Source organism: Streptomyces oceani (genome assembly GCF_001751245.1).
Lineage (GTDB): Bacteria > Actinomycetota > Actinomycetes > Streptomycetales > Streptomycetaceae > Streptomyces > Streptomyces oceani.
The window spans coordinates 57,672-115,342 of record NZ_LJGU01000152.1; the positions used below are offsets into that span (position 1 = coordinate 57,672).

The following is a 57,671-nucleotide window of genomic DNA, read 5'->3' on the forward strand; positions in this document are numbered from 1 at the left end:
AACCAGGAGCGGGTGCCGAAGGACTCGTCGCGCCAGTCGAAGGAGACCTCCCCGGACTGTGACCGGTGTGTCAGTCGGACCGTCTGCCGGTCGCGGCCCTCCTCAACCACCTCCGCACCGGTGATACCCAGATCCGCGACCCGGAGCAGTTCGTTGATCCGGTCAGCGCGGCTACCGGAGAGCTCCCTCCTGGTGAACGCCTCTCGCTGGGCACGCTCATCCTCCGGATTGATCAACCACAGGTTGCGCCGGAACCAGTGGAAGAGCGGGGAGAGTTGCGGATGGTTGTCGGTGCCCGCCATGGACAGCACCAGGGCGTTCGGCCGGGTGCGCCGCTCCAGCTGGGTGCGGTCCTTGACCCGGCCACCCGGCCAGTCGTACACCTTCGCCCGTGAGGCGTCCCGGTCCAGCCAGACCTGACGGTGACCCCGAGGGTAGCTGTGCAGCCATTCCGCTTCGACCCGCTCCTGACCGAGTTCGAAGCCGTACGTCCAGCGCACGCCTTCGAGTACCACATCCGTCTCGAAGAAACTCGTCTCCGCTACCGCCTTGGCGTCCAGGGTGAAGGGATTTCGGACGGTGCCCTCGGTGGACGCCCAGTGGGCGTAGGAGTTCAGTACCGCCGTACGCATGTCGGTCAGGGCGGTGAGCACGTTCGACTTGCCCGAGGCGTTGGCCCCGAAGATGCCCAGCAGCGGCAGAACGCCAGCCGACTGCCCGCCCGCGAGCGTCACGTACCGCGCCGCGTCGTGACCCGACGCATCGCTGAGCGAAACGAAGGAGAGTTCCTGCTCATCACGCAATGACCGCACGTTCGCTACGCGAAACCGGAGCAGCACACCATCCCCTCCTTCCTACGGAGAACAGACCCGCCGTCAGCACTCCACCACAGCATCTGCGCCGCTGGCGCCGTTTCCCACGAAGATACCGGTCAGCACCGACAGGGGGTCTCTTCGCCGCCACTCCGGCCTCTGCCCGTCCCGCGCTGCCCGTCAGAGGATCTCCAGTGGGCGCTTGCGCGCGGGCGGTGGGAAGGCGGCGTCCAGTGTGGACAGGTCCTCGGCCGTGAGCGTCAGCCGGAGCGCCGCGTGGTTCTCCTCCACGTGCGCGCGGGAGGACGCCTTCGGAATCGCGATGACGTCGTCCCGCCGCAGCACCCAGGCCAGCGCGACCTGGGCCGGGGTGGCGCCGTGCGCGTCGGCCACCGCGCGCACGGCCCGGTGCTCGAGCAATCGGCCCTGCTCCACGGGCGAGTACGCCATGACCGGGGCGCCCAACTCACGGCAGCGGGGCAGCAGATCGTACTCGGGGCCACGACGGGAGAGGTTGTAGAGCACCTGGTCGGTCTCCGGCCCGACGGCATCGCGGGAGCCGTGGGCGTGCGCCGAACCGCCGAGGTCATCGAGGTCATCGGTGTCGAGATTGCTGACGCCCCAAGCCCCGATGTCGCCCTGCCGCACCAGCGTCTCGAACGTCTCGACGGTCTCCGCCAGCGGCACTCCCCCGCGCCAGTGCAGCAGGTACAGGTCGATCCGGTCCGTACCGAGGCGACGCAGGCTCGCGTGACAGGCGTCGACGGTGCCGCGCCGGTCGGCGTTCGTCGGCAACACCTTGCTGACCAGGAACGCCTCGTCGCGGCGCCCGCGTACGGCCTCTCCGACCAGTTCCTCGGCCGCGCCGTTGCCGTACATCTCGGCGGTGTCGACGAGCGTCATGCCCAGGTCCAGCCCGGCGCGCAGAGCCGCCAACTCCGTCGAGCGGCGGGCGGGATCGTCGCCCATGTGCCAGGTGCCCTGGCCCAGCGCCGGGACGGGCGTGCCGGAGCGGAGCTTCACTGTGCGTGTCACGTGCCTGGGGTCCTTTCCTTCGCGGGTCCTGCCTCGCCCAACAACCGGTCATACCAGACGTCGCTCCTGACATTGAAGCGCTCTCGGCCGCGTGTCCGGGGTGCTTGTGGATAACTCCGGAAGCCGATTTCACCCGCCGTACAGTGATACGACCAGCGAATCGGAGGGGAATTTTCAATGACGGCGATTCAGGGGGGCTGGGGCGGCCCCGCCGCTGCGGTGGGGGCACCGGCGGCGGCGATGCGTCTGGAGTCCGTGACGAAGACGTACGGCAAGGGGGAGCAGGTCGTCACCGCACTGCGCGATGTCACGCTGCAGGTGCCGCGCGGCTCGTTCACGGCCGTGATGGGGCCCTCGGGCTCCGGGAAGAGCACCTTCCTGCACTGCGTCGCCGGGCTCGACCAGCCGACACAGGGGCGCGTGTTCCTGGGTGACACCCAGCTGACCGGCCTCAAGGAGGACGACCTCACGGCGATCCGCAGAAGCCGGATCGGTTATGTCTTCCAGGCGTACAACCTCATGTCCGCGCTCTCGGTCGAGCAGAACGTCACACTCGTCTCGCGACTTGCCGACCTGCCGGTGGACGAGGCGTGGCTGCACGAGGTGCTGACGCGGGTCGGGATGACCGAGTACACGCGGCGCAGACCCGCTCAGCTGTCCGGGGGACAACAGCAACGCGTCGCGATCGCGCGGGCGTTGGTGACCCGTCCGGACGCGCTGCTGGCCGACGAGCCGACCGGCGCCCTGGACACGCGCACGAGCCAGGAGGTACTCCGGCTGTTCCGGCACATCGTGGAACAGCTGGGGCAGACCGTACTGATGGTCACCCACGACCCGTTCGCCGCCTCCTTCGCCGACACGGTGCTCTTCCTCGCGGACGGGCGGGTCGCCGGCCAGCTGTACCGGCCGTCGCCCGAACAGATCGCTGAGCGTATGACGCACCTGGGCGATTGGTGAGGCGTTTCGTGTTCGACATCGCATGGAGCACGATCCGGAATCGCAAGGGCGGATTCGTCGCGGCGTTCATCGCCGTGCTGTGTGGTTCCGCCGTCATCACCGCCTGTGGCGTGCTGCTGATGTCCGGTCTGACCTCGGGTGTCGCACCCGAGCGATACGCGGGCGCCACCGTCATGGTCGGGGGACAACAGTACGAGGAGGTCACGGGAGACTTCGATCCCGCGCTGGCCGAGCGTGCCCGCGTGCCCGAGTCGGTGGCGCGGAAGGCCGCGGACGTCGAGGGTGTGCGGAAGGTCGTCCGGGACCACACGGTCGAGATGACCCTCCAGCGGGACGACCGCGGTTCGCCCGGCCAGACACTGGCGCTGGACCATCCGTTGCACGGCCACGGGTGGTCGTCGACGGAGCTGGGCCCGTTCGAGCTGAGCGAGGGCCGTAAGCCGGCCGGCGACCGCGAGACGACCCTGGACGTCGAGCTTGCCGACCAGGCCGGGCTGCGAGTCGGGGACACCGCGCACCTGTCGGTCGGCACGAGCGCCGGCGCTTACGAGGTCGTCGGTCTGGTCGAGCCGCCAGCGAGCGGGCTGGACCGGCAGTCCGCCGCGTTCTTCACCGACGGACGGGCCGCGCAGCTCGACCAGCACTCGAACGGGGACACGTTCACGGCGCTCGGCGTCCTCGGCGAGGAGGGCGTCGACGCGGAGGAGCTGGCCAGCCAGGTCCGGGACGGCATCGCTCCCTTCGGCGGTCTCGTCTACACCGGCGAGGACATGGGCAACCTGGAGTTCCTGGACATCGGCGGGTCCCGGACCTTCCTGGCGATGCTGTCCGGCTCGTTCGGTGGCACGGCGCTCGCCGTCGTCATCTTCGTGGTGGCCTCCACCCTCAGCCTGGTCATCCACCAGCGTCGCCGTGAGTTGGCCATGCTGCGTGCCATCGCGGCCACCCCGAGACAGGTGCAGAGGATGATCGGCAGCGAGGTGCTGCTGGTGTCGTCGGCCGGCGCGCTGCTGGGCACCCTGCCGGGCTTCCTGGTGGCGGGGCTCCTTCGGGACGCGTTCTCGCGAGTCGGAGTGCTTCCCGCGGACTTCCCGCTGTCGCTCAATCCGCTGCCGGCGGTCGTGTCCGTACTGCTGTCCGTGCTGGGTGCCGGACTCGCGGGGTACGTCTCGGCGTACCGAATAGCCAAGACCCGGCCGGTGGAGGCGCTGAGCGAGTCCGAGGTGGAGCCGTCGGAGATCGGGAGCGCGCGTAGGACCACGGGTGTGGTCCTGGTGCTGTTCGGCCTGGTGTCGGCGATCGGAATGCCGCTGGCGATTCCGGGCGAACTGGCGCTGGCCGGTGCGGCCTCGTCGCTGCTGACCCTGATGGTGGGCAGCGCCCTGCTCGGCCCGATACTCGTGGCCAGCGCGGCGCGGTTGATGACGCCGCTGCTGCGGCGCTCCCGGGTGAGCGGCTATCTGGCGGCCGCCAACAGCAGTGCTAACGCCCGCCGGTTGAGCAGCGCCGTCGTCCCCCTCGCGCTGGGCGCCGCGATGGCGCTGATGCAGCTGTCGATGCTGCACACGGTGCAGGACACGGCCAAGGAACAGGCCACCGAGGGAGTCGTCGCCGATCGGGTGCTCACGAGCGCGAGCACGGGATTGTCCACCGAGCTGACCGACGAGGTCAGAGCCTTCGACGGCGTAGGCACGGTCACCGCGGTAGTGCGCTCCCAGGTGATACTCACCTACGGTCAACTCGACGAGCGGATCTCGAAGCCGTCCAGCGCGCAGGGCCTGGACCCGAGGGGACTGGACCGTACGCTCGACCTGGACGTACGTGAGGGCACCCTCGACGATCTGCGGGGCGACACGGTGGCGCTCAGCTGGACGGCGGCCGAGACCGCGGGACTTGAGGTCGGGGACACGGCCGACCTCACCCTCGGGGACGGGAAGGAAGAGAAGCCCGAGGTCGTGGCGATCTACGGCAACGGGCTCGGTTTCGGTGACGTCACGCTGCCACACGGGGCGTTGGTGGGACACACCACCGACCGACAGAACGCCGCCCTACTCGTGAGCGCTGACCAGGACGCGGGGCCAGGGGTGGATTCCGCACTGGAGCGGTTGGCCGAGCGGACGCCCAATCTCACAGTGCAGGACGGGGAGGAGTTCAGCGCCACGCAAGAGAGCGAGTTCGCGCAACAGTCCTGGACGAACATCATCGCCAACGGTCTGCTGCTGCTCTACGTCCTCATCGCCGTGGTGAACACGCTGGTGATGGCGACGGCGGGGCGCAGTCGCGAGTTCGCGATGCTCCGCCTCATCGGGACCAGCACACGGCAGGCCCGGCAGATGATGCTCATGGAGACCTCCGTCGTGGTGCTGACCGCGCTCGCCGTGGGAGTGGCCATCGCCATCCCGCCGGCGGTGGGCAGCGCCCTGGCCCTCACCGGCCAGCCGCTGCCGTACGTCCAGCCGCTGGCTTGGGGCGGCGTGCTGCTGTTCGTGGCGTTGCTGGGCTGGCTGTCGATCAGCCTGCCCACCCGCTCGGCGCTGCGCGGACGTCCGATCGACAAGGTGTACGCGAGCGATTAGGGCCTGCCCGCGGTTGTGATCTTGCCGGAGTCCCGGTCCACAAGGCTGGGCTCCGGTATGACACGTTCCGTCCGGGCCTGGCCGCACGCCACAAGCTGCTCCTGTCGCCGCGCAGCGATCCGCGCCTGAGTCCTGAGCCGCCGCCGTGTCCCGCCCGCGGAGCCCCACGGACGCGGCCCGGCCAAGCACCAAGCACCAAGCTTGCCCGTCCCCGCCCCGTCCCGGAGGACCGGGGTGCCGTGATCAGGTGCTTCACGTCTCGCACAAACAGGAGGCGAGACTATTCGCCGTGTGGTTATGGTGGGTCCATGACTTTCCTCTTCTTCGTCTGAGTCCGGGCACGGCCGACGCAGCCGTTTCTGCCGCCCGTAGACCTTTCGTATGCCCAGGGAAAGTCCTATGCGCCAGCGCGCTCATGCCACCCTGTCCACCACCGTCCCGGCCGTGGCACAGCTGTCCGTCAAATCGGTCACCAAGTCGTACGGCACCCGGACCGTCCTCGACCAGATCTCCTTCACCGTCCGGCCGGGCGAGAAGGCCGCGGTCATCGGTGAGAACGGCTCCGGCAAGTCCACCTTGCTGCGACTGCTCGCCACGACCGAGGCACCGGACACCGGAGAGGTCACCGTCCGCTTCCCCGGCGGCGTCGGCCACCTCACCCAGACGCTCGATCTCGACGCGAACCGCACCGTGCAGGACGCCGTCGACCTCGCCCTGACCGAACTACGCGACATGGAGCGAAAACTCCGCGCGGCGGAGGAGTCCCTCGCCGACGCGTCGGCCGAGGCGCTCTCCTCGTACGGCGAACTGCTGATCGCGTACGAGGAACGCGGCGGATACGAGGCGGACGCCCGCGTGGACGCCGCCATGCACGGGCTCGGGCTGGCCCGGATCACCCGTGACCGCCTGCTCGGCTCCTTGTCCGGCGGCGAGCAGTCGCGCCTCGCGCTCGCCTGCGTCCTCGCCGCGGCCCCCGAACTGCTCCTCCTGGACGAACCGACGAACCACCTCGACGCGGCGGCCGTGCGCTGGCTGGAGGAACACCTGCGCGCTCACCGCGGCACCGTCGTCGCGGTCACCCACGACCGCGGTTTCCTGGAGCGCGTCGCCACCACGGTTCTCGAGGTCGACCGGGACGAGCGCACGGTGCGCCGGTACGGCGACGGCTGGGCCGGCTACCGCGCCGCCAAGGCCGCCGCCCGGCGCGGAGCGGAGCAGCGGTACGCCGACTGGGTTGAGGAGGTGGCCCGCACGGAGGAGCAACTGGAAGCCGCGGGCAGGCGGCTGGCCACCACAGGCCGTGATCCGAAGCAGGGCTTCGGCAAGCACCGCCGCTCCAGCGAGGCGAAGCTCGGCGGGCAGGTGCGCTCGCTGCGGGAGCGCCTGGCCCAGCTGCGGCGCGACCCGGTGGCGGAGCCGCCGGCGCCGCTCCGCTTCACCACGGCGCTGCCGTCGGTGATCGGCGGCCCGGCCGGGGGCCCACTCGCCGAGCTCGACAACGTACGGGTCGGGGAACGGCTGTGTCTGGACGGGCTCCTGGCGATCGAGCCCGGACAGCGTCTCCTTGTCACCGGCGAGAACGGCGCGGGCAAGACGACGCTGCTTCGTGTCCTGTCGGGCGACCTGCGACCGGACGCGGGCACGGCACGCCACCCCGGCCGGATCGGCTACCTCGCCCAGGAGCTGCCCGGGCGGACCACGCGGCTGCCGCTGCTCGCCGCGTTCGCCGCCGGGAGGCCGGGGCTGCCGGAGGAGTACGCCGAACAGCTCCTGTCCCTGGGCTTGTTCCGGGAACAGGACCTGCGGGTGCCGGTCGCCGCGCTGTCCGTGGGGCAGCAGCGGCGGCTGCAGATCGCGAACCTGGTTACCCGGCCCGCGGAGCTCCTCGTCCTCGACGAGCCGACCAACCACATCGCGCTCGACCTGGTCGAGGACCTTCAGGCGGCGCTCGCGGCGTACCAGGGGGCGGTGGTCGCGGTCTCGCACGATCGCGGCTTCCGTGCGCGCTTCGAGGCCGAGCGGTTGGAACTGCGCGCGGGCCGCAGGCGCTGACCCGGTCCGGCCCGCCCTCGGCCCCAACTCACTCCACAACCACGCCGAACATCCATCACCACAGCGGAACAAGGGACCCGTGACCACCTACCTGACACCACAACAGCGCGCCGACCGCACCTCTTCCGCCGTCGCGGCGGCCGTCGCGGCCGGGCGTGAGCTCGGCCTGACCGTCACCGAGCCCACGGTGCTCCACGACGTCTTCTCGGTCGTCGTCCACCTGGCCCCCTCGCCGATCGTGGCGCGGATTCCCGTCGTGCTGCCCCGCCCGGACGACTTGACCGCCCTCGCGGGCCGCCAGCAGGACGAGTTGGAGGTCACACGGTGGCTGGCCGACCAGGGAGTCCCCGTGATCGCGCCCAGCCCGCTCGTGCCACGCGAACCCGTGCGGCGCGAGGGGTTCTCGATGACCTTCTGGCCGTTCGTGGAGGAGGACCGGGACAAGGAACCCGACTACGTCGCGAACGCCGGGAGCGTGGCCCGTCTGCACGCGGCACTGCGCGGCTACCCGGGCCGACTGGAGTTCCTGTCCGCGGCCGACCCGCGGTTCATCGAGGACAGCCTCGCCCAACTCGACCAGCATCCCGAGCTGCTCGGAGCGGCCGATCTCGACCGTGCCCGCCGCGAATGGCGGTTCCTCGAACCCCTCGTACGTTCGCGCGGCGCCTTCGAGGCCCGGTTTCCCGGCGTCGACCTCCAGCCCATCCACGGCGACTCCCCGCCCGCGAACATCTTCCACTCTGTGGACGGCGACCTCTACTCCGACTTCGAACTGGTCACGCTGGGGCCCGTCGAATGGGACCTGGCCGCTCTCGGATCCGAGCACGAGGCCGCCTACGACCGCGGCGCACGGCGCCTCGGCACGAGGCCGCTCGACCAGGAGGTCCTCGCCTTCGTCAACGCCCTGGGGATGCTGCGGGTCGTCGCCACCCTCACCCTGGCCCCGCAGCTTCCCGAACTTGTGGAGTACCTCAGGCCGGCGGTCGACCACTGGCGGACGACGCCCCTCGCCGCCGGCATGAGTGACGCCCCATAACGCGACCCGCACCGGACGGGTGCGCCGTCAGGTGCCCGCGGCCCGGTCCCGTATGTCCTCGGCCGCCCGCCGCGCCCGCGCGCCCAGTTCGGGGAAGCGGGACTCGGGCACGCGTTCCTTCGGGCCCCAGACGCTGACGACGGCCACCGGTCGGTGCCAGACGTCGAGTACCGGCGCCGCGACCCCGTACAACTGCTCTTCCAACTCGCCGACGCTGACGCCGTATCCCCGTTCCCGGATGTCGGCGAGTTCGGCGTGCAGCGCGACCCTGTCGGTGCGGGTGGTTTCGGTGTACTCCGCGAGCGGGCCGGAGAGCATGGCCTCGACCTCCTCGCCCGGAAGCCAGGCGAGCAGCGCCTTGCCCGCCGAGCTGGCGTGGAGGGGGACCTGCCGGCCCAGCCAGCGTGCGGTGAGGACGACCGGTGGGGTCACCTCGTCCACGTAGGTCAGGCCGAGGCGCTGGGCGACGGCGAGGTTCGCGGTCTCGCCGGTGTCGTGGGACAGCCGTTCGAGTACGGGGCGGGCCCGGCGGATCAGCGGCTGGAGGCCCGAGGTGGCGGCCATGGTCGCGATCGCGGAGCCGATGGTGTAGCGGCTGACCAGCGGGTCACGGTCCACCATGCCGTGGTGCTCGAGGGTGGCGAGCAGTCGCCAGGCGGTGGCGCGGTTGAGGCCGCACTCCGCGGCGAGTTCGGTCACCGGCCGTCCCTTCGGCGCGCTCGCCGCGATGGCGTTGAGCAGGGCGATGGCCCGCTCCAGTGACTGCACCCGCCCGCCCGCCGGCTGTGCCTGGTCCCGCTCGCCGGGCGCGTGTGCCGCTGCCATCCGATCCTCCTGCCGCGTTACCGAGTGCTCCTCGCAGCGTAGTGCGCCGCTGGGACACTCCCCCGCTTGACGGCGCTGCCGGATATCCCTACGTTCATAATGTGAGCAAGCTCCGCACAATACGAGCATACCGGAACAGCAGTCGATCAGGCCAGCCAGGGACGGACGCGGGATGAGTGAGCAGAGGGAAGCGCCGGAAGAGCCGGAGGGCCCGGACCGCACCGGCCCCCCGCACGGGGTGGTCACCCCCTACGAAGGCACCGGGCATCGGGACTGGCAGGACGGCGCGGAGATTCCCACCCCGCTGCGACTGCACGCCACCCCCGTCAGTCCGCGGTGGGTGGACTACAACGGGCACATGAGCGAGTCGTGCTATCTGCTCGTGTTCGGCGACAACTCGGACGCCTTCTTCCGGTACCTCGGAATCGGCGAGGAGTACCGCGCGAGTTCCCGCTCCCTCTACACCGTCGAGTCGCACGTGCACAACAAGCGCGAGGTGGCCGAGGGCGAACCGCTCCAACTCAGCCTGCGGCTACTCGACTTCGACGCGAAGCGGGTCCACGTCCTGCACGAGATGCGGCATGGGGGGGACGACACGCTGCTCGCCACGGCCGAGCAGATGCTCGTGCACGTGGACGCCGCACGCGGGCGTTCCAGCCCGCTACCCGAGGAGCTGCGACGACGGCTCGGCGCGATCCACCGCGTCCACGCCACGGCCCCGGTCCCCGACGTGGTCGGCAGGCCGATGGGCATCCGACGTGACCGTGACGGTTGAGGGGAGCGGCACATGCATTTCCAGCTGACGGACGAACAACGACTGATGGTCGAGACCGTGCGGAAGTTCGTCACCACCGAACTCGACCCGTACGCCGATGAGGTGGAGCGGCAGGACGAGGTGCCACCGGAGCTCGCCGAACGCGTGCGGAGGAAGGCGCTCGACGTCGGCCTCTACGCCGCGAACATGCCCGCCGAGCTAGGCGGCGCCGGCCTCGACGCGGTGAGCATGACCCTCGTCGAGCGCGAACTGGGGCGTACGGGCTACGCGTTGCAGATGCTCGTCGCCCGGCCCAGCAACATCCTGGAGGCCTGCCAGGGCGAGCAGCGGGAGCGCTATCTGCTCCCCACCATCCGGGGCGAACGCCACGACTGCCTGGCCATGACGGAACCAGGCGCCGGCTCGGACATCCGGGGCATGAAGACCCGCGCCGAGCGGGTCGGCGACACGTACGTCCTGAACGGCACCAAGCACTTCATCAGTCACGCGGACGCCGCCGACTTCGCCGTCCTCTTCGCCGCCACCGGGACCGAGGAGACGTCCCGTGGCACCAAGAGCCTGATCACCGCCTTCCTCGTGGACCTCGACACCCCGGGCGTCGAGGTTCGGCGCGGCTCGGCCTGTGTCTCCCACCGCGGCTACCACCAGTGCGAGCTCTCCTTCACGGACGCCCGCGTCCCCGTCGGGCAGCGACTCGGCGAGGAGGGCAGGGGCTTCGAGCTGATGGGCGAATGGCTGGGCGCCAGCAGGCTCTCGGTCGCGGCCACCAGCGTCGGCCGAGCCCGCCGCGTACTGGAGATGACCACCCAGTGGGCCGCCGAGCGCGAGCAGTTCGGACAGTCCATCGGACGTTTCCAGGGCGTCGGCTTCCCCCTCGCCGACATGGCGACCGAGCTGGAGGCGGCCGAGCTGCTGACGCTGCGGGCCGCGTGGAAGCAGGACCAGGGCACCATGACCGACCAGGACGTGGCCATGGCCAAGCTCTACGCCACCGAGGCGCTGGCCCGGATCACCGACCGGGCCGTGCAGGTCTTCGGCGGCATGGGGCTCATGGAGGAACTGCCGATCGAGCGGTACTGGCGCGACGCTCGTGTCGAGCGCATCTGGGACGGCACCAGCGAGATCCAGCGCCACATCATCTCCCGCGCCATGCTGCGCCCGCTGGGTTCCTGATGGGCGGGGGCGACGAACCGCGGAGGCATGACGAGGACCCGCCGGCCGGTGAGAGCGGCGAGCGGACACCGCTTGCCGTACGACACCGGGAGCGGACACCGACCGTCGTACGACACCCGGACCGGATGCGGCGGCTGCTCGCCCCGCGCCATATCGCCGTGTTCGGCGGGGCGAGCGCGGCGGAGGCCGTACGGCAGTGCCGCGCCATCGGCTTCACCGGCGCGATATGGCCCGTACACCCGCGCCGGGAGACCATCGAGGGACTGCCCTGCCAGCGAAGCGTGGCCGCGTTGCCCGAGGCGCCCGACGCCGCGCTGCTCGCCCTGCCGAACGAGGCCACGGTGCCCGTGGTCGCCGAGTTGGCGGCGCACGGCGCCGGCGGTGCGGTGTGCTACGCCGCCGGCTTTGCCGAGGAGGGCGCCGAAGGCGCCCGGCTCCAAGGGCGGCTGCGCGACGCGGCGGACGGGATGCCGGTCATCGGCCCCAACTGCATCGGCGTGCTCAACTACCTGGACGGCAGCGCCCTGTGGGCCGACCAGCACGGCGGCACCAGGGTCCAGAGCGGCGTCGCCCTCATCACCCAGAGCGGCAACATCGCGCAGAACCTGACCATGCAGCGTCGCTCGGTGCCGCTGGCGTACGTCATCACGGCGGGCAACGGCGCGGTGACCGGCGTACCGGAGTTGATCGAGGGGGTGCTCGACGATCCCCGGGTGACGGCGATCGGGCTGCACCTGGAGGGCATCGACGACGTGCGCGGCTTCGCGCGGGCGGCGCTGACCGCGCTGAGCAGGGGCGTGCCGCTCGTGGCCGTCAAGACCGGCAGCTCCGAGCTGGGCGCCCGCGCCAATCTGAGCCACACCAGCTCGCTCGCCGGCTCCGACGTGCTGTGGGACGCGCTGTTCCGGCGACTCGGGATCGCTCGGGTGCACGAGACGGGGACTCTTCTGGAGACCCTCAAGTTCCTGCATGTGCACGGCTCTCTGGACGGGAAGCGGATCACCTCCGCGAGCTGCTCCGGCGGGGAGGCCGCGCTGATGGCCGACGTGGCGCAGCGGCACGGCGCCGAACTCCCCGAGCTGCCCGAGGGCGTGACCACGCGGCTGCGCACGGTCCTGGGCGAACGGGTGCACGTGACCAACCCGCTCGACTACCACACGTACATCTGGGGCGACGCCGAGGCACAGCGGGCCTGCTTCACCGCGCTGCTGGACTCGGGCTTCGACGTGAACCTGCTGCTGCTCGACCTTCCCCGTAATGACCGTTGCGCACCACAGCACTGGACGACCACATGGGAGGCGTACGCCGCCGCCGCCCGGGAGACCGGCGCACCGGCCTGCGTGGTCAGCTCGTTGCCCGAGGGGCTGCCGGAGGAGACCGGCAGCCGGCTCCTGGCCCAGGGTGTGGCGCCGATGCACGGCATGGCCGACTGCGTCCGCGCGGTGGCGGCGGCCCATACGATCGGCGTGGCTCGGCGGCGGCACCTGGACGAGCCCGTCCTGTCGCCGGACGGGCCGGCGACCGTACGGGTCGGGGCGCGCGTACGCTCCTCGCACCCGCACGGCTCGTACGAACAGCCGGAACAGCCCGAACAGCGCGGCCCGCTGGACGAGTTCGCGGCGAAGCAGGCGCTGGCCGGCCACGGCCTGCGTGTCCCACGGGGCGGCGTGACCCGGCAGGGGCCGGACCGTGCCCCGGACGAGGCCGCGCGGCTCGCCGCCGAACTGGGCTTCCCCGTGGTCGTCAAGGCGCTCTCGCACACGCTCGCGCACAAGACCGAGGCGGGTGGCGTACGGGTCGGACTGACCGACGAGGCCGCCGTACGGGACGCGGTCCGCGCCATGGCACCGCTTGCCGACCGCTTCCTGGTCGAGGAGCTGGTGCCGGGAGCGGTCGCCGAACTGATCGTCGGCGTGCACCGGGACCCGCAGTTCGGCCACGCCCTCACCATCGGCGCCGGGGGCGTGCTTGTCGAGGTCGTACGGGACACGGCGACGCTGCTGCTGCCGGCCCGCCGGTCCGAGATCGTGAGCGCGCTCGGATCGCTGCGGATCCGGCCCCTGCTGGAGGGGTTCCGGGGAGCGCCGCCGGGCGACACGGCGGCGGCCGTCGAAGCCGTGCGGGCCATCGCCCGGTACGCGCACCAGGATTCCGTGGCCGAGGTCGACGTGAACCCGCTGCTCGTACTGCCCGACGGTGAGGGGGCCGTGGCCGTGGACGCCCTGGTCCGGCGCGAGGCGTACGAACCAGGGACAGCACAGTGACCGGGATGACCGGGGTCAGAGACACGCACGACTGCGAGGGAGAGCACGCACCGATGGACACGCACACGGACCAGCCCGACCAGGAGCGGCACGCGCGGGAGGAACCGGTGCGGTTGGACGTACGCGACGGCGTACTCGTCATCACGCTCGACCGGCCGAAGGCGAACGCGATCGACGTGCCCACCAGCCGGAAGCTGTACGCGGCGTTCGACCGGCTGCGGCGGGACGACGCGCTGCGTGTCGCCGTGATCACCGCGGCGGGCCAGCGGTTCTTCTCGGCCGGCTGGGACCTCAAGGCGGCGGCGGCCGGCGGTGAGGGCATCGAAGCCGATCACGGACCCGGCGGATTCGCCGGCCTGACGGAACTCTTCGACCTGGACAAGCCGGTGATCGCGGCGGTGAACGGACTCGCTCTGGGCGGCGGCTTCGAACTCGCCCTGGCGGCTGACCTGATTGTCGCCGAGGAACACGCGGAGTTCGGACTGCCGGAGACCGGCATCGGCATGATCGCGGATTCGGGCGGCGTCCTCCGCCTCCCCAAACGGCTGCCCTCGGCCATCGCGAACGAACTCCTGCTCACCGGACGCCGGATGGCCGCCCCGGAGGCCGCCCGCTGGGGCCTCGTGAACGAGGTGACCGGTGGCCCCGGCACGGCGGTCGACGCCGCGGTCTCCCTCGGCGGACGCGTCGCGCGGGGCGCGCCACTCGCGATCGCCGCCGTCAAGGAAGTGCTCAGGGAGACCGAGACGCTCGACGTCCCCTCGGGTTACGGGCGGCTGCGCAGCGGTGAGTTGCCCTGCTACGGCACCATGCTCGCCTCGCGGGACGCGCGGGAGGGGCCGCGTGCCTTCGCCGAGAAGCGGCCCCCACGGTGGCAGGGCCGCTGAGGGCGGCACGGGTGTCGGCCGGGTGCCGCGAGTGGTACCCGACCGCCCGGCCCGCCCAGCCGGTCTACGACCCGCGGAGCTTCTCGTCCGCCGACGTGTGGTGCGGTACCTCCTCAGGCGCGTTCACGCCGAGCCGTCCAGCCTGGAAGTCCTCCATGGCCTGGATGATCTCGGGCTTGGTGTTCATCACGAACGGGCCGTAACGGGCGACCGGTTCGTGGAGGGGCGACCCGCCCAACAGCAGCACCTCAAAGCCACCCCGGCTGCCGTTGTAGTCCTGGTCCCGCGCGGCCTGCAGGGAGAGGGCCTCACCTGGACCGAGGACGGCCAGCTGCCCCTCGGCCAGCCGGCTCGTGCCGACGGTTCCCCGGCCGGCCAGGGCGTACACCAGGGCGTTGAAGCGTTCGGGCCAGGGAAGGGCGAGGCGGGCGCCGGGGGCGACGGTGGCGTGCACGTACGTGATCGGCGTCCGGGTCATCCCCGGGCCACGGTGGCCGTCGAGTTCACCGGCGATCAACCGGAGCAGGGCACCTCCGTCGTCGCTGGAGAGCAGCACGGTCTCGCCCGCCCGGATGTCCTGGTAGCGAGCGGGCGTCCACTTCAGCTCCTTCGGCAGGTTCACCCACAGCTGGACGCCGTGGAAGAGGCCACCGCGGGCGACGAAGTCCTGCGGCGGCAGCTCGGAGTGCAGCACGCCAGCGCCCGCGGTCATCCACTGGGTGGCGCCCTCGGTGATCAGGCCGCCGCCACCGGTGGAGTCCCGGTGCTCGAAGGCGCCGTCCATCATGTAGGTCACGGTCTCGAAGCCGCGGTGCGGATGCCACGGCGCGCCTTTCGCCTCTCCCGGGCCGTACTCGACAGCACCCAGGTGATCGAGCAACAGGAACGGGTCGGCGAGGGACAGGTCCGTTCCGGGGAACGGGCGGCGAACCTCGAATCCCTCGCCCTCCATCTGTCGGCGAGCGGTGACGCTGGTCGCCACCTGGCGCCATGCGGTCCCCCGCTCAGGGGGCCGGGTGACGCGTGGCAGTGTGAGGGTGTCGGCGGTCACGGCAGGCATGGACGATGCTCCCTTCACGGGGACCGGGGAGCCTCCCACGGTCCCGCCGTCAACAACTTACTTGAAACATAAAATATTTCGGGTGGGAACGTACCCGTTCCGGTGATCCCCCGTACACAGCGGGCGAAGCCCATGGCCCGGCTGGCGCCGCTACGACAGGCGGCCAACAATGGCAGTGCGGGAAGCCTGAGCGTGCGGCACGCTCCCCGCCCGGGGCCGCAGCGTCCCGACCGGGTGCCATGCCAGCCGGTCGCTCCCACGCCCGCCCTGCGAGGGCACCCCAAGACACCAACCAGCCCACGGTCGAACTCTCGAGCCACCTGGAGTTCCCATGCGTTTGCCCATCGAACTCAGGCACGTGGCACCGCGCCTGACCACGGGAGCCTTCATCCTCAACTCCGGCCTGTCGAAACGTGACCTCGACGAGGAGGCCGCCGCCCAAGTGCACGGCATGGCCAAAGGCACCTACCCGTTCCTCGACAAGCTGCCGCCGGCGACCTTCGCGCGCCTTCTCTCGTCAGGCGAGTTGGCCCTCGGTACCGCCCTCCTGCTCCCGGTCGTGCCGACGCTCGTCGCCGGGGCCGGTCTCACGGCGTTCTCCGCCGGGCTGCTGGGGATCTACCTGCGCACTCCGGGGATGCGCGAGGAGGGCAGCCTACGTCCCACCGCGCAGGGCACCGCCTTGGCGAAGGACGTCTGGATGTTCGGCATCGGGCTCGGGTTCGTCATCGACGAGGCCACTCGCCGGAGCTGACCACCCCGCCCGGCCGCTGGCCCGTACGACACCACTCCGCCGGCGACGGCAATCCCGAATGAGGGAGGACGCCATGGCCACCAGCCTCACCTCGGACAGACTGACGCTCCGAACCTGGACGCTGGACGACGTCGACGCGGCCGTCGCCGTCTACGGCCGTCCCGAGGTCGCCCGCTGGCTGAGTCCCGGCATGGACACCGTCGATGACGCCCAGGGGATGCGTCTCGTGCTGCAACAGTGGATCGCGGAGGACAGCCGTGCCATCCCGCCCACGGGACGGTGGGCGGTCGAACTGACCGGGGAGGGCCGCCTCCTCGGCGGTGTCCACCTGCTCTACCTTCCGCCACGCGGTGACGACCTGGAGATCGGCTGGCAGCTCGCGCCCGACGCGTGGGGCCACGGCTACGCCTCCGAAGCCGGCCACACCGCCGCCCACTGGGCACTCGGGCAACCCGGGATCGACGAGATCCTCGCCGTCGTACGCCCCACCAACACTCGCGCCGCGGCCACGGCCAAACGCATCGGCATGGAGTGGGTGGGGGAAACCGACAAGTACTACGGCCTGCACCTCGACGTCTACCGGCTGCGCGCGGGCGACCTCGACCGGCCGCTGGCCGCCCACACATACGGCGCCGACCTGCACCGGACGGGCAACGCGGCGTAGGCCGTGTCGCCTCACCACCGAGCGGCCACGTCCACGATGCGGCGCGCGGCGTCCACGGCCGCCTGGTGGTCCTGGGAGAAGTTCAGCCGGACCGCGGCGGGGAAGTCCCCGAACTCCGGGCCACGGGTGACGGTCACGGCCGCCTCCGTACGGAGTTGTCGCACGAACTCGTCGATCCGGCCCTTCGCGGCGGGCACCTCCAGGAACAGGTAGCTGCCACCCTCGGTGAGCCGCGTGCCGAGGTCGGCGCTGGCGCCGAACACCGCGTGCAGGTCGTCCCTGATCCGCGCGTGGTCGATGATCCGTTGATCCAGCCAGCCCTCGGCCTCGACGAACCAGGGCTCCAGGGCCGCCTGCATGTACCCGGCCGCCCGCAGCGAGACGATGCCCTGCAGCTGCTCCATACGATCGACGATCTCGGGCGGAGCGACCGCGACGCCGACCCGGCAGCCGGAGACGGACTCGGTCTTGGACGGGCCGACGAGGGTCAGGCAGCGCTCCCGTGCGTGCGCGCGCAGGTGCGTGAACGGCCTCTGGTCGAAGACCTGGCGCGAGTAGAGCTGGTCGACGACGACGAAGGCGTCGAACTCGGCGGCGAGCCGCGCGATCTCCTCGATGTCGTCGGCCGTGTACACCGCGCCCGTCGGGTTGTTCGGGTTGGAGAAGACAAGCAGCCGGGCCCCGGCCCGGAACACCGTACGGAGCCGGTCGAGGTCCAACCGCGCGGCTTCGTCGCCCCTCGTGCGGTACGCCAGGTCGACAGGCACCGGGGTGGCCTCGAGGTACTCCACGATCTTGCGGTTGGCGAAGTAGTCAGGGGCCACGACGGCCACCTCGTCGCCTCGTTCGACCAGCGCCGACAGGGCGAGGAACAACCCGCCCTGCGTTCCGGGCGTGACGATGACCTCGCTTCCGGGGTCGATCGGTGCGCCGGTGAAGGCACTGAGCCGTTGTCCGACGAGGTCCCGGATGAACGGATGACCCCGGTACGGCGAGTAGGCGTAGCGGCCACCGTCCCGCATCGCCGAGGTGACGGCGTCGACGACTTCGGGTGGCGGCGGGAACGCGCTGACGTCGCCGTGCGAGAAGTCCACGTGGCGCAGGCCCCGGGCGACCTGGCTCTGTTCCTGTCCAGGCGCGTGATCGGCGCCTATGCGCTGGAAACGGTACGGAGCGGGGCGAGGAGCCGCGGCCATGTCATTCATCCTCTCGAAGGCTGTCGCCTGGTGCGCGGGAGCGGAGGCTGGTCAAGCCGGGTGTGGTGGAACGCTCGCCTCGGCGCGACAAGTCTGCTGGCAATCGGCGATTAATGTCAACATTCGACATTGACGTCGATGGCATAATCTCACCATGCGCGCAGCAGCTCCGATCGGACCCGTGAACGCCCGTGGCATCGCCGCCGAAGCCGCCCACATGATCCGCGAAGCGATCATGGACGGAAGCTTTCGGCCGGGAGAGGAACTCAGGGAGGGGTCCCTGGCGGAGTCGCTGACCGTCAGCCGGGGGTCCGTACGGGAAGGGCTGTCGATCCTGGAGCGCGAGGGCATCATCCGCACCGGCTGGCACCGGCCCGCCACGGTGATCCCGGTGTCCCGCGACCACGCCAGGAACCTCTACCGGCTGCGTGCCGGTCTCGACCGGATCGCCGCCCAGGGCGCGGCGCATCACACGCGCGCGGACGGCTTCTCCCCCGCACTGGAGAGCCTGCGCTCCGCGGTGACGGACGGGGCGGCACGCAGCGAGGTGGTGCGCGCCGACCTCGAGTTCCACGACGCGGTGTACGAGGTGGCCGACAACGCACCCCTGACCAGCGCGTGGCAGGCCATCCGCTCCCAGATCCGCCTGTACCAGCTCGTGCGCAGCGCCGAGCCCGAGAGCGGGTACGACTCGTCGCTCGTCGCCGAACACTCGCGGTACGCCGAGATTCTGACCAGCGGCGATGTGGAAACCGCCGGTCGATACGCCGAGCAGCACGTGGAGTCCGCACTGGAAGGGCTGCTCGGCCGGTTGGGCGACTGACCCGAGCCATCCAGAAGCCGTAAGAACGATTTTCCGCCAATGTTGACATTCGACGTTGACGGGGTGAGGGTGGTGCTCATCGGCTCAGGCTCAGCCCCGTCCGCGACACCACTCATCGTGCGAACGCGCTTCACGGGTTCCTCGCCGGCGCCTCGCGCTTCCCGTCAGATCGCGTGGGCCGGCTCAGGGTGACGACGTCCAAAGGAGGACCATGTCGAGGCCCATCGATCTCACTGCTGACCTCGGCGAGGGGTACGGCGCGTGGACGATGACGGACGACGAGGCACTGACCCGTATCGTCACGTCGGCCAACGTCGCCTGCGGCTTCCACGCCGGGGACCCCTCGACGATCCGGGACACCGTCGCCCTCTGCGTGGAGCGCGGAGTCGCCGTGGGCGCGCAGCCGAGTTTCCCCGACCTGCGCGGGTTCGGCAGGCGTCCGATCGAACTCCCGCCCTCCGACCTCGAAGCCGACGTCCTCTACCAGCTCGGTGCCCTCGAGGCGTTCCTGCGGCCCCACGGCCACCGCCTGCACCACGTGCTCCCGCACGGCAGCCTGGGCAACATGACGGTGGTCCGGGAGGATTACGCCCGTGCCGTCGCCCGTGCGGTACGCGCCTTCGACCCGCGGCTCACCGTGGCCTACCAGGAAGGCTGGATGATCCGCGCGGCCGAGGAGGAGGGGCTGCCGGTCGCCCGCGTCGGTTTCCCCGACCGCGCCTACGACGACGACGGCACGCTCGTACGCCGGGCTCTCCCCGGCGCTCTCGTCGAGGACCCTGAAGAGGTCGCCGCGCGCGCCGTCCGGATGGCCGTCGACGGGACCATCACCACCATCTCGGGCGCGACGCTGCACCTGCCCTGCGACAGCATCCTCGTCCACGGGGACGGTCCGGACGCCGTGTCCTCGGCGTCCACCGTCCGCGGACGTCTCGAATCCGCCGGTGTGGAAGTCGCCGCGTGGTCCGGCCCCGTTCGCTAGACCGTCTCCTCTGCACCTTCCCAGAAGGGATCACCGCTCATGAGTGACACCGAGCATCATGTCGCGTCCGCTTCGGCGCCGTCGCCTCGGTCGAAGTTCGTCGGCCGGGTGATGCCACTCTTCGGCGCCATCGCCCTGATGGCGACCAGCGCCATCGGCCCGGGCTTCCTCACCCAGACGGCGACCTTCACGCAGCAGTTGGGCGCCGCCTTCTCCTTCGGCATCCTGATCTCGGTCCTGCTGGACCTCGCAATCCAGATGAACGTGTGGCGCGTGGTCGGCGTCTCCGGCCTGCACGCCCAGGAACTGGCGCAGCGGGTGCTTCCGGGGCTGGGCGTCGTCCTCAGCGTCATCGTGTTCATCTGCGGCTTCATCGCCAACATGGGCAACGTCGCGGGCGCCGGGCTGGGAATCAAGGTGCTGTTCGGGCTCGACCCGCGGTGGGGTGCGGTCATCACCACGGTGCTCGCGTTGGTCATCTTCGTGAACCGGTACTTCATCAAGCTCATGGACGCGACGACCATCCCGCTCGGTCTGGTCATGATCGGACTGACCCTGGTCGTCGCCGTCATCAGCTCCCCGCCGGTGGACCAGGCCGCGCTACAGACCGTCGTCCCGGAGGAGATCGACGTCCTGGCGATCACCACGATCGTCGGTGGCACCGTCGGCGGCTACATCACCTATGCCGGTGCGCACAAACTGCTGGCCAGCGGCATCACCGGGCCCGGCAGGGTCCGCGAGATCGCGCGCACCTCGGCGGTGGGTGTCGTGGCGACCGGTGTGATGCGCTGGTTGCTGTTCCTGGCGGTGCTGGGCGTCGTGGCGACCGGAACGGTCCTCGACGTCACCAAGAACCCGGCGGGTGACGCCTTCCAGGCGGCGGCCGGGGACGTCGGGTTCAAGATATTCGGTGTGGTGCTGTGGGCCGCGGCTATGTCCTCGGTGATCGGTGCGTCGTTCACCTCGGTCTCGTTCATCTCGACCTACTCGCGCCGCATCCGGGACCGGGAAGGGCTCGCGGTCGGAGCGTTCGTCGTGGCCTGCTGCACCGTCTTCCTGCTGGCCGGGCAGACCCCCGTCACCGTGCTCGTCTTCTCCGGAGGCTTCAACGGCCTGGTGCTGCCCCTCGGCTTCTCCGTGACCATGTGGATCGCCTGGCGTCGGAGGGACCTGCTGCAGGGCTACCGCTACCCCCGGTGGCTCATCGTGGTGGGCGTCGGCGGCCTGGCCCTCTCCTGGGTGCTCGCGGTGCTGGCTTTCGAGCCGGTATTCGGACTCCTGAAGTAGCAACACCTCCGCAGGTGAGGAAGGACGAATCTCGATGGACGGCGACACACGGCGCTCCCTCGACCCGGGAGAGGCGCGACAGCGGATCAGGGACGGGCACGCCGGGACCACGTCGGGTTGGTGCGACGGCTGGGCGCAGGCCAACCTGTTGGCCGTGCCCCGGGAGCAGGCGTTCGATCTCATGCTCTTCGCACAGCGCAACCCCAAGGCGTGTCCGCTGCTGGACGTGTTCGACCCGGGTGCCACGGGAAGCGGCCGGTTCCGGGGCGACATCACCACGGACGTGCCCGCGTACCGCGTGTACGAGCACGGGGAACTGGTCGCGGAGGAAACCGATGTCTCCGGCCGGTGGCGCGAGGACCTCGTCGCCTTCCTCTTCGGTTGCTCGTTCAGCTTCGAGCGGGCGCTGACGGAGGCCGGTATCGAGATGCGGCACACGGCAGCGGGGACGACCGTGCCGATGTACCGGACGTCACTCGCCTGCGAGTCCGCGGGCGCGTTCTCCTCATCGATGGTGGTCTCCATGCGGGGCGTTCCGCCCCACCGGGTCCCGGACACCGTGCGCGTCTGCGCGCGGTATCCGGCCGTGCACGGCGCTCCGGTGCACATCGGGGACCCGAGCGTCATCGGCATCACCGATCTGGAGACACCGGACTGGGGCGACACGCCGGCTCTCCGGGCCGGGGACGTGCCGGTCTTCTGGGCCTGTGGCGTGACACCGCAGGCTATGGTCATGGAGTCGCGTCCGGAGTTCGCCCTCGCCCACGCGCCGGGCCGGATGGCCATCACCGACATCCACGAGTCCGAACTGGTCACACCGTAGGTCGTGTGATTTGGATCTTCGTGGATCAGGGAGTGGGGCCTGGTGCTGGGGTCTCCCCAGGTCGGAGGCCAAGGGGAACGCGCGCAGCGGCGCCGCGTGTCGGGACGACCACGCGGCAGGTGTGCGTGGCAGGCAGGCCCCGCCAGAACGACCCCCGCAGAAATCCGAACGACACGGCCCAAGGAGGCGGCGTGCGAAACGGCGTTCAGATCACCTCCCAGGGGGACGCCGCCGTCCGGGTGCGGTTCACCGGAGGCGGCACGGAGGAGCGGTGGCAGGACGTACGGCGTCTGGTGTCCCGCCTGGAGGAGCTCCGGCTTCCGGCGATCAGCGGGGTGGCGGCCACGTACGACTCCGCGCTCGTCGAGTTCGACAGCCTGAGCGTCCGGCTGGAGGACCTCGAATCGCTGCTGCGGTACGCGCTGGCACGAGACACCCGAACGGCCGCGACCGCCGACCGCGAACCGCGACGGTTCCGTGTCCCGGTCCGCTACGGAGGAGAGCCGGGCCCCGATCTCGGCATGGTGGCGGACCACTTCGGGGAGACCGAGGAGGACCTGATCGCGCTGCACAGCGCGCGGTGGTACCTCGTCCGTTGTTTCGGCGCTCCGGCGGCGTCGCCGATGATGGACGGCCTGCGGGACGGCGTCTCCGTGCCGCGCCGCGGTGACCCCCGGGTGCGGGTGCCCGAGGGCTCGGTCGCGGTGGCGGGTGTCCAGTCGTTGATCTACTCGGTGCCCGCGCCCGCGGGGTGGCGGTTGATCGGACGCACTCCCGCCGTGCTGGTGTCCACCCGGCACGACGAGGTGTGCGCGTACCGCCCCGGCGACCTCCTGAGCTACTTCCCGATCGGCGACGGCGACTGGGCGTCGTACGAGGGGCTCACCATGGAGGACTTCCGTGTCTAGTACGTCCGGCACGGCCACCGTCGTTCAGGCGACCTTCGCGGCCCTTCAGGACGCGGGCCGCCCGGCCGGAGCGTCCTGGGGCATCGCCGCCAACGGCGCGCCCGACCAGTTCGCGTACCACTACGGCAACGCGCTCGTCGGGAACCCGACGAGCCTGCCGTCGCTGGAGACGACGATGACCGATCTCGTCGTCCGCTTCGACGTGGAGGTCGTCGTGGCGGTCACCGGCGCGCGCGCCGAGGTGACGATCGGCGGCCTTTCGGCGCGGATGAACCAGGCGCTCGTGGTGCCCGCCGGGTGGGAACTGACCGTACGGGACATCCGCGACGGCACCCGCGGTTACGTCAGCGTGTTCGGCGGATTCCACGGCGCGAACACCTTCCTGGGCAGCGTGTCCCCGGACCGGACCCTCGGTTTCGGCTTCGACCTCACCCCGGGGTCGACCCTGTCCTGCGGCGGCGACCGCCTCGACACGTCCGGCCGCCGGTACGCGTTCCCCGTGTTCGATCCGCCGCGCGGACCGCTGCTCGCCGAGGGGGAGTTGGGCGTACTGCCGGGGGAGAACCGCGACCTGTTCGAGGACCGGGCGAGCGAGTTGTTCGAGGACGACTACGTCATGACCGACAGGACCGACGCGGTGGGAGCGCGGCTGGAAGGACGTGTCCCCCGCCGCCTCGACAAGGGCGAGATCCTCTCCCGGGCGCTGCCGATCGGGGCGGTCGAGGTCGCCGGCGGCAAGGAACTGCTGGTACTCAACCGCGGCCGGGGGTTGTCGGCCGGATACCCCGTGGTCGGGGTCATCTGCACGGCGTCGATGAACGTGCTGTCCCAGGCCCGACCGGGCACGTCGGTACGGTTCGTACCGTTGACGATCGCCGACGCGCGTCGGCTGCGGCTGCGGGAGGCGGAGGTGATCGAGTCGGTGCGCGAGCGTATGACCACGATCATCGACTCGCTGCGCGTCACCCGGCCCGGCGGTCCCCGTGAGCGAGAGTGAGGTGAGGGGACGATGACACCATCCGAGTTGGCGGGACTTCCGGTTCCGGCCCCGCAAGGGCACTACCAGCCGGTGAGACGCTGCGGGGGGATCGTCGCGACCGCGGGGATGACCCCGCGCTCGCGGGGCGAGATGCGGTTTCCCGGCCTGGTCGGCGCCGAGGTCGTGCTGGACGACGCGCGCGAGGCGGCCCGGATCGCGGTACGCAACGCGTTGTTGGCGCTCACGCTGGAGGACGAGACGCTCGAGCGGGTGCGAATGCTCCGGATGACCGTGTACGTGGCGGCAGTCGCCGGCTTCCGCGACCACTCGCGTGTCGCCGACGCGGCGTCCGACGTGCTGGCCGGCGTACTCGCCGATCGCGGAGCGTGTGCCCGCTCGGCGATCGGAGTGGCCTCGTTGCCGGGCGGGGCGTGTGTCGAGATCGAGCTGACGGCGACGCTGGACTGAGACCGGGCGCGCCAGTCCCGCTCACGCGCCCTCGTCATCCCGAACTTCGGCGGACACGTCCGCGGAACCGCCGACGAAGGCCGAGACGACGAGAGCGACAGCACGCTCGTCGTCCTGGGCCAGTTGGCGCAGGACCCTCTCCCGCAGGGGAGTCTCCGACAACTCGACCAGCGCCTGGGCCAGTCGTATGCGGGTCGCGGAGTCCGCGGCGGACGCGACGAGTTCGTCGACCAGCGCGGTCGTGACCCGGTCCGCGCACCCGGGCTCGCCGGACAGGACCCCCAGGACCTCTGCCGCGTCGACGTCGTTGACTCCCTGGACCACCATGCCGACGAGTGTCGGTACGGCCGCGGTCACTCCGCGCCTGCCCAGCGCCAGAGCGGCGTGCCGGCGCACCGTCGTGTCCGGGTCGCCGAGCGCGTCGGCGAGCACCGCGGCCGCGCCCGGGACCTCGCACATCTCCGCGATGGCGAGCACCGCGCGCTGCCGGATGTCGGCGTCGTCCGAACGCGCGCCGGCGGCCAGCGTCGACATGCCGTCGCCGCCGGATCGAGCGAGCGCCCAGCGCAGGGCGCCGGCGACGTTGGGGTCGGTTTCCGCCAGGACCGCCCCGGCGAGCAGCTCGGCGGGAACCGACACACCCTCCGGCCGGGACAGCACGGCTTGTTGCCTACGCGCGGCGCTGTTCGAGTTGATCCCCTGCATGAGTTCGACGATGCGCAGGACGTCCTGCCAGCCGGTGGGCGCGGACGCGTCGATCGCGCGGAGCCGCTCAAGCAACTCCCGTTCCTGCGCCAGGCGGTCCTCGGCCCAACGGATCAGGTCGCCGACCAGGGCGGACGGCGTGAAGGCCGGGTCCTCCAGCGCGCGCCCGACCTGCTTGAGCGACAACCCGAGGGACCGCAGGCTCTCCACATGGAAGATCCTGCGGACGTCCCCGGCGGAGTACTCGCGGTAGCCGCCCACGGTACGACCGCTCGGTCGTACCAGCCCGAGGGTGTCGTAGTGCCGGAGCATCCGGGTACTCACCCCCGAGTAGCGGGCGACATCGCCGATCAGCAATCCGCGGTCTCCGTCGTCTCGGCAGACCCGGTCGGCTCCGGAGCCTCGGCGGTCCCCGCGGTCTCCGAGGTCTCGGTGGCCTCCGGCCGGTCCGCGGCGACGGCAGCGGCTCGTTCCGGGCCGAGTGCGAGGACTCGCTTGGCCTCGTCGATCGCCGCGTCGAAACCGGTCTCCGGATCCTGCCGGAGCAGCTCGGTCGCACGGGCATGCGTGGCCACCACCGGGTCGGGGTGTTCCGTGGCCCTCTCCAGGGCAGGAGTGATCAGGTCCCCGAGGTCGACCAGGGCGCGGCTGAGACTCAGCTGCATACCGCGGTCGCCGCGGCCGAGTTGCGGGACCAGTTCGTCGACCAGTTCCCTCCTCTCGTCCTCGGGCACGAGGACGACCGCGACACGCCAGGCGGTCCGCGCGACCTCGTCGTCGCCGTCCCGCAGCATGTCCCAGGTGATCCAGGCCCACGCGCTCTTGTCACCGATCTTGGAGAGCGTGTGCAGCGCCTGGCTACGGGCCTGGGCGCGTTCGGCGTCCAGTTCCGGACGGAGCCGGGGCAGGACGGTCTCCGAGGGGAGGCGGGTCAGTGCCCAGGACAGCATGTCTCGTACGAAGAAGTCCGGTTCGACCGCGCACCGCTCGACGAGCGCGTCCAGAAGGTCGGGGTCCGGGCTCGAGCCAACCGCCAGGGCCGCCTGAAGCCGAGCCGAGGAGTCCTCGGCACTCAGGGCGTTGGTCATCCGGGTGCGCTGCGCGGTTCCGTTGGTCGTGTTGATCGGGACCACCTCCTGCGCCAAGTCGAAACCTTAACACCGTGTCAAGGTCAAACCCGTGCCCGCCCCGTCGGGGCATACCTGGTCACGGGGGCGGCGGGCCGGCCGACGGCGGAGCCGGACCGCCTCGTACCCGTCAGGAAGTCCGTCGCGCGAGCACCCGGTAGGTGTTGGACAGACCGCGCTTGCCGCCGATCGGAGCGGAGACCCGGTCCGTCAGGTAGGCCAGTGCGAGCACCGGGACACTCGCGTTGAAAGTGATCTTGCGCAGCAGCGCGCGGGCACGCGAGGGCGGGGCCGGTCGCCACGCCAGGTCCTCCCCGCCGATCAGCGCGGCGTTGATGGCGAGGACCGCGGCACTGACGACGTCCTGCCCGTTGTGCGGTTCAGCCCGCTGCTCGGAGACGACGGTCAGCCCCAGATCACTCAACTCGGCGCGCAGGTTGGCGATCGGGATCATGTGGAGGTGCTGCGGCTGCAGCCAGGATATCCACCACTTCCCGAGAAGCCGGGCCCAGGCACAGTCCGGGTCGGGCAGTTCGATCGCCAGGTGCCCGCCCACGGGAAGCGCCGCCGCCGCGGCGGCCATCTCCGCCTTGGGGTCCACGGTGTGTTCCAGGTAGTGGTACATGCTGATCACGTCGTACCGACCGGTGAACTCGGGGGCGAGGTCGATGAAGTTGCCCTGGTACGCCTCCCGGACGCGCCCCTTCCGCTGGGCGATCACCACCCCGTCGGTCCGGTCGAGTCCGTCGAACTCGGTGTCCGGCAGCACCCTCTTCGCGTCGGCCAGGAAGTGCCCGTGCCCGGTGCCCACGTCGAGCCACTGCTTGGGCCGCTCCTCCGCCGCGACCATGTGGGTCCGGCCGTCGTGGCCGGAGCGCTTGGTCGCGAAGATCTTGTTCATGTTCTCTTCGCCGAGACCGTCATAGAAGTCCCGGTAGTAGAACTCGAGTCCGTCCTCGTTCAGCCGGGGGTTCTGGAAGACGTGCCCGCAGTCCTCACAGGATTCCAGGACGAAGACCCCCGGCTTGTGCTGCATCACGTCCGTGGTCCGCAGCAGGAGGTCGAGATGCTTGGAGTCGCACCACGGGCAGGATTCCCTGCGTTCCTCGAAGAACCGGTCGGTTCCGTCGGCGAGGTCTGACAGGTAGGCCGGTCTGCGTTCGGCGACCGCATCGCTTCTCGTGGTCATGTGCGCGATGCTAACCGTTCCTGGTGCGGCGCAGCCCGATCTCAACCGGATTCCTCCACGGCCCGAGGCGCCGGGAGCCGCTACCCAACCGCCAGGGACGAGCTCGTGACGCGCGGTGCTGAAGTCGTCGTAGTCACACGGTGGTTGCTCGTGACGGTGCCCTGGCTCGCGCGCCTACCGGGCAGCGGTCGCGGCCCGCCGGCCACCTCGGGCTCGTACCTCCGACCAACCGATGCCGTACGTCGACGCGTTCGCGGCTCCTCGCCAGCGCCACCCGCGCACCGAACGCCGGTTGGTTCGGGGTGCCGGTGCGACCGGCGGCTGGTACGGTGCGTCGACGGTGATCACGGGGCTGTCGTCCGGCAGGACCTCATACCCTGCCAAGCCGCGTTGACCAAGAGCGGCCCGTCATGCCGAACAGCACCGCGATATCACCGCCCGTCACCGGAGTTGTCCGCTTCCCGCGCCGGCCTTCCGATCTCGCTCCGGAAGTACGCGAGCGCGCGAACGACTGGTCGCAGTGTCCGCCCGGGGACGGGTCACTGGTTCGTCACATGGGGGAAAGCATGTCCGCAACGCTCGTTTCGAACGGCTGTCATCGTCCGCCCGAGCCCGTCGTGGCCGTCGTCGGCGCCAACGGCTTCCTCGGCGGCAGCCTGATGCGCGCCCTCTCCAGGGCCGGAGTCGAGGCACGCGGCTACACCAGCGCCGATCCGGCGGTGTGCGGCACCCGGCCCGACCCCGCGCTGTGCCGGGCGGACGTCATCTTCTACCTGGCGAGCCGGATCAGCCCGGCGATCGCCGAGCGGGAACCGGAACGGGCCACAGAGGAGATCACCGCCTTCCGGGCGTTCCTCGAGACGCTGCGGGAGAACCAGCGACGGCCGGTGGTGACGATCGCGGCCTCGGGTGGCACGGTGTATGACCCGGGATGTGAGCCGCCGTTCGACGAGCGGTCACCCGTGCGCCCGAGCAGCGTCTACGGCAGGGCCAAGCTCGACCAGGAGGACGCCCTGGCCCGCGCGTCCGGTTGGATCGCGCCCGTGGTGCTCCGGCTGTCCAACGTGTACGGCCCCGGGCAGCGCACCACCGCGGGCTACGGAGTCGTCGGGCACTGGATGAAGGCGCTGCTGGCGGGCGAGCGGCTCCGTATGCTCGGCCACGGCGGGTCAAGCAGGGACTACGTGCACGTCGACGACGTGGCGAACGCGATGTTCGGCGTGCTCGGCAGGGAGTCCGCGCTGCGTGCGGCGGACCGGCCGACCGTACTGAACATCGGCGCCGGCTTCCCGACCTCGCTGGACGACCTGCTCCAGCATCTGGAAGTCACCGTCGGGCGACCGATACCGGTGGAACGCGAGCCGGCACGCTCGTTCGACCGCAAAAGCGTGTGGCTGGACATCCGGCGCGCGGCGGACGTCCTCGGCTGGCGGCCGGAGGTCGGCATCGCCGAAGGACTCGCGGACACCTGGGCCTACCACCTGAGCCAGGAGTCCGGCCACGCGCCGGGATCAAACGGCCCGTAGTCGCCTCAGTCGGCGGAGGGGCGGCGCAGCACGGCGAGGATCACGCCGACCGCGGGGTCCTCCTCGATCAGCCAGTGCAGCCGCTTCTCGCCGGGGCCCGCCCGCAGGATCCTCTCGACCTCGGGTGGTACGTCGTTGTGCTTGGCGTGCTCGTACACCGCCCCGTAGAACCGGTGCGCGGTGTACTTGGTGTGCTGGCTGATGTCGGTGACCTCGGTGATCTCCAGGCCGGCCGCGGAGGCGTACGACGGGTAGTCGGCCGCCCGTACCAGCGGAGCCGTGTGCCATGACTCCATGACCCTGTCCAGCGCCGCCTTCTGCACCCTGTCGACCACCGCGCCCTGGAGTCGCTTCAGGAACGCGGGCTTGGCCTGGTCACCGGACTGCGGGGACCGCTCGACGAAGTCGGTGAGCGACACCGAACCGCCCGGTCGCAGCACCCGCGCGATCTCCTTGAGTACCTGTGCGCGGTCCGGCATGTGCACGATCGACTCGAGCGCGAGGACGTGGTCGAAGGAGTCGTCCTCGAAGGGCATCTCCAGCGCGTTCGCCCGCTGGAAACGCGCGCGGTCGGCGCATCCCTCGCGCTCGGCACGGGCGTTGGCCAGTTCGACGTCCCGCTCGCTGATCGAGATCCCGACGAGTTCGGCACCGGTCCTGGTCGCGAGCCGCACACCCGGCGTGCCGACACCGCACCCGACGTCGAGTACCCGGTCGCCTGGGCCCGCCTCCAGCTTGTCGATCAGGAGGTCCGACAGCCGTTCCGACGCCTGCTCGAAGGTGCTGTCGTCCTCGGGGCCGGTCCAGTAGCCGTAATGCATGCTACCGCCCTGGAATTGGGCGATCAGGTCATTGGCCGCGTCGTAGAACGCGCCGACCTCTTCGGGCTTGGGCAGCGCTGTGCCTGTGGTCATCCGGACTCCCCCTGCGGTCACCGTTTACGAGGGCGAACGCTACCAGCGGCCCTGTCCGTTGGACAGCGACCGACGGGCCCACCACCTTCCGGGACGGGGCGGGCGATCTCCCGTGATCTTCCGCCGCGCGCGGACATCACGCGTAGTCTGTGGCCCAGAAGTCTGGGAGGGCGCGCTTCTCACACCGCCGATGCGCCCGAGCCCGAAGCCGTCGAAGGTCCTTCCAGGCCGCGTAGTCATCACTCCGCCGAACCGACCCGAGGAAAGCCCTCTCATGCGTGTGCTTCTCACTGTCAATCCGGAAAAGAACATATTCATGTACCTCGTGCCGCTGGCGTGGTCGCTGCGCACGGCGGGACACGAGGTGCTCGTCGCCAGCCAACCGCGCTTCGCCGACACGATCACCCAGGCGGGGCTCACGGCCGTGCCCGTGGGGGGCGACTTCGACAAGTGGCAGTGGGGCCGCCAGGCCCCGGAGTTGCTCGAGTCGATCCGGCCCGGTCTCACCCCGCCGTGGGACGTCGCCGAGGACCCGGAGGGCACGACCTGGGAACACACGCTGCAGAGCCACAAGGCCGCGGTGGAGGGCGCGCACGAGGGTGAAGCGGCCGCGGTGATCGACGACCTGGTGGCGTTCGCCCACCACTGGAAGCCGGACCTGGTGGTGTGGGACTCCTTCAGCTACATCGGCCCGATCACGGCCAAGGCGTGCGGTGCGGCGCACGCTCGGGTGGTCTTCGGTGCCGACGTGTTCGGTACGACCCGCGACATCTACCAGCGGCTGAAGGCACAGCAGCCCGAGGCGGAGCGGGAGGACCCGCTGGCTGACTGGCTGGGCGGCCACGCGCGCAGGTTCGGCGCCGAGTTCAGCGAGGACATGACGACCGGTCACGTCACGATCGACCAGTTCCCGCCCAGCCTGCAGCTCGGCACCGATCGGGACGTGCTGCAGACGCAGTTCATCGGCTACGGCGGCCCGGCCGTCGTACCGGAGTGGCTGAAGAAGGCTCCGGAGCGCCCACGGGTCGGGATGACCCTGGGACTGACCGCGACCGAGGTCTTCAACGGATACAACATCCCGCTCTCCGAGATCTTCGACTCGGTGGCCGAGTTGGACGTCGAGCTGGTCGCGACCATCGCCCAGAGCCAGCAGGAGAAGCTGGGGAACGTCCCGGACAACGTCCGCCTCGTCCCGTACGTGCCGTGGCACGCCATCGCCCCCACCTGCAGCGCCGTCATCCACCACGCGGGCGCCGCGACCCTCGCCACCACCGCGCGTCACCCGGTGCCTCAGCTGTCCCTGCACTTCCACTTCGACCAGCCGATCCTGGCGCGCAAGCTGGCCGAGCAGGGCGCCGGCCTGGAGATCCACACCACCCAGGCCACCGGGCAGAACATCAGGGAGAGCGTGCACCGCCTGCTGACCGAACCCCGGTTCGTCCAGCAGGCGTCGGCCCTACGCGACGAGATTCTGGGCGCCCCCTCGCTCAACGAACTCGTGCCGCGGCTGGAGGAGGTCGCGGTCAAGTACCGCGCGGGCTGACTGCCGCCGGTGGTGTCGGGTCCGCGTTCCCGTACGGACCCGGCACCACCGTGTCGGGGCGATATCGCCTCTCGCCGGGGCTATCCCGCGCTGACGCGAACCGGCAAACCGCTGAGCGCCCGCAGCACCGTGCCCGGCTTCCAGCTCAGCTCCGACTCGTCGACGTCCAGCCGGATCTCGGGGAACCGCTCGAGCAGGCGACCGAACGCGATCTCGGCCTCCAACCGGGCCAGCGGGGCGCCGACGCAGTAGTGGATGCCGTGCCCGAACGCCAGGTGACCGCCGGTCTCCCGGGTGATGTCCAGCTCGTCACCGTCCGGGAACTGGGCCTCGTCCCGGTTGGCGGAGGCGATGGCGACCACCACCAGTTGGTTCTCCGGGATGACGACCCCGCCCAGCTCGACCGGTTCCGTGGTGAACCGCAGTGAGGCGGTGTTGACCGGGCCCTCGTACCGCAGGAACTCCTCGACGGCGCCCGGCAGGAGGGAGTGGTCGGCGCGCAGCGCGGCGAGTTGGTCCGGGTGGCGCAGCAGGGCGAGCATGCCGTTGCCGATGAGGTTGACCGTGGTCTCGTGGCCGGCGACCAGCAGCAGGAAGGCCATCGACACCAGTTCCTGGGCGCTGAGCTTGTCGTCCCCGTCGCTGGCGTGCACCAGGTCGGTGAGCAGGTCCTCGGAGGGGGTGTCGCGTTTGCTCGCGACCAGCTCGTCCAGGTAGCCCAGCAGGGCGGGCGTGGCTTCGGCCATCCGTTCGGCGTCGCCGGACAACTGCGCCGTGACCCAACCGTGGAACCGCTCCTGGTCGAGCGGCGGTACCCCGAGCAGCTCGCAGATCACCGAGATCGGCAGCGGCGCCGCGTACGCGCTCATCAGGTCCACCCGGCCCGCGCGCTCCATCTCGTCGAGCAGCTCCGCGGTGATCTCCTCGATCCGGGGACGGAGCCGCTCCACCGCCCGTGCGGTGAACACCTTGTTGACCAACTTGCGCAGGCGCGTGTGGACCGGCGGGTCGGAGTTGAGCATGTGTGCCGACAGCTCGGTGGCGAACATCAGCCGCGCCTCCTCGCTGTCGGTGTTCTGCTCGATCACCTTCTGCCCGACCTCGACGTTCTTCGACAGCTTGGCGCTGCTCAACGCGGGGCGGGCGTCCTCGTGACGGGTCACCATCCACACGCTGAGCCCGCCCGGCGCGGTCACCTTGCTGACCGGCGCCTCCGCCCGCATGGTGCTGTAACGCAGGTGCGGGTTCTGCTCGAACGCCACCTGCTCGTCCACGCTCGGCATCGGACTGGCCTCACTCATCCGTACAACTCCTCGATTCTCTGTGGACATCGGCACAACACGACGAGACCGCGGCCCCGGGCGTCACAGTGCCGTCATGAACGCCCGGAAATCGGTCATCGACTTCACGTCGTTGCCGAACCGGTTGACGGTGCTCACCTGGGAGGAGCCGTCTCCCCGTGCGGTGATGTACTTCACGAAAGTGGCAAGCGTGGCGCTGGGGCCGAGATCGGCGAACGTCGCGCCGCCCGCCGCGGTCATCTTCTCGACGGCACGGGAGAACTGCACCGGCTGTCGTACGGCCGCCCATACGCCGTCCACCGACAGCGCGTCGACCCGGTCCGCCGTGGCGGACGAGATGATCGGGATCTGCGGCGGGGCGAAGCTCAACACGTCCATGAGGCGCCGGGCCTGCTCCTCGACGGGGTCGATCAGTGCCGTGTGCACGCCGTAGTCGACGGGCAGCCGCTGCGAGAGGATCTGCTCCGCATCCAGTGCGCGCTCCAGTTCGTCGACGTCTGCGGAGCGCCCACTGACGACGAAGTTCCCGTCGAAATTGCGTGCCGTGACCCAACAGTCCGTGAACAGGGGCGCGTGCGTCCGCAGCAGGTCGGCGGAGCCGACGATCGCCAACATGCCGCAGCGCGGTGTCCGTTGCTCCAGCAGGCGCCCGAACTCCACCGCGAAGCAGACGCCGTCCTCCAGGGGGAGGGCCTCCGCCACCACTGCCGCGCTGATCTCCCCCAGGCTGTAGCCGAGGAGGAAGTCGGGCTGGTACCCGAGTTCCTGGACGACCCGGGTCAGGCTGTACTCCACGCACACCAACGCCGCGCTGGAGTCCGGCAGGGAGTCGAACGGGTCGCTCCTGTCCCGCCGGGGATCGAAGATCGTGTCCAGCAGCGACTTGCCGATGATCGGCGAGGCGATCTCGTCGCAGTGCTCCATCCACAGCCGATAACGCGGGTTCCGCTCGTACAGTTCGCGTGTCATGTGGAAGTACTGGGAGCCCTGTCCCGAGTACATGAAGACGAGGGGTTCGGTCATCGCCACTTCCCCAGACAGATCGCCGAGCTCAGGCCGCCGAAACCCATGCTGAGGCTGAGCGCGGTCTCGAACGGGAACGGCAGCGCCGCCTGCCGTACCCAGCGGAACGAGGGGTCCACCGGATCCACGAGATTGCGGGTGGGGTGTAGCCGCCGCTCCCGCATCTGCAGCAGCGTCGCGACCACCTCCACCGCGCCGGCCGCGCTCAGACCGTGCCCGGTGATCGACTTGGTGGCGTTGATCCGCGCGTCGCCCAGCCCGCTCTCGCGGAGGGCGCGGAGCTCGGTCTCGTCACCGATCAGCGAGCCGGTCCCGTGCGGGTTGACGTACTCGACATCGCCCGCCGGCAGGCCGGCCTCCGCCAACGCTCCCTCGATGACGCTGATCTCCCCCGCCAGGGAGGGATCCGGGTCCCGGTTGCCGTCCACCGCGGTGGCCAGACCGAGGACCCGGGCGTACGGCTCGGGGTGCCGCCGGGCGCCCTCCCGCTCCACGACCACGGCACCGCACGCCTCACCGAAGAGGAATCCGTCCCGCTGTCGGTCGAACGGCCGGCACGCCGCGCCCGGGTCGTCGGCGAACCGGTGCGAGCCCATGGCCCCCATGGCCGAGAACGCCTGACACTCCCAGTACGACAGGTCCATCAACGCCCCCAGGGCCACGCACACGTCGACCTGCCCCGACCGCACCGCCCACACGGCCTGCAGTACGGCGAGCAGACCACTGGCAGAGGCACCGCCCAGGGTGTGGGCGAAGCCGCGGATGGGGAACCGCTCGGTGCAGATCCCGCACAGATCGGTGTCCATGAAGGTCAGGCCGTACGTCGGGCGCAGGTACGCGGGCTGGTCGGCGTGCCGGGCATGGAGCCGTGTCAACTCCCGCTGCTGGACGTTGGAGCCGCCGACGACCAGGCCGATACGCGCAGGGTCGGCGTCGTCCAGGCCCGCCTCCCGCCACGCCTCGTCGAGCGTCAGCACGGCGGCGTGCGCCGACAACGACGCGGTCCGCAGCGTCCTTGCCCGGACTCCCTCGGGCACGGGCAGCTCCGAGAGTTCTGCCCCCAGGAACGGCGCCTCCGGGTCCGCTGTCGGAGCCGACCGGCCGGGCCGGCGCAGCGGAGCGAAGGCGTGCCGACCCTCGAAGAGCGCGGAGGCGAACTCCTTCTTGCCCTGGCCCACGGCGGCGGTGACACCGAGGCCGGTGATCACCGCGTCGTGCCGGTCAGGCAGTCGACTTGTCATGGATGAGCTTCGCCAGTTCCCCTATGTTGTTCGCACCGGCCAGCTCGGCCAGCGGAGTGCTCACCGACAACGCTTCCAGCGTCATCATGATGATGTCCGCCCGATCCATGGAGTTGGCGCCCAACTCCCGTAGTGAGTCGGTGGCCTCGAAGGTGTGGCCGTCGAGTTCCGGTACGACCTCGCGCGTGTGCTTGACGACCAGGTCGAACACTTCTTGATGGGACATTTCGTCAACTGCCTAGGTAGCGGGATTGGATGAGTTCTCGGACTTCGGGTTGGTGGAAGGTCTTCTCGTGCATCGCCACCTCGCGCTCGATGTAGGACGGGAGTTGAGTCCGCAAGTCCGACACGAGGTGGTCCTTCAGGGTGACGAGGGACACCCGTGGCTTCTCGGCGAGGTTCTCCGCCAGCTCCACCGCGTACGGCAGAACCTCCGCGCGCCGCAGGACGGGAAACGGGACCCCGCGCTCCTTCAGGTCACGCCCGTAGTAGGTCCTCGCGGACAGCAGCATCTCCTGCCCCAGGCTGGAGCCGAGCTTCCTGGGAAGGATCAGCGTGGCGCCCATCCCGGGGGTGAACCCGTACTGCATGAAGTTCGTCGTGTAGACGCTCTCCTGGCTGAGGACGACGAAGTCGGCGAACAGCCCCATGGCGAATCCGCCACCGATGCCGTGGCCCTGCATCGCGGAGACGACCGGGACGGGGCAGTCCAGGGCCAGCCCGTAGATGTTCGAGTCGGTGAAGCTGATCTTGCGGTCCTGGATCTGCAGCAGGCTCTCCTTGGTGCCGCCGCTGGCGAAGTAGTTCTCGTAGCCGGTGAGGACGACGGCCTTGCACTGCCCGTCGGCCCGTACCCGCTCGAACGCCTCGCTCAGACCGGTGATGAGCCGGCCGGAGAAGGTGTTCTTGTGTTCCCGGTCCTGCATGGTGATCTGGACCACGTGGGCCCCGAGCTTCGTGTAGCCCACCGGTTCGTCCGACACGCGCTACTCCTCCTCCCAGGGGAACTGCCCCGTCCGCACGTACCGCGAGATCTTGGCGAGGTTCTCCTGGTCGGAGAACACCTCCCGGTTCGCCTCGATCGCCTTCGCACGCGACGTGACGAGCGTGTCGTCCAGCGCGCCGAGGTACTTCTTGTAGCGCGCGATGCCGGTCTTCGGCAGGTAGCGCAGCCGCAGGAGATGCCGGCGGAGCAGATTGGCGCTGTTCTCCTCGCAGGCGTCCACCAGGTGCCAGTCCAACGCCTGCCGGGCGGTGACCGGTTGGGTCATCACGGTCAGGTAGTTGGCCTTCGCCACGCCCGTCTTCCGGATGAGGAAGGGCAGCACGCACGCGGGCATCAGTCCGAACAGCAGCTCCGACAGGCTGAAGACCGTCCTTTCCTCGCAGAGGACGACGTCGCACGCCGCCACGAAGCCCACTCCCCCGGCGTTGACCTTGCCCCGCACGTGCGCGACGGAGACGAACGAGCCCGTGGCTATCGACAGCCACAGGTCGTACAGCGCCTCGGCGTGCGACCGCTGGTGACCGTCGCTCTGCTCGGCGGAACTGATCTCCTGGAAGTCGGCACCGGTGCAGAAGACGTCGGGCAGGCCCTCGAGTACGAGCACCTTCGCGTGCTCCTCGCAGAACTCGACGACCCGCGCGCACTCCTCGACCAGCCGGCTGTTGATCCGGTTCTCGGCATCGGGCCGATGTATCCGGAGGAAGCAGATCTCCCTGTCGAACCGGACCTCGACGGTCTCGTACTCGACGCCCGTCACGAGATCCACTCGTACTCCCGGTGGAACTCGTCTATCCGCTTCAGGAACAGCAGCTCACGGCCGAGAGCGTCCCTGGCCTCGGGGACGGTGGAGCCGGCGAGTTCGACGTTGCGGGTGCCGAACCTGACGGTGTCGTTCTGCTTGAGCAACAGGTCGTACTGCGACATGTCCAGTTCGTACCGGTCGTCCAGTGAGGCCGCGATACCCATCCGGCTCAACCGCTCCTGGCTCTCGGGTCGTATGACGCCGCTGAAGAACTCCGAGCAGCATCCGGAACCGTAGGAGAAGCACCCGACGCGCTGGGCGCCGCCGGACAGATCCGCGTTGTCGACGGTGCCGGCCAGCGCCAACATCGTGGTCGCCCCCATGATGTTGCCGATCCGACGACAGTACGTCAGGCCCGGCTCCATCCGTCGCGCGAAGTCCTCCTCGATCGCCGCCGGGCGCGCCTTCGCCATCTTGCGCATCAGATTGCGGTGCGCGCCCTTGACCATGCCACCGAAGGGCGTGTGGAACGCGAGGTAGCCGAAAGTGTCAGCGAAGTCCACGTCGCCGACGCGCCGTTGGTACTCCAGGAAGGCGTTCTCGCAACAGTCGAGGTAGGACAGCAGGGACAACTCGGCGTTGCCCGCCTCGCTGTCGGGCAGCGGCCTGCACGTGTCCATGACCTCGTGACCGTAGTAGCCGCTGGCGCCGACGTCGATCTGGAAGATCCTCGGGTTGTCGCTGACGAGCATGGCGACCGCGCCCGCCCCACCGCTGGGCTCGGCGAAGGACCAGTCCTCGGACAACGCGTCGCCGCCCTCGGCCACCATGAACCGGGTCAGATCCGTCGCGATCACCAGCGCCTTCGCGCCCGGCGAGGTCTGCGACAGCACGAAGTTCGCCGCCGACTGCAAGGCGGCCACACCCGAATAGCACGCCACCTTGATCTCGAAGAGCCGGCAGTTGCGTCCCAGCCCGAGCAGGCTGTGGAAGTACGTGCTCATCGACTTGCCGAAGTCGAAGGCCGACTCCGTCGCGGTGATCACCATCTCGATACGGTCGCGCTCCTCCTCGCTGAGCGCGTCGATGATCGGCTTCGCGGCGTTGACCCCGAACGTCACCGGGTCCTCGTCCGGCAGCGCGACGGTCTTCTCCCGCATCCCGAGATTCTCGAACCGCGCGGTGTCGAGTCCCCGGTGGACCGCCAGCTTTCCGACGTCGACGAAGCTCGTACCTGCGAAGACGTTCATCGCCTCGATGCCTACGGGCGTCATGAGACTTCCCCCCTGAGTGTGCTGCCGGCGCGGCTGACGCCCGCGTTCCTCCTGATCCACCACACTAGTTGATCGCCTCGATCTCGGTGAGGTCGAAGTAGCCCCGGTAGCCGTCCATGTACACCGCCGCGCGATGGCCGAACAGCACCGTTGCCGGTGTGGCGGTCTCCAACCGTTCGTAGTCGCCGACCGTCGACCGGACACGGGTCCCGACCGGGTGGCGCTCGTTCCAGTGCCTTACCAGCTCCTCCGCGGAACGATGAGGCGACGTCACCTCGTCCTCCTGCGCCGGCGGTCGCGTGGACTCCCGACGGATCTTGTTGATCAGCTTGGTGAGGACGTTGCCGTGTCCCAGCTCCTCGAACTCCATCTCGCCGAGGTCCAGCAAATGGTGCACGCTGTCCGACCAACGCACCGCGCTGGTCAGCTGTTCCGCCAAGAGGTCCTTGATCCTGTCGTCCTCGTACGGACGGGCGGTCACGTTCGAGATGACCGGAGTCTTCTGCGCCGTCAGCTCCACGGTCTCCAGGAATCGTGCGAACTCCTGACGCGCCGGTTCCATGAAACGGGAGTGGAAGGCACCGCCGGCGTTCAGCGGCGCGAACAGGTGCGTACCGGACTGGAAGAGCGGCCGGGCCGCCTTGATGTCCTCGGGCGAACCGGAAATCACGATCTGTGACGCCGAGTTGTAGTTCGCCAGGTCGACCGACGTGAGGCCGTTGTCGTCCAGGATGGTCCGGATCTCCTTCTCGGACGCGTTGAGTACGGCCGCCATCGCGCCCTCCGACGCCTGGGCCATCAACTCACCGCGCTTGCGTACCAGTCGCAGCCCGGTCTCGAAGTCGAAGCACTCGGCCGCCAACAGAGCGTTGAACTCGCCGAGGCTGTGGCCAGCGAGGAAGTCCGGCGCCGGCTCCCCGTCCCGCAGCCTCTTGTAGTAGGACAGCGCGTTGACGACATACAGGGCGGGCTGGGTGAACTCGGTCTGGTTCAGCCTGCTGTCCGGGTCCTCGAGACACAGTTCCCGGACGGAGTAGCCCAGGATCGAGTCGGCCGCCCGGGTGAGTTCCTCGAACTCGTCGAACAGTGCACCACCCATGGTCTTCTTCTGGGACCCCTGGCCGGGGAAAACGTACGTCTTCACGACAAGCCCTCTCTCCTCTTGCCACCATCGTGGTGCGTGTGCCTGTTCACGGGTTCCGGATTGCGCCGCTTGGCGCGACGCCGTCCCACCCACTTCTTGCCGTTCGCGATCCGGTTCCGCTCCCGGTCGACGTTGTAGAACACCCTGCAGAACGCGCGTATGGCGGACAGCGAGGGCTCGTCGCTCAGCATCATGAAGTGGTTCGACGAGTCGACATCGGTCCGGTGGAACTGGGGGATCCGCCTCTCCCATTCGCTCCAGTAGTCGACGTGGTCCAGCGCTTCGCCGTCGTCCTGGGTCGACAGCACGGGCTCGAGGGCACCGTAGAAGAGGCCGCTGCTGTTCCGGAAGTAGAAGCAGTTCAGCGACTCGGGGTGGGGCAGCGGCAGCACCTCGTAGTCCAGCACCTGATACGCCTCGAGGACCCGTACGTGGTGCTCGATACGCGCACGCACGTCCGCCGCCGCCCCGACCAAGCCCCGCTGCCCGGCGAGGGCGAGCAGCTCGTCCAACAGTTCGTCGGGCTGACGGCTCAGGTCCACCTCGTAACCCGCGATGAACGGCGCGGGAGCGTCGTCGTCCGTGTCCCAGGACCTGGCCCCGGCCTGCAGCAGCGCGTTCACCTGCTGCAGGACCATGTCCTTGCGCGACATGGTCCTGGCGCTGACCTCCTCGCCGTACATCGCGTCCAGCATGGTGATCGTCTCCACGACACAGTCCCGCTCCTGCAACTGGCGCGCGACCTCGTACGACAACAGGCCGCCGAGCGAGTACCCGCCCAGGTCGTACGGGCCCTCCGGCTGCACGGTTCGAATGATGTCGGCGTAGTGGGCCGCCATCGCGCGGATGCCCGTCAACGGTTCGCTGTCGGTCATCCAGCCCCGGGCCTGAATGCCGTAGAAGGGCCGCTCCACGCTGTCGGCGAGGACACCGTACGCCTCGACACCGCCGAGTCCGCCGTGGAACCAGAAGACCGGCCGGCCCCGGGTGCTCCCGTTGAGCCGCACGACCTCCGGTATCCCTTCCGGTCCCGCGGGACCGGACCGGGCGGTGGCCTCGAAGCGGCGCACCAGGTCCCGTGTCGACCGGCACTCGGCCAACTCGGGCAGGCTCGCCTCGGGGGCGAACCCAGCCTGAATCCGCTGCAGGAGTTGGGTCGCCAGGATGGAGCTGAAGCCGAGGTCCTCCAGCGGCGCGTCAAGGCGCAGCTCCGCGGCGGGTAGGCCGAGCAGTTCGGCGACCACGCCCGCGATCCCCTCCGGTGCGGGGCGGGGTGCCGGCTCCGACTCGGCCACGAGGGGCGCGGGAGCCGAGACCTCGTCCGGCCGGCCCGGGTTGACCCAGTGCCGCTGCCGGTCGAAGGGGTAGGTGGGCAGCGCCGGTACCAGCCTGCCCGCCCCGCCCACGCTCCGCACCTGTTCCCAGGGCACCGTTCCCCCGCGCGCCCAGAACAGGGCGATGTCCTCCGGCCGGTCTTCGGCGAGGAGTTGCCGTAGGACCGCGTCACCGACGGAGCCGGTCAGCAGTGCCCCGACGTCCGCGCCGTCCCGCCCGGTGTCCCCGGTGAAGAGCGGGACCGGTGCCGTATTTGTCGCCTCGTCCGCCAGGTAGTGCTCCAGACCCGCGACGAGCTCCTTCATCTGCCCGGCGACCAGCGCCAACCGGTGCTCCATGGGCTCCCGTCCGCGCTGAAGCGTGTACGCGACATCGGCGAGGGACAGCTCGTCGTGCGCCCTCACGAACTCCAGCACCCGGCGGACGTGGACCCGCAGCCGATCCGCGGTGCGCGCGGACAGGACCACGACCTGCGGCGCCGGCCCCCTCTCCGTGGGCGTTCGACCGTCCCCCTCGGGGAGGTACTCCTCAACGACCAGGTGCGCGTTGGACCCGCCCGCCCCGAAGGCGCTGATCGTCGCGCGCCTCGGGTACCGCCGTTCCACGCCGTCGATCTCCACCACCGGCCGGTCCCAGCGCGTGGCCCGCTCCGGCAGATAGAACGCGGTCCCGTCAAGCTCCAGACCGGGGTTGAGCCTGCCGCGCCGCAGCGGCGGAGGGAGCTTCCCGTGCCGCATCTGCAGTGCGACCTTGCTGAGTTGGGCGACACCCGAGGCCGCTTCCAGGTTGCCGAGGGTGGACTTGACCGTTCCCAGCGCGCAGAAGCCCTCGTCCGACGTGTGCCGGCCGAAGACGTTCTTGAGCGCCGAGAACTCGATGGCGTCGCCCAAGGCCGAACCGTTGGCCGACGCCTCCACGTAGCTGACGGTGCGCGGGTGCACCCCGGCCTTGCGGAGGTTGTCCTCCACCAGCTCTTCCTGCTGCTCGACACCGGGCACCATGGGGCCGTTCGTACGGCCCTTGTGGTTCACCGAACTCGACCTGATCACCGCCAGGATCTCGTCCCCGTCGCTGACCGCGCGGGAGACGGGCTTGAGCAGGACGGCACCGACGCCCTCCGCGGGGACGAACCCGTCCCCGTCGAGGAACGCCCTGCTGTCCGGTCCGCTTCCCATCAGACCCGTCATCCGCAGCCCCAGGAACTTCTTGGGGTGGAGGGAGAGATTGACGCCGCCCACGATCATCAGTTCGGAGCCGCCCCGGCGCAGTTCCTCGCACGCCATCTGGATGGCCACCAGCGACGAGGAGCACGTGGTGTCGACGGCCATGCTCGGCCCCCGCAGGTCGAAGAAGTGCGAGGCCCGATTCGCGACAGCGCTGCCGGACACCACCGAGGTGATGGACTCGTGGGCGACGTCGGACGACAGCAGTTGGTACTGCTGATACATGGTGCCGACGTAGACCCCGACCCGACTGCCGTGTCTGCTCCGCAGCCTCTCCCGGGTGTAGCCGGAGCTCTCCAGCAGAGTCCAGACGCACTCGAGGAACAGGCGGGTCTGCGGATCCATGATCGCCGCCTCGCTCGGCGCGACACCGAACAGCAAGGCGTCGAAGTCGGCGACTCCGTCGAGGAAGCCGCCCCACCCTGGAAGTTCGCCCGGGTCGGTCGTGCCCCGCTCGTGCTCCCAGCGGTCCGCGGGCACCTCCGTGACGCAGTCGCGGGCGGTGACCAGGTTCTCCCACAACTCATCCAGGTCCGCGGCCCCCGGATAGCGACCCGACAGCCCGATGACCGCGATCGCCTCGTCCTCACCCGGCTCGGACGGTCGCGAGCGGGGTTCGGGGGCGGTGGACACCCGCGCCTGGGGTGGTGCGGCGACCGCCTCCTCAGGCTCAGCGTCGAGACCCAGGACCGACTCCAGTGTCTCCGCGTGCGCGTCGAGAAGGTACCGGCTGAGGTCGTGGACACACTGGTGCTCGAACAGCAGCGTCTTGGGCAGCGAGCCGAAGTCGACTTCCAGTCGGTTGGTGATGGTCAGCGCCAGCACCGAGTCGACGCCGTACCGATCGAAGGGCGTGGCCGGGTCCAGGCGGTGCGCCGGGACCTGGATCGCCTCCGAGACGATGGTCCGCAGGTAACCGACCACCTTGGCGTTCGGGACCCGGCCGGCGGTCACGGCGGCTGGTCGACCCACCGTCGGGACGGGTGTCCGCTCCGGTTCCGGCTCCTCGCCCAGCACCGTACTCCTGATCCGCGCGGCGTCGCCCGCGATGACCAGGACCTGGGGGTGGGCGGCGTCGAGGGCGGCGTACAGCGCCCGGACGCCCGTCGCGGTCGGCATGGGCCTCATGCCCAGCCGCTCCCGCATCACCGACTCGGTGCGCTCGTCGACGCGCATCCCGCCCTCGGCCCACAGCGGCCAGTCGACGGACACGCTGGCACCCGTACGCAGACCCCGCTCCACGAGGCCGCGCCGGTGGCGCGCGTACGCGTCCAGGAAGGCGTTGGCGGCGGCGTAGTCGGCCTGTCCGGTGTTGCCGAACACGCCGGCCACGGCGGAGAACACCACGAAGAAGTCCAGCGGCAGGTCCTTGCTGGCCTCGTCCAGGTTCACCACCCCCGCGACCTTCGGGGCCAGGACCTCGCGGCATTCCCGCTCCGTCTTGCGCCCGACGAAGTTGTCCCTGACGACGCCGGCGCTGTGGATGACACCGTGCAGACCGCCGTGCTCCCGGACGATCCCGTCGACCAGGATCCGCACCGCCGTGGCGTCCGCGACGTCGACACGGTGGTAGCGCACGTCCGCGCCCCCCGCGCGCCACCGCGCGAGCAGCCCTTCCTGCTCCGGGTTCAGCGGTGACCGGCCCGCCAGCACGAGGGTGACGCCCCCGGCCTCGGCGACCATGTCCGCCGCGACGAGCGCGCCGACACCGCCGAGCCCGCCCGTGACCAGGTAGACACCACCGTTCTTCCAGGGGACCCGCCGCTCCGGCGGCTCCTGGTGCTCGGCCCAGGTCAGCACCTCGGCTTCGGTGCCACGGAACCGGACACAGTCGCCGTGGACGCGCGAACCGCCCGTCGCCACCTGTGCGGCCAGACGGTCGGTGCCCTCGCCCGCGTCGACGAGCACGGCCTGCACCAGCAATCCGGGGTCCTCCGCCCGCGCGGACTTCAGCAGCCCGAGCAGGCCCTGCGCCAGTGCGGGCTCCCCGTCCTCCGGTACGACGAGCCGCATCAGCACGGGCTGCCGAGCCGAGCCGGGCAAGGCGCCCTGAACGTGGCCCAGCGCCTGTGCGGCGTACTCCGTGAACCGCTCCGCCGACCCGGTCTCGGCGGAGGTCAGGCGCAGCACCTCGACGGACGGGTGCCGGGCCTCCATCGCGTCGGCGAGCCCAGGCATGTCGCACAGCAGGACGACCTGGCGTGCGGGCTCTCCCTCCGCGGCGACCGGCTCCCTCCGCTCCCACGCGGGAAGGAAGGTCACACACGCCTCGTCGTCCTCGGTCTCCTCCGCCAGGACCCGGTAGGAGATGCCCTTCACCCGGGCGCGCACCGAGCCCCGCTCGTCGCAGAGGTCGATGTCGAGCTTGAAGACCGTGCTGTCCTTCACCGTGTCCGGGCTGTAGCGAATCCACGCCCACATCCGCTCCGTGCACGGACCGAGGACCTGCAACTCGTCCAGGGCGAACGGCAGCGACGGTTTCATCCCTGAGACGTCCAGCGCCGAGTCCGGTACGGACGCCGCCCCGATGCCCAGCGAACCCTGGAGCATCGAGTCGAGCAGGCTGGGGTGCAGCACGAACGCGTCAAGGGTGTCGCGTACCGAGTCCGGCTGTGACAGCCGTACCAGCAGCTCGTCCCGGCCGATGTGCAGGCACTCGACACCACGGTGCGCCGGGCCGTACTCGAAGCCGATGCGCTCGTACAGCGGGTACAGCCGCGCGGCGTCCAGCTCCGCCCGGCCGCACGCGGCCCTGATCCGCTCGACGTCGAGCACGGCCGGGGCGCCGGGTTTCCGGATCACCCGTCCCTGGCTGTGCACCACGGCGTCCGTGCCGGTGATCGCGAAGTCGATCTCGTCCCGGTCCCCGGGGGTGAGGGTCGTCGTGAGCGCCACCGACGGCCCGTCGGCCACCACCGGGCGCGCCCAGGCGACGTTGCGCAGGGTGATCCCCCACGCGTCCCGCTCCGGCTCGGCCAGTTCGGCGGCGGCCCTGGCCATCTCCAGACAGGCGACGCCGGGCAGGACCCGCTGCCCCTTCACCACGTGGTCGGTGAGGAAGTACTCGCGGCCGGTGAACGTGGACTCGTAGCGTTGCGAGCGAAGAGTCGAGACGTTGACGTGCAGCAGCGGATGCGGGGCCGACGTCACCGGTTCCCGCATCGCCGGGTGCGATACCGCGGGCACCCAGTAACGGTCGCGGGCGAACGGGTAGGTCGGCAGCGGCACGCGCCGGGGGCGCCGCCCGGCGAACAGCGCGGCGTGGTCCAGGTCGTACCCCCGCGCGTAGAGGTCCGCGACCGTCAGCAGCAGTTCCGTACGCGATTCGATGTCGGTGACCGAGAGCGAGCGGTGGATGCAGTCGTCGCCGTAACCCTTCAGCGAGTCCCGTGCCTGCTGGTCCTCCTCGGTGCGTTCGCCGACGTGCACACGCGGGCCCGTCCCGGTGGTCAGCCACTGCCGCAACGCGTGGACGAGCTCGTCCTGGTCACGTGCCACGCAGGCCAGACGGTACGCGAGGTGCTTACGTCCGAGCAGCAGGGTGAAGCTGACGTCGTCCAGGTCGAGCCCGGGACACGCCGCGCAATGCGTGGCCAGGCGCTCGGCCTGCTCGCGGAGTTGCTCCGCGGTGTCCGCGGACAGCGTGACGAGGTGGACCGGGTACGCGTCGTCCCGGAGGGCCTGGCGCGGCGCCTCCTCGATCACCATGTGCGCGTTGGTTCCGCTGACACCGAACGAACTGACGGCGGCACGGCGCTTCTCGCCGGCGGCAACCTCCCACGGGCGGTCCACCGTGTTGACGTAGAACGGGCTCCGGGCGAAGTCGATGTGGGAGTTCCCCGTCTCGAAGTTGATCGAGGGGGGGATGCGCCCGTGCCGCAGCGAGAGCAGGACCTTGATGACCCCGGCGACACCGGCCGCTGTGGTGGTGTGCCCGAGGTTGGACTTGATGGAGCCCAGCGCGCAGAACTCCCGCCGGTCCGTGTGGTGGCCGAAGGCCCGTTTCAGCGCGTGGTACTCGATGGGGTCCCCGAGCTTGGTGCCCGTGCCGTGGGCCTCGACCAGCTGGATGCCCTCGGGGTCGATCCCGAACGCGTCGTAGACGGAGGTCTCCAGGCGCTCCTGGGACTTGGCGCTGGGCGCCGTGAGGCCGTTGGAGGCGCCGTCCTGGTTGATCCCGGAACCGCTGACGACGCCGTGGACGTGGTCACCGTCCGCCTGCGCCTTCCTGAGCGGCTTGAGCACGACGACCCCGGCGCCCTCGCCCGGTACGAACCCGTCGGCGCGGTCGTCGAAGGTGTGGCAGCGGCCACTCGGGGAGAGCATCCCCGCCCGTCCCGCGAGCCGGTAGAACTCCGGCGTGCACTGGACGGAGACTCCACCCGCCAGCGCCATCTCGGTCTCGCCGCCCCACAACCCCTGGCAGGCGAGGTGGATGGCGACCAGTGAGCTGGAGCACGCGGTGTCCACCGCGACGGCCGGGCCCTGCAGGTCGAGGTGGTAGGAGATCCGCGCGGGCAGGGCCGAGAGCGCGTTACCCCACATGGCCGGGGCCGGGACCTCGTCACCGAAGAGCGCGGTGTATCCGCTGTCCTGGCAGCCGACGTACACCCCGCAGCGGTTCCCCCGGGTCGCGGACCCGGCGTAGCCGGCGTCCTCCAGCGCCTTCCACGCCTCCTCGAGGAACACGCGCTGCTGCGGGTCCATGTAGGTGGCCTCGACCCCGGAGAGGTTGAAGAAGCCCGGGTCGAACCGGTCGTGGTCGTCGATGAAGCTGCCGTGCCGGCACACCGGGGTGCCGGCGGGCGGGTCCGGCAGGTCCCAGCGGCTGACCTCCTCGACGAGGTCGTCTCCCCGCACGAGGTGTTCCCACAGCTTCTCCACGTCCGGCGAACCGCCGAACCTGCCGCTCATGCCGACGATCGCGATCGGCTCCCGCTCCCGGACCGCCGGCCGCTGAGCGGCCGTCGGTACGGCGGCGCCCGGAACCGCGGCGCCGGAAACCGTGCTGTCGCGGGCCGCGCGCGCCCCGGCTGGCCGCTCCTCGACCACCGCCGGCTCGGCGGTGTCGGTCACCGACTCGGCCGAGAGCGAGGCCGCCGCCCGCGCCTGGTGCTCGTCGAGCACGTGCTCGGTCAGTTGTCGGACCGAGGGATGGTCGAACAGTTCGGTCGTGGCCAGGTCGACGCCGAGCCGCTCGTTGATCTGATGGATCAGCCGGACGCCGATGATGGAGTCGACACCGTAGTCCATGAAGGCGTCGTCGGCGTCGATCCGCGCACGGTCGACCTTGAGGGCCTGGGCGAGCTGATCGAGGACGACGTCCCTGACGTGCTGCTCCAACGCGCCGTCGGACACCGAAGTACCCCGCTGGGGGCTCTCGCGCCGCGGCTCCGGTTCCGCCCCGGCGGCCCCCGGGCGTGTGTCGTCCCGCTGCGCGCCGGTTTCCCGCTCGACCTCCTGACGGATCAGGCCGTCGCTCCGCGCCGCCAGGATCTGGTACCCCAGGTCGTGCAGTCCCGCCGCCGGGAACGACACCGAGTCGAATCCCTCGTCCTCGAGCACCTCCGACCAGGACTCCGGGGACAGTCCCGGGCTGCCCGGGATACGCAACTCGGCGTCCTCGTACCGCCACCATCCGGGCAGCAGGCCGAACGTCAGGTGGGTGAACAGCGAGTACGCCGAGATCTCGTTGGCGAGCAGGACGCCGTTCTCCTTCAGCGCCGCCTTGGCGTTGCGCAGCGTCCCGCGAATGTTCCTGGTGGCGTGCAGGACGTTGGTGGCCAGCACGAGGTCGAAGCCGCCCAGCTCCATGCCCTGGGCGGCCAGCGGCTTCTCGACGTCGAACAGGCGGTAGTCCAGATACGGCTGGTCCGGTCCGTACTCCTCCTCGGCATGCAGGAGGAAGGACCGCGACAGGTCGGTGTAGCAGTAGGTCTCCACTTGGGACGCGAACGGCTCCAGCCGCTCGAAGACCTGTCGGCTGCCGCCGCCCGTGCCAGCTCCGATCTCCAGTATCCGGACACGGGCCCGCCGGTCCTCGTGCACCGTCTCGCGCACGACCGCGGCCACGGTGTCCGCCAGGGCGCCGTTGAAGACGTCGGTGACCGGGTTTCCCTGGTAGATCCCCTCGACCAGCTCCAGGGAGGAGTCGGGGAACAGGACATCGGTGGCGGGGAGGGCCCCGGTGAGGATGCGTGGCAGTGCCCTGAGCGTGGTGTCGAGGAGCCGTACCTGCGCGCGCAGGTCCGTGTCGCGAGCCCATCGCGCGCTCCGCTCCTCCCACTCCGCCCACAGGTCACGGGTGCTCTCCGCGGCCCCCGGACGGGGATCCGTCATGTCGCCGTGGAGGTGACCACGGATCAGGAGCTGTCGCACCGACTCGCCGGCCCAGCGGCGTAGTTCCGCACTGACGGGGAGTCCGGCGATCACCTCGTCGACCGCCGTGCCGCCGTTGTCCACGAACAGCCCGGCGTCGCGCAACTGGCTGAGTAGGAGCCTGCTGAGCAGTTCCTCGTCGAGGAGCGCGTCCGCCTCCCGGGCGCCGCCGGGGGCCGTCGTACGGGCCGCGATGTCCCGGCACAACCGGTCCAGTGGCACCGCAACGCCCGCCCGGGCCGTGGTGATCGTCTCCTGGTGGGTGATGCCCCACATCTACGCGTTACCCCCCTTGTCTTTGACCAAGCCGAGTTGGTCGAACGATCCGCCGAGCAGGACGTCGAGAGCGTTCATGCCGTCCGCGGGCGCGATCGAGCCCGCCCCCGCCCTGCTCATGCGCTCCTGGTGTTCGGGGGTGGCGACCACGCCGACACCGCCCCAGTAGCCCCAGTTGATGACCTTGACCGGCATCGACTCGGTCTCCGCGAGCCTGTGGGCGTAGGAGTCCTCGAACACCGAGCCCGCGACGTAGTTGCACTGCCCGGGCGCCTTCATGAACGAGTTCATCGAGGAGAAGAACAGCATGAAGTCCAGGGGTTCGTCGCCGAACACCTGCGCCATCCGCACGCTGACGTCGATCTTGGCCGTGACGGCCGCGCGGAAGCGTTCCTCGTCCATCCGCTCGACGCTCTGGTCCAGCAGGGCGATCGCGGAGTGGACCACACCGTGGACAGCCGCGTGGTGGTGCTTGATGTGCTCGTAGGCGCGCCGCAGCGACTCCCGATCGGTCGCGTCGGCTCGCACGTAGCTGGGCGCGGGCCCCAGCTTCGCCAGGCGCCGCAGCTTCTCACGGATCGAGGCATCCTCCTCCCGCCTGCCGATCCAGACGACGTGGGCTCCGTGCGCGCGGATCAGGTGTTCCGTCCACGCCTCTCCGATACCACCGGCACCACCGATCACGACGTACGTCCCTCCCCGGCGGTACACCGGCGGCCCGGAGGGTTCCTGGGACGCGCCGCGGAGCGGGACGAGGGTCTGCCGGTACCAGCGCTTCCGACGGCGCGCCCACAGGCTGCCGCGCTCGGCGGCGGGCAGTGCGGAGAGCTCCGCCAACGGCAGGTCATCCCCGTCCTCCAAGTCGGCCTGGACGACGTGCCAGTTCGGGTACTCCTTGGCCACGGACCCCATCAGGCCGTGCAGGCCGGAGTGCGTCGGGTCCACGTGGTCGCCCCGCCGCACCCGTTGACTGCGTTCCGTCAGGACGGTCACCCGGAGGGGACGCTTGCCGTAGCCCGCGCGCAGCAGCGCCTTGAGCGTGCGGAAGCAGGCGTAGAGACCGCCTTCCTGCGCCTCGACCAGCGCGTCGTCGACGGCCCCCGTGACCTCGGCCGGAGCGGCCCAGACGAGGTGGTCGATCGGCTCGTCCTGAGCCCGGAACCGTTCCGTGAGCGTCTCCACGGTGTCGACGGCCTCGACCGGGAACCGCTCAGCCGCGGGAAGACCGGGGTGGACGCGCTCCCACCGCCGGCGCCCGCAGATCACGACGGTCCGACCGTCCGGGAGGGCGGTGGTGGCCGCTTCGGGCCTGGGCACTGCGTCCCAGACGGGCTTCAACAGGACGTTCGTGCCCGAGGTCGGGTCCTCGGCTGCCGGCTGGGCCACCGGCGCCGCGCCGGACGCCTCGGCGGGCCGCGGGCCGAGCCAGTAACGCTCACGTGCGAAGGGGTACGCGGGCAGTGGTACGCGACGCGGTCCACCCCGCGGATGGAGCGAAGTCCAGTCGACCGGAACGCCCCGTACCCAGCGGTCCGCCACTTCCTCGCCCTCCGTGGGGGTCAGCACGCCTCCCGCGGGAAGGGCGCCTTCCATACCGGCAGCCCGACCGACAGCCTCATCGACGGACCTACCCACGGGCTTACCGACGGTGGACGTGTTCTCGCTCCGGCGCTTGGAGACCCGTCCGCTGAACAGGCCGACCGTCGGGCCGTGGTCGACATGCCGGGTCACCTTCTCCACGAGTTCCCCGCGCGTGGCGGCGACGAAGGCCAGCCGCCACGGCATCGGTTCACGCCCGGTCTGCAGTGAGTACGCCAGGCTCGGCAGGGGCACGGACGGGTGCGCTTCGACATGGTCCCGGAACCGCTCCGCGACGCTCCGCAGCTGTTCCTCGCTCTTCGCCGACAGCACGAAGACCGAGGTCTCCGTGGCCGCCGCCGGCTCGGCGTCCCCGTCAGGGTGCTCGTACTCCTCCAGCACCAGGTGGGCGTTCGTACCGCTGAAGCCGAAGGAACTCACGGCCGCGCGACGGGCCTCCCTGGGACCCACCTTCCAGGGCGCCAGCTCGGTGTTGACGTAGAACGGCGAGTTCGGGAAGTCGAAGTGCTCGTTGGGGTTGCTGAAGTTGAGCGTCGGCACCAACTGCTTGTTCCGCATGCAGAGCAGGGCCTTCTGGACGGAGGCCACGCCCGCGGCCGCCGAGGTGTGCCCCACGTTGCTCTTGACCGAACCGACGGCGCAGTAGCCGACCCTGTCGGTCTTCTCCTGGTACACCGAGGCCAGGGCCTCCAGTTCGATGGGGTCCCCGAGCTTGGTGCCCGTTCCGTGCATCTCGACGTAGCTGATGCCGCCGGGGTCGACGCCGTACCGCTCGTACACGTCGCGCGCGAGCTCCCGCTGGCTGGCGGCGTTCGGCGCGGTGATGCCGTTGGTCCGTCCGTCCTGGTTGACGCCGGAGCCCCGGATGACGCCGTGGATACGGTCCCCGTCCCGCTCGGCGTCCGCGAGCCGCTTGAGAACGAGCGCGCCCACTCCCTCGCCCGGCACGAACCCGTCGGCGGCGTTGTCGAAGGTCTTGCACCTGCCGTCCGGGGCCAACATCCCCGCGCCGCACATGCTGACGTACGACTCCGCGGTGAGGTAGAGGGTGACTCCCCCCACCAGGGCCGTGTCGATCTCACCGCCGCGCAGCGCCTGGGTCGCGAGATGGGTGCCGACGAGCGAGGACGAGCAGGCCGTGTCGAGGGCGATCGCCGGGCCCCTGAGGTTGAGGAAGTAGGCGATACGGGCGGCCGTGATGGCGTTGCTGTTGCTGGTGGCCGCGGTCGCGTCGCTGTCCTGCTCCCGCATGAGCGCGCTGTACTCGTTGCTCATGATCCCGAGATAGACGCCGCACTTCTGACCGCTGAGCGACTGGACGTCGTATCCCGCGTCCTCGAAGGCGTGGTAAGCCTCCTGCAGGAAGAGTCGCTGCTGTGGGTCCATCGCCTCGGCTTCCGCGGGTGGGATGCCGAAGAACAGCGGGTCGAAGACGTCGACGTCGTCGAGCAGCCCCATCCACTTGCAGTAGACCTTGCCGGGCTGGTTCGGTCGCGGGTCGTAGTACTCGGAGACGTCCCATCGGGACTTCGGGATCTCCCGGACGCAGTCGCGCCCGTTCGCCAGGTTGTCCCAGTACTCCTCGAGGTTGTCGGCGAGCGGGTACTTGCCCGCCATGCCGACGACGGCGATCGCCTCAGCCGGGGCGGCGGTCCGGGCCCGCACGGGTTCGGGCTCCGGCTCGCGTACGAGCGCCGGCTCGCGTACGGGCTCCGGCTCGCGTACGAGCGCCGGCTCGGGCGCGGGCGCGGCAGGGGCAGGGGCAGTCAGCGCCCCGGATTGCCCCGGAGCCTCCAGCTTCCCTACCTCGGCGACGACGCAGGCGGCGAGTTCCTGGACGGACGGGTGCTCGTAGAGCTTGGTGGCCTGCAGGGCGATGCCGTACCGCTTGTTGAGCACCTTGATCCACTCCACCCCGACGATCGAGTCCAGCCCGAAGTCAGTGAAGTTGCGGTCCAGGTCCAGCTCGTCCTCCGACAGGTAGAGCGCGTCGGCGAGGCTGCGCAGGAGTTCGGCCCGCACCTCCTCCTCGTCAGGGGCGGGCTCCCCCTCTTCGCCGACCGGGGACGGCACCGCGGCATCGTCATCCGGCGTGTTGTCGTCCACCGGCTGTTCGGTCCGGAGCTCAGGAGTCCGAGGGCCGGTGGGCAGCACGGTGCTGAGGTGGGCGGCCAACCCGTTGACGGTGGGGGTCTCGTAGAGCCTGGTCGCCGCCAGCTCCAGCCCGAACCGCTTGTTGACGGCCTTGATCCACTCCACCCCGACGATCGAGTCCAGCCCGAGGTCGGTGAAGTTCGCCTCTGGATCGACCTCTTCCTCGGCCAGGTACAGGGCCTGGGCAAGGAGCGTGGTCAGCTCCTCGACGAGGGTCTCCTCATCCGGTCGTACGGGAGCGTGTGCGGCGCTCCGGTCGGGCACGGCGTCCGTCGCGACGAGAGGTACGGACGGGACGGAACTCCGCGCGGGCGCAACCCGCGGCTCGACGACGCCGGGCGTCTCCACGGCGCCGCTGAGCGGCACGAGGCCGATACCCCGCGGTTTCGACGTCACGGCCGCACCGGCCGGCGTACCGGGGACCGGCTCGGCCGGCCTCTCCCGCGGCGTTTCCGCCACGTCCCCGGACGTGGTCCGCACCGCACGGGGCGACGGTGTGTCCGCCACACCGTCCGTACGGGTGCTCTCCGGAAGCCAGAACCGCTTGCGCGCGAAGGGATAGGTCGGCAGCGAGACCGGGCGCCGCGGCACCGCGTAGCAGCTGCGCCAGTCGACGCTCAGTCCGTTGACCCACAGCTCCAGGAGCTTGCCGAGCTTGCGCTTGCGGAGCCAGGCGTCGACGACACCGGTCAGGTCCTCGTCCTCGAACAGCGACGACACCGCGGACGTCGAGCGTTGGGCCCTGCCCCGGTACGAGCCCGGCAGCTCGCGGCCCTCGACATGGGCGCGCAGCCCGGCGAGGAACTCCGACGCGGACCCGGCGACGAAGGCCAGTCGTTCGTCCATGTCCTCACGCCCCGCCTGCAGGGTGAACGCGATATCGGGCAGGTCCGCGTCGCTGACCCGCTCTTCTTCCGCCCAGTCGAGCAGACGTTGGGCGTACTCCCGGAGTTGCTCGGCGGTCCGGGCGGACAGGACGACGACCGAGGCCAGTGGTTCCGCCTCCGGTCCGTGCGGTGTCGTCTCCGCTGGGACGTACTCCGACACGATGACGTGCGCGTTCGAGCCGCCCGCGCCGAATGACGAGATACCCGCCACGCGTGGATGCTCCCGTGCCGCGCCGTCGGCCGTGGTGATCGTCGGCCGCTTCCACTCGGCGGACTCGCGCTGCACCCGGAAGGGTGTGTCGGCGAAGTCGATGTGCGGGTTGGGCACCTCCGCGTGCAACGACGGTGCCAGCGTGCGGTGCTGGAGCTGCAGCAGGACCTTGGTCAGCGCGGAGATCCCCGCCGCGCTCTCGCAGTGCCCGATGTTGCTCTTCACCGAGCCGATGGCGCAGAACTGGCGGTCGTCGGTGTCCCGGGCGAACGCCTTGGTCAGGCCCGCGATCTCGATGGGGTCTCCCAGTTCGGTCCCGGTGCCGTGCGCCTCGACGTAGCTCACCGCGCGCGCGTCGACACCCGCCCTGTCCAGCGCCGACGCGATCGTGGCGGCCTGGGCGTTGGGATTCGGGACGGTGTAGCCGTTGGTCCTGCCCCCGTGGTTCACCGCGGTGGACTTGATGACGCCGTAGATCCGGTCATGGTCGGCGACTGCCCGGTCGAGCGGCTTGAGCAGTACGGCGCCCACTCCCTCGCCCGGTACGTAGCCGTCTCCGCCGCTGCCGAAGCTCTCGCACATCCCCCTGCTGGAGGCGAACCCGGTCTGCCCGAGCAGCAGGTACTTGGCGGGGTGCAGCGACAGGTTGACGCCGCCCGCGACCGCCACCTCGCAGTCGCCCAGCCGCAGACTCTGGCACGCCAGGTGTAGTGCCGTCAGCGACGACGAGCACATCGTCTTCAGCGTGACGCTCGGCCCGTGCCAGTCGCAGAAGTACGAGACGCGGTTGGCGATCGAGGCCGAGTTGCCCGGGATCACCTGACCGCGCTCCAACTCCCGCTCACCGGCCCCGTAGAGCTGGTACTCGTCGTACATCGCGCCGACGAACAGGCCGACGTTGCCGTCGACGCCGTTCGAGCGATACGCGCGCAGGTCCTGCCGCGTGTACCCGGCGTCCTGCAGCGTCTCGTAGACGCATTCCAGGAACAGCCGCTCCTGTGGGTCGATCACCTCCGCCTCTCGGGGCGAGATGCTGAAGAACTGGGGGTCGAACCGGTCGACGTCGCCGAGGAAACCGCCCCACTTGCAGTACGTCTTGCCCGGTGTCGAACCGTCCGCGTCGAAGTAGGCGTTGTGGTCCCAGCGGTCGCGGGGTACGGCGGTGACGCTGTCCCTGCCCTCGGACAGGTTGCGCCAGAACTCCCGCAGGGTGTCGGCCTCCGGGTAGCGCCCGCCCAGCCCGATGATCGCGATGTCTGCGCTCGGTGCCACGGCCTCCGGCGAGCCCGCCGCGGGTGGCGTGCTGACCGCCGGCGCCGTGGTGACAGCCGTGGTGACCGGAGTGGTGACCGCGCGCGGTTCGCGCTCGGGCACCCGGGTCTCGGGCTCGGTCACCGGGGCGGCCAACAGCTCCCGCAGCCGTGCCTCGTGAGCGCCGAGGAAGTACCTGGCCAGGGCCCTGATGTTCTGGTACTCGAAGAAGAGCGTCTTCGGCAACCGTCCGAAGACGTCCTCCAGCCTGGAGGTCATCGTCAGCGCCATCACCGAGTCGATGCCGTAGCGCTCCATCGGGAGGTCCGCGTCGACACGGTGCGACGGCACCTTCAGGACGGTCGCGAGCAGCGACGCGACGTACTCCACCGCCGCCGGTTCCAGTCCGTCGTCCTGCGGCGTCGGCGTGGTGGTGACCCCGCCCAAGGCACCCTCCGCGTGCTCTGTTGTGTCGGCCTGTCCGGCCTGTCCGGCGTAATCGACGCTCATCAGTCGTGTGTCCTCGCTCGGGTGCTGTGTCCTGAGAGCACTTCGGAAAGCCGTCACGTCCCCCGCCACGACCAGCAGTTGGTGGTGGCTCGCCCGAAGGCATCGCGCGAAGGCGTCGAGTCCCGCCTCCCGGCGCAGCGGGGTGATCCCGAAGCGCTCACGGAGCATCGCCTCGCTGGTGGCGTCCGGACGCATCCCGCCCTCGGCCCACAGCGACCAGTTGATCGACACCGTACGGCCGCGACGTTCGCCCAGGTCCACCAGGTGCTGCCGGTACTCGGCGAAGGCGTCCATGAACGCGTTCGCGGTCGCGTAGTCGGCTTGGCCGATGTTGCCGGTCACCGCGGCGCCCGAGGAGAACGTCACGAAGAAGTCGAGGTCCACGTCGCGGGTCGCCTCGTCCAGGTTGACCGTGCCACTCACCTTGGGCAGCAGGACCCGGGTGAACTCCGCACCGGACTTCCTGAGGATGAAGTTGTCCTCCCGCACCCCCGCGCTGTGGATGACGCCGTCGAGACGCCCCGCGTCCCGTACGGTGGCGGCGACCAGGGCCTCGACACCCGCCTGGTCGGTCACGTCGAGTGGCGCGTAGGACACCCGGGCCCCCGAGGCACGCAACTCCGTCACCACCTGACGCGACCGCTCCGTCTCCGGAGATCGACCGGTGAGCACGAGGGTGACATCGTCAACGTGTCCCGCGATCTCCTCGGCGAAGATGCGCCCGAGACCACCGAGGCCGCCGGTGATCAGGTAGACACCGCCGGTACGCCACGGGGACCGGGGCTCGGGCGCCGCGTGGTCCTCGTCCCACACGGTCACTTCCCGCTGTCCGCCCCGGTAGCGGACCAGCGCGTCCTCCGGGCGCATCCGTTCGTCCGCGAGCCGGGTCCGCAGGGTGGCCACGTCCTCGCGGTCGTCCACGACGACCGCCTGACCCGAGACCGCGGGATTCTCCTGGTGCGCCGTCCACCCCAACGCGACCAGACCGGACAGGACCGCCTCAGCCGGCCGGTCCGGCAGTACGACCTGCACGAGCGTCTCGACATGCGGCTCGTCGCGCAGGACCGCCTTCGTCCGCTCGAAGACCTGCAGCGCGTAGTCGGCGTACCGGCCGTCGGGAGTGGTCGCCCGCGAGGTGAGGGCCAGCACCTCACACGTACGGTCCGCGGCCACGGCGTCCGCGAGATCACCCGGCTCCACGCACACCAGGGCACGCTGCGGCCCACGGGTGCGCCGCGCGGGTTCCGGCAGTTCCTGCCGCTGCCAGCGCGGGAACAGCAGGATGCCGGTCTCGTCCGCCGCTCCGTCGGGGGCGGCCCGAACCGAGAAACCCCGCAGACGCACGCGGACCCGGCCCGTGTCGTCGCAGAGGTCGAGGTCCAGGCGGCGGACGGATCCGTCGGACGGCCCGTCCACACGGTCACGGACCCAGACCCACATGGTGGGCTCCAGGAGCCCGAGCACCTCGACGCGTTCCACGGCGAACGGCAACAGGGGACGCGAGGATCCCGCGTCCTTCCACAGCACTCCCAGGGTGGCCTGCAGCGCCGCGTCCGTCAGCCCCGGGTGCAGCGTGTGGCCTTCCCACGTCCCCCGCGCGGCGGCGGGCAGCGCGAGGCGTGCCAGTGCCTGACCGTCGCCGACGAGGACCCGCTCGACGCAGCGGAAGGAGTCGCCGTACTCGATGCCAGCGGCTTGGAACGCGGAGTAGACCCGCGCGGCGTCGAGTTCGCGGACGCGGCACTCCTCTCGGAGCCGGTCAAGGTCGACATGGTCCCCCGTGGTTTCCGCCAGCGGGACGACCGATCCCCCGCCGTGGACGACCGATGCCGCCACGTCGCCGTCGGTGTCCGGGACCGGCGCGGAGACCTCGAAGTGGGTCCGCGCGCCCTCCCGCCGCAGGGTGACGTGCAGGTCACGCGGATGGTCGGGCACCTCGAAGGGTCGGGACCAGACCACGTCGGTGAGCGCCAGCCCGGCGGAGTGCTCCGCCCCCGAGGCGTCGGCCACCGCCGCCAGCGCCAGCTCCAGGTACGCCGCGCCGGGCAGGACCCTCCGGCCCCCCACCCGGTGACCGTCCAGGACGTCCTCCTCACCGGTGAACGTCGAGGTGTAGCGCTGGGCGGCGAACCCGGACGTGTTGCGGTGCAGCAACGGGTGCAGCACCGCGGTCGGCACGCTCCTCGCGGGTGACTTCGGCTCGACCCAGTGCCGATCCCTGGCGAAGGGGTACGTCGGCAGCGGCAGGCGCAGGGGCTCGGGGCCGTCGTGTAGCGCGCGCCAGTCGACGGCCGCGCCGTCGACCCAGACCGCCGCGAGCCGCTGGAGATCCCTCTCCGTGGTCCACGCCGCCACCAGGGCTCGCTGCTCTTCGTCGTCCTCGTGGCGGGCCAACTGATCCTGCGTCACCCGCCCTCGTACGAGCGTGCCATCGCCCGTACGGTCCAGGTGCGCCCTGAGTCCGCGCACGACCGCCGGCAGCGAGTCCGCCACGAACGCCAGCCGCTCCTCCATCGCCGCACGGCCCACTTGGAGGGTGTGAGCCAGGCTCGCCAGGTCGGACGGGGGCTCGGCCTCGACGGACGCGAGCAGGTTCTCGGCCAGGCTGTCCAGTTGTTCCCCGGTCTTGGCGGACAGGACGATGACGACCGGCCCGGACCGGGCAGGTGCGCTCCTCGCCCGGCTGCGGTGCTCCTCCAGCACGACGTGCGCGTTGGTCCCGCTGAACCCGAAGGAGCTGACGGCCGCGCGCCGCGGCCGGTCACCGGACGGCGTC

Annotated in this window: 38 protein-coding genes (2 of these 38 cut by a window edge); 19 read left to right on the plus strand and 19 right to left on the minus strand. The window is 70.4% G+C overall.

The genetic code is table 11. The features are described from left to right. On the minus strand, nt 1-839 hold the 5' portion of the coding sequence (locus tag AN216_RS23920; RefSeq protein ID WP_070198790.1) for an AAA family ATPase. It extends 442 nt beyond the left edge of the window; only the first 839 of its 1,281 coding nucleotides appear in the window; it begins with the start codon at nt 837-839; its stop codon lies beyond the left edge, outside the window. A 153-nt stretch (nt 840-992) separates the two neighbouring features. Then, on the minus strand, nt 993-1,847 hold the full coding sequence (locus AN216_RS23925) for an aldo/keto reductase (protein WP_070198791.1): 855 nt from the start codon (nt 1,845-1,847) through the stop codon (nt 993-995). Between the two features lie 177 nt (nt 1,848-2,024). Between AN216_RS23925 and AN216_RS23930 the strand changes: the two genes are divergently transcribed. From AN216_RS23930 to AN216_RS23945, 4 genes are all read left to right on the plus strand, one after another. Then, a complete protein-coding gene (locus AN216_RS23930; RefSeq protein WP_212732746.1) occupies nt 2,025-2,804 on the plus strand; it encodes an ABC transporter ATP-binding protein in 780 nt (259 codons plus the stop codon). 8 nt (nt 2,805-2,812) lie between these two features. Beyond that, nucleotides 2,813-5,380 carry an ABC transporter permease gene (locus AN216_RS23935; RefSeq protein WP_139140985.1) on the plus strand — a complete coding sequence of 856 codons (2,568 nt, stop codon included), beginning with the start codon at nt 2,813-2,815 and terminating at the stop codon, nt 5,378-5,380. Between the two features lie 399 nt (nt 5,381-5,779). Further along, nucleotides 5,780-7,432 (plus strand): ribosomal protection-like ABC-F family protein, encoded by a 1,653-nt coding sequence (abc-f, locus tag AN216_RS23940; protein ID WP_070198793.1) that lies wholly within the window; start codon nt 5,780-5,782, stop codon nt 7,430-7,432. A 79-nt stretch (nt 7,433-7,511) separates the two neighbouring features. Further along, nucleotides 7,512-8,468 (plus strand): aminoglycoside phosphotransferase/kinase family protein, encoded by a 957-nt coding sequence (locus tag AN216_RS23945; RefSeq protein WP_070198794.1) that lies wholly within the window; start codon nt 7,512-7,514, stop codon nt 8,466-8,468. Nucleotides 8,469-8,495: 27 nt separating this feature from the next. Here AN216_RS23945 and AN216_RS23950 read toward each other — a convergent pair whose 3' ends face one another. Continuing rightward, nucleotides 8,496-9,293 carry an IclR family transcriptional regulator gene (locus AN216_RS23950; protein WP_070198795.1) on the minus strand — a complete coding sequence of 266 codons (798 nt, stop codon included), beginning with the start codon at nt 9,291-9,293 and terminating at the stop codon, nt 8,496-8,498. A gap of 172 nt (nt 9,294-9,465) precedes the next feature. Here AN216_RS23950 and AN216_RS23955 point away from each other — a divergent pair, with 172 nt between their 5' ends. From AN216_RS23955 to AN216_RS23970, 4 genes are read left to right on the plus strand one after another with little or no spacing between them, the layout of a single operon-like run. Next, a complete protein-coding gene (locus AN216_RS23955) occupies nt 9,466-10,068 on the plus strand; it encodes a thioesterase family protein (protein WP_079166933.1) in 603 nt (200 codons plus the stop codon). 12 nt (nt 10,069-10,080) lie between these two features. After that, nucleotides 10,081-11,241, plus strand: a complete 1,161-nt coding sequence (locus AN216_RS23960; protein ID WP_070198796.1) for an acyl-CoA dehydrogenase family protein — start codon at nt 10,081-10,083, stop codon at nt 11,239-11,241. Further along, nucleotides 11,241-13,505, plus strand: a complete 2,265-nt coding sequence (locus tag AN216_RS23965; RefSeq protein WP_244502632.1) for an acetate--CoA ligase family protein — start codon at nt 11,241-11,243, stop codon at nt 13,503-13,505. Before AN216_RS23960 ends, AN216_RS23965 begins: the two co-directional genes overlap by 1 nt. Nucleotides 13,506-13,510: 5 nt before the next feature. Then, entirely contained in the window at nt 13,511-14,392 is an 882-nt protein-coding gene (locus tag AN216_RS23970) for an enoyl-CoA hydratase-related protein (RefSeq protein WP_244502633.1), read from the plus strand. Between the two features lie 64 nt (nt 14,393-14,456). On the opposite strand, the gene AN216_RS23975 is transcribed toward AN216_RS23970, so the two are convergent. Then, entirely contained in the window at nt 14,457-15,452 is a 996-nt protein-coding gene (locus AN216_RS23975) for a pirin family protein (RefSeq protein WP_070198797.1), read from the minus strand. Nucleotides 15,453-15,783: 331 nt separating this feature from the next. Here AN216_RS23975 and AN216_RS23980 point away from each other — a divergent pair, with 331 nt between their 5' ends. Continuing rightward, the gene (locus tag AN216_RS23980; protein ID WP_070198798.1) at nt 15,784-16,206 is read left to right on the plus strand and encodes a hypothetical protein; all 423 of its coding nucleotides are present in this window, start codon (nt 15,784-15,786) and stop codon (nt 16,204-16,206) included. A gap of 73 nt (nt 16,207-16,279) precedes the next feature. Next, on the plus strand, nt 16,280-16,870 hold the full coding sequence (locus AN216_RS23985) for a GNAT family N-acetyltransferase (RefSeq protein WP_070198799.1): 591 nt from the start codon (nt 16,280-16,282) through the stop codon (nt 16,868-16,870). 11 nt (nt 16,871-16,881) lie between these two features. On the opposite strand, the gene AN216_RS23990 is transcribed toward AN216_RS23985, so the two are convergent. After that, nucleotides 16,882-18,066: a pyridoxal phosphate-dependent aminotransferase gene (locus AN216_RS23990; protein ID WP_070198800.1), complete on the minus strand. Its 1,185-nt coding sequence runs from the start codon at nt 18,064-18,066 to the stop codon at nt 16,882-16,884. Nucleotides 18,067-18,220: 154 nt separating this feature from the next. Between AN216_RS23990 and AN216_RS23995 the strand changes: the two genes are divergently transcribed. The 7 genes from AN216_RS23995 (at nt 18,221) to AN216_RS24025 (ending at nt 24,336) form a co-directional block, all read left to right on the plus strand. Then, nucleotides 18,221-18,889 (plus strand): GntR family transcriptional regulator, encoded by a 669-nt coding sequence (locus AN216_RS23995; protein WP_070198801.1) that lies wholly within the window; start codon nt 18,221-18,223, stop codon nt 18,887-18,889. Between the two features lie 211 nt (nt 18,890-19,100). Continuing rightward, a complete protein-coding gene (locus tag AN216_RS24000) occupies nt 19,101-19,871 on the plus strand; it encodes a LamB/YcsF family protein (protein WP_070198802.1) in 771 nt (256 codons plus the stop codon). Between the two features lie 39 nt (nt 19,872-19,910). Further along, on the plus strand, nt 19,911-21,158 hold the full coding sequence (locus AN216_RS24005; RefSeq protein WP_070198803.1) for an NRAMP family divalent metal transporter: 1,248 nt from the start codon (nt 19,911-19,913) through the stop codon (nt 21,156-21,158). 34 nt (nt 21,159-21,192) lie between these two features. Beyond that, entirely contained in the window at nt 21,193-21,981 is a 789-nt protein-coding gene (locus AN216_RS24010) for a putative hydro-lyase (RefSeq protein ID WP_070198804.1), read from the plus strand. A gap of 191 nt (nt 21,982-22,172) precedes the next feature. After that, on the plus strand, nt 22,173-22,889 hold the full coding sequence (locus AN216_RS24015) for a 5-oxoprolinase subunit B family protein (protein WP_070198805.1): 717 nt from the start codon (nt 22,173-22,175) through the stop codon (nt 22,887-22,889). Beyond that, on the plus strand, nt 22,882-23,886 hold the full coding sequence (locus AN216_RS24020; protein ID WP_070198806.1) for a 5-oxoprolinase subunit C family protein: 1,005 nt from the start codon (nt 22,882-22,884) through the stop codon (nt 23,884-23,886). Before AN216_RS24015 ends, AN216_RS24020 begins: the two co-directional genes overlap by 8 nt. A gap of 12 nt (nt 23,887-23,898) precedes the next feature. Then, entirely contained in the window at nt 23,899-24,336 is a 438-nt protein-coding gene (locus AN216_RS24025) for a RidA family protein (RefSeq protein WP_070198807.1), read from the plus strand. A 21-nt stretch (nt 24,337-24,357) separates the two neighbouring features. On the opposite strand, the gene AN216_RS24030 is transcribed toward AN216_RS24025, so the two are convergent. From AN216_RS24030 to AN216_RS24040, 3 genes are all read right to left on the minus strand, one after another. Next, complete coding sequence (locus tag AN216_RS24030) at nt 24,358-25,398, minus strand: MerR family transcriptional regulator (protein WP_070198808.1); 1,041 nt, start codon at nt 25,396-25,398, stop codon at nt 24,358-24,360. Further along, a complete protein-coding gene (locus AN216_RS24035; protein WP_070198833.1) occupies nt 25,392-26,129 on the minus strand; it encodes a HEAT repeat domain-containing protein in 738 nt (245 codons plus the stop codon). The genes AN216_RS24030 and AN216_RS24035 overlap by 7 nt, the downstream gene beginning before the upstream one ends. 169 nt (nt 26,130-26,298) lie before the next feature. Beyond that, nucleotides 26,299-27,357 carry a class I SAM-dependent methyltransferase gene (locus AN216_RS24040; RefSeq protein WP_070198809.1) on the minus strand — a complete coding sequence of 353 codons (1,059 nt, stop codon included), beginning with the start codon at nt 27,355-27,357 and terminating at the stop codon, nt 26,299-26,301. A gap of 566 nt (nt 27,358-27,923) precedes the next feature. On the opposite strand from AN216_RS24040, the gene AN216_RS24045 reads away from it, so the two are divergent. Then, the gene (locus AN216_RS24045) at nt 27,924-28,883 is read left to right on the plus strand and encodes an NAD-dependent epimerase/dehydratase family protein (protein WP_070198810.1); all 960 of its coding nucleotides are present in this window, start codon (nt 27,924-27,926) and stop codon (nt 28,881-28,883) included. Between the two features lie 5 nt (nt 28,884-28,888). On the opposite strand, the gene AN216_RS24050 is transcribed toward AN216_RS24045, so the two are convergent. Beyond that, the gene (locus AN216_RS24050; RefSeq protein WP_070198811.1) at nt 28,889-29,797 is read right to left on the minus strand and encodes a methyltransferase domain-containing protein; all 909 of its coding nucleotides are present in this window, start codon (nt 29,795-29,797) and stop codon (nt 28,889-28,891) included. A gap of 274 nt (nt 29,798-30,071) precedes the next feature. Between AN216_RS24050 and AN216_RS24055 the strand changes: the two genes are divergently transcribed. After that, nucleotides 30,072-31,340 carry an activator-dependent family glycosyltransferase gene (locus tag AN216_RS24055; protein ID WP_070198812.1) on the plus strand — a complete coding sequence of 423 codons (1,269 nt, stop codon included), beginning with the start codon at nt 30,072-30,074 and terminating at the stop codon, nt 31,338-31,340. A gap of 80 nt (nt 31,341-31,420) precedes the next feature. Here AN216_RS24055 and AN216_RS24060 read toward each other — a convergent pair whose 3' ends face one another. The 10 genes from AN216_RS24060 to AN216_RS28415 all read right to left on the minus strand — a co-directional run. Then, a complete protein-coding gene (locus AN216_RS24060; RefSeq protein WP_107402085.1) occupies nt 31,421-32,641 on the minus strand; it encodes a cytochrome P450 family protein in 1,221 nt (406 codons plus the stop codon). A gap of 63 nt (nt 32,642-32,704) precedes the next feature. Then, on the minus strand, nt 32,705-33,664 hold the full coding sequence (locus AN216_RS24065; RefSeq protein ID WP_070198813.1) for an acyltransferase domain-containing protein: 960 nt from the start codon (nt 33,662-33,664) through the stop codon (nt 32,705-32,707). Next, nucleotides 33,661-34,905 carry a beta-ketoacyl synthase N-terminal-like domain-containing protein gene (locus AN216_RS24070; protein WP_070198814.1) on the minus strand — a complete coding sequence of 415 codons (1,245 nt, stop codon included), beginning with the start codon at nt 34,903-34,905 and terminating at the stop codon, nt 33,661-33,663. Before AN216_RS24070 ends, AN216_RS24065 begins: the two co-directional genes overlap by 4 nt. Next, nucleotides 34,886-35,131 (minus strand): acyl carrier protein, encoded by a 246-nt coding sequence (locus AN216_RS24075; RefSeq protein ID WP_070198815.1) that lies wholly within the window; start codon nt 35,129-35,131, stop codon nt 34,886-34,888. The genes AN216_RS24070 and AN216_RS24075 overlap by 20 nt, the downstream gene beginning before the upstream one ends. A 4-nt stretch (nt 35,132-35,135) precedes the next feature. Beyond that, entirely contained in the window at nt 35,136-35,888 is a 753-nt protein-coding gene (locus AN216_RS24080) for a polyketide synthase (protein ID WP_107402086.1), read from the minus strand. A gap of 3 nt (nt 35,889-35,891) precedes the next feature. Continuing rightward, the gene (locus AN216_RS24085; RefSeq protein WP_070198816.1) at nt 35,892-36,677 is read right to left on the minus strand and encodes an enoyl-CoA hydratase/isomerase; all 786 of its coding nucleotides are present in this window, start codon (nt 36,675-36,677) and stop codon (nt 35,892-35,894) included. Then, nucleotides 36,665-37,927: a hydroxymethylglutaryl-CoA synthase family protein gene (locus tag AN216_RS24090; RefSeq protein ID WP_070198817.1), complete on the minus strand. Its 1,263-nt coding sequence runs from the start codon at nt 37,925-37,927 to the stop codon at nt 36,665-36,667. Before AN216_RS24090 ends, AN216_RS24085 begins: the two co-directional genes overlap by 13 nt. Nucleotides 37,928-37,991: 64 nt before the next feature. Continuing rightward, nucleotides 37,992-39,071, minus strand: coding sequence for an ACP S-malonyltransferase (gene fabD / locus AN216_RS24095; protein ID WP_170843207.1), 1,080 nt, complete (start codon nt 39,069-39,071; stop codon nt 37,992-37,994). Next, nucleotides 39,068-48,283, minus strand: coding sequence for an SDR family NAD(P)-dependent oxidoreductase (locus AN216_RS24100; protein ID WP_070198818.1), 9,216 nt, complete (start codon nt 48,281-48,283; stop codon nt 39,068-39,070). The genes fabD and AN216_RS24100 overlap by 4 nt, the downstream gene beginning before the upstream one ends. Then, nucleotides 48,284-57,671, minus strand: the 3' portion of a protein-coding gene (locus AN216_RS28415) for an SDR family NAD(P)-dependent oxidoreductase (protein ID WP_070198819.1). 8,204 nt of this gene lie beyond the right edge of the window; 9,388 of the gene's 17,592 nt are visible here — the last part of the coding sequence; its start codon lies beyond the right edge, outside the window; the stop codon is at nt 48,284-48,286.

What these genes read in the sequence shown, in the direction of transcription:
- AN216_RS23960 (WP_070198796.1), top strand. Translation starts at nt 10,081, where the DNA reads ATGCATTTCCAGCTGACGGACGAACAACGACTGATGGTCGAGACCGTG.
- AN216_RS24035 (WP_070198833.1), bottom strand. Translation starts at nt 26,129, where the DNA reads ATGACCAACGCCCTGAGTGCCGAGGACTCCTCGGCTCGGCTTCAGGCG.
- AN216_RS23930 (WP_212732746.1), top strand. Translation starts at nt 2,025, where the DNA reads ATGACGGCGATTCAGGGGGGCTGGGGCGGCCCCGCCGCTGCGGTGGGG.
- AN216_RS23990 (WP_070198800.1), bottom strand. Translation starts at nt 18,066, where the DNA reads ATGGCCGCGGCTCCTCGCCCCGCTCCGTACCGTTTCCAGCGCATAGGC.
- AN216_RS24075 (WP_070198815.1), bottom strand. Translation starts at nt 35,131, where the DNA reads ATGTCCCATCAAGAAGTGTTCGACCTGGTCGTCAAGCACACGCGCGAG.
- AN216_RS24045 (WP_070198810.1), top strand. Translation starts at nt 27,924, where the DNA reads ATGTCCGCAACGCTCGTTTCGAACGGCTGTCATCGTCCGCCCGAGCCC.
- AN216_RS24040 (WP_070198809.1), bottom strand. Translation starts at nt 27,357, where the DNA reads ATGACCACGAGAAGCGATGCGGTCGCCGAACGCAGACCGGCCTACCTG.
- AN216_RS23980 (WP_070198798.1), top strand. Translation starts at nt 15,784, where the DNA reads ATGCGTTTGCCCATCGAACTCAGGCACGTGGCACCGCGCCTGACCACG.
- AN216_RS24055 (WP_070198812.1), top strand. Translation starts at nt 30,072, where the DNA reads ATGCGTGTGCTTCTCACTGTCAATCCGGAAAAGAACATATTCATGTAC.
- AN216_RS24090 (WP_070198817.1), bottom strand. Translation starts at nt 37,927, where the DNA reads ATGACGCCCGTAGGCATCGAGGCGATGAACGTCTTCGCAGGTACGAGC.
- AN216_RS24050 (WP_070198811.1), bottom strand. Translation starts at nt 29,797, where the DNA reads ATGACCACAGGCACAGCGCTGCCCAAGCCCGAAGAGGTCGGCGCGTTC.
- AN216_RS23970 (WP_244502633.1), top strand. Translation starts at nt 13,511, where the DNA reads ATGACCGGGGTCAGAGACACGCACGACTGCGAGGGAGAGCACGCACCG.
- AN216_RS24010 (WP_070198804.1), top strand. Translation starts at nt 21,193, where the DNA reads ATGGACGGCGACACACGGCGCTCCCTCGACCCGGGAGAGGCGCGACAG.
- AN216_RS23975 (WP_070198797.1), bottom strand. Translation starts at nt 15,452, where the DNA reads ATGCCTGCCGTGACCGCCGACACCCTCACACTGCCACGCGTCACCCGG.
- AN216_RS23965 (WP_244502632.1), top strand. Translation starts at nt 11,241, where the DNA reads ATGGGCGGGGGCGACGAACCGCGGAGGCATGACGAGGACCCGCCGGCC.
- AN216_RS23985 (WP_070198799.1), top strand. Translation starts at nt 16,280, where the DNA reads ATGGCCACCAGCCTCACCTCGGACAGACTGACGCTCCGAACCTGGACG.
- AN216_RS24100 (WP_070198818.1), bottom strand. Translation starts at nt 48,283, where the DNA reads ATGTGGGGCATCACCCACCAGGAGACGATCACCACGGCCCGGGCGGGC.
- AN216_RS24000 (WP_070198802.1), top strand. Translation starts at nt 19,101, where the DNA reads ATGTCGAGGCCCATCGATCTCACTGCTGACCTCGGCGAGGGGTACGGC.
- AN216_RS24065 (WP_070198813.1), bottom strand. Translation starts at nt 33,664, where the DNA reads ATGACCGAACCCCTCGTCTTCATGTACTCGGGACAGGGCTCCCAGTAC.
- abc-f (WP_070198793.1), top strand. Translation starts at nt 5,780, where the DNA reads ATGCGCCAGCGCGCTCATGCCACCCTGTCCACCACCGTCCCGGCCGTG.
- AN216_RS23950 (WP_070198795.1), bottom strand. Translation starts at nt 9,293, where the DNA reads ATGGCAGCGGCACACGCGCCCGGCGAGCGGGACCAGGCACAGCCGGCG.
- AN216_RS23995 (WP_070198801.1), top strand. Translation starts at nt 18,221, where the DNA reads ATGCGCGCAGCAGCTCCGATCGGACCCGTGAACGCCCGTGGCATCGCC.
- AN216_RS23955 (WP_079166933.1), top strand. Translation starts at nt 9,466, where the DNA reads ATGAGTGAGCAGAGGGAAGCGCCGGAAGAGCCGGAGGGCCCGGACCGC.
- AN216_RS24060 (WP_107402085.1), bottom strand. Translation starts at nt 32,641, where the DNA reads ATGAGTGAGGCCAGTCCGATGCCGAGCGTGGACGAGCAGGTGGCGTTC.
- AN216_RS24025 (WP_070198807.1), top strand. Translation starts at nt 23,899, where the DNA reads ATGACACCATCCGAGTTGGCGGGACTTCCGGTTCCGGCCCCGCAAGGG.
- AN216_RS24070 (WP_070198814.1), bottom strand. Translation starts at nt 34,905, where the DNA reads ATGACAAGTCGACTGCCTGACCGGCACGACGCGGTGATCACCGGCCTC.
- AN216_RS24005 (WP_070198803.1), top strand. Translation starts at nt 19,911, where the DNA reads ATGAGTGACACCGAGCATCATGTCGCGTCCGCTTCGGCGCCGTCGCCT.